Here is a 57,671-nt window from a genome sequence, read left to right as displayed (position 1 = left end):
AATGCTATGTGCAAGAACAGGTTCCGTTCTTCACGGACTATGCCCGCCGCTACACCGATCTGCCGTTCTTGATCAAGCTCGAAGAGCGCGGCGACATGCTGGTGCCCGGCAAGAACCTCACCGCGGCCGACCTCGGCGAGGCGGTCGAGAATGCGGCGCTCAAGCCCGCGCTGCTCGACGAGACCACCAATTCGGTTGCGGTGCCGCACGGTTCGCTGGGCTTCCGGTACGGCGAGTCGGGCGTGGGGAAGTGGAACCTGGACCTGGGCGACCTGGTGCCGGCGCTCAGTGTGCGGGCCGCCCCGACCGAGGACGGGGAGACGGCGCTGGTGCACCTGCCCAGCTTCGACACCGTCGACGGCGAGGGGAAGTCCGTGGCGCGCGGCGTCCCGGTGCGCCGCGTCGGTAAACACCTGGTGTGCACGGTCTTCGACCTGATGCTCGCCCAATACGGGGTGGAGCGGCCGGGGCTGCCCGGTCAATGGCCCACCGGCTATGACGACGCGACCCAGCAGAACACCCCGGCCTGGCAGGAGGCGATCACCGGCGTGTCGGCCGCCCAGGCCATCCGGGTGGCGCGGGAATTCGCGCGCAGCGCAGAGGAATCCGGCGGCCGCTCCATGATCATCATGGGCGGCGGCATCTGCCACTGGTTCCACAGCGATGCGATCTACCGCGCGGTGCTGGCGCTGCTGATGCTGACCGGGTCGATGGGCCGCAACGGCGGCGGCTGGGCGCACTACGTCGGCCAGGAAAAGGTGCGCCCGCTCACCGGATTTCAGACCATGGCGATGGCGACGGACTGGGTGCGCCCGCCGCGCCAGGTGCCCGGCGCCTCGTACTGGTACGCCCACACGGATCAATGGCGGTACGACGGCTGCGGGGCGGACAAGCTGGCCAGCCCGGTGGGCCGGGGCCGGTTCGCCGGCAGGCACACCATGGACCTGCTGGCCTCGGCGGTGGCGATGGGGTGGAGCCCGTACTACCCGCAGTTCGACCGGTCCAGCCTGGACGTCGCCGACGAGGCGCGCGCCGCCGGCCGCGATGTCGCCGAGTACGTCGCCGAGCAGCTCGGCCGCCGCAACCTCAAACTCGCGGTGACCGATCCGGACAACCCCGTCAACTGGCCGCGGGTGCTGACCGTGTGGCGCGCCAACCTGATCGGTTCGTCGGGCAAGGGGGGCGAATACTTCCTGCGGCATCTGCTGGGTACCGACTCCAACGCGTCGGCGGTGCCGCCCGAGGACGGGGTGCGGCCCGTCGACGTGACCTGCGAGGGAGACATCCCCGAGGGCAAGCTCGACCTGATGATGTCGATCGACTTCCGGATGACCTCGACGACGCTGGTGTCCGACGTGGTGCTGCCGGCGGCGACCTGGTACGAGAAGGCCGACATCTCCAGCACCGACATGCACCCGTATGTGCACGCGTTCAGCGCGGCGACCGACCCGCCCTGGGAAACCCGTTCGGACTTCGACGCTTTCGGCGCCATCGCCCGCGCGTTCAGCACCATGGCCAAGGAGCACCTGGGCACCCGCACCGACGTGGTGCTCACCGCGCTGCAACACGACACACCCGACGCGATGGCCTATCCCGATGGCGCCGAACACGATTGGCTGCGCAGCGGGGCGACGCCGGTGCCCGGACGCACCATGGGCAAGCTCACCGTGGTGGAGCGCGACTACGCCGCCGTCTACGACAAGTGGCGCACGCTCGGCCCGCTGGTCGACAAGTTCGGGTTGACCACCAAGGGCGTCACCGTGCATCCGTTCCGCGAGGTCGAGGAATTGGCCGCCCGGTTCGGGGTGCTGAAATCCGGTGTGGCGGCGGGCCGCCCGGCCATCACGACCGCCGCGCGGATGGCCGACGTGCTGCTGCTGCTGTCGGGCACCACCAATGGCCGGCTGGCGGTCGAGGGTTTCCACGAGCTCGAGAAACGCACCGGGCAGCGGCTGGTGCATCTGGCCGAGGGCAGCGAGGACAAGCGCATCAGCTACGCCGACACCCAGGCGCGGCCGGTTCCGGTGGTCACCAGCCCGGAATGGTCGGGCAGCGAGACGGGTGGCCGCCGGTATGCGCCGTTCACCATCAACATCGAGAACCTCAAGCCGTTCCACACGCTGACCGGACGGATGCACTTCTACCTGGCGCACGACTGGGTCGAGGAACTCGGCGAGCATCTGCCGGTGTTCCGACCGCCGCTGGACATGGCGCGGTTGTTCGGCCAGCCGCGGCTGGGCGCATGCGAGGACGGAATCGGGCTCACCGTGCGGTATCTGACCCCGCACTCGAAGTGGTCGTTCCACTCCACCTACCAGGACAACCTGTACATGCTGTCGCTGTCCCGCGGCGGCCCGACCATGTGGATGAGCCCGGGAGACGCGGCGAAAATCCAAGTGCGCGACAATGATTGGGTCGAGGCGGTCAACGCCAACGGCATCTACGTGTGCCGGGCCATCGTCAGCCACCGGATGCCCGACGGGGTGGTGTACGTCTATCACGTCCAGGAGCGCACCGTGGACACGCCGCGCACCGAAACCAACGACAAGCGCGGCGGCAACCACAACGCGCTGACCCGGGTGCGGATCAAGCCCAGCCACCTGGCGGGCGGGTACGCCCAGCACGCGTTCGCGTTCAACTACCTGGGGCCGACCGGCAACCAGCGCGACGAGGTGACGATCGTCCGTCGTCGCAGCCAAGAGGTGGTGTACTGACATGAAGGTCATGGCGCAGCTGGCGATGGTGATGAACCTCGACAAGTGCATCGGCTGCCACACCTGCTCGGTGACCTGCAAGCAGGCCTGGACCAACCGGTCGGGCACCGAATACGTGTGGTTCAACAACGTCGAAACCCGTCCGGGACAAGGCTATCCGCGCACCTATGAGGACCAGGAGCGGTGGCGTGGCGGCTGGATCCGCGACAAGCGAGGCCGGCTGCGATTGCGTGACGGCGGCCGTTTCCAAAAGCTGCTGCGCATCTTCGCCAATCCCAAGCTGCCGGTGATCGGCGACTACTACGAGCCGTGGACCTACGACTACGAGAACCTGACCACCGCACCCGCCGGTGACACCTTCCCGACGGCCGCGCCGAAAAGCCTGATCAGCGGCGAGCCGATGAAGGTGTCCTGGGGACCGAACTGGGACGACAACCTGGCCGGGTCGCCGGAGATCCTGGCCGAGGACCCGATCCTGAAGAAGGTCAGCGAAGAGGTGAAACTCTCGCTCGAGCAGACCTTCATGTTCTACCTGCCCCGGATCTGCGAGCACTGCCTCAACCCGTCCTGTGTGGCCTCGTGCCCGTCGGGCGCGATGTACAAGCGCAGCGAGGACGGCATCGTGCTGGTCGATCAGGACCGCTGCCGCGGCTGGCGGATGTGTGTGTCCGGATGTCCTTACAAGAAGGTGTATTTCAACCACAAGACGGGCAAGGCCGAGAAGTGCACGCTGTGCTATCCGCGGATGGAGGTGGGGCTGCCCACCATCTGCTCGGAGACGTGCGTGGGCCGGCTGCGCTATCTGGGTGTGGTGCTCTACGACATGGACCGGGTACTCGAGGCGGCGTCGGTGGAAAACGACACCGACCTCTACCGGGCGCAGTGCGATATCCTGTTGGACCCCAACGATACTGACGTCATCGCGGGCGCGCGGGCGCAGGGCATTCCCGACGAGTGGATCGAGGCCGCGCAGCGTTCCCCGGTGTACGCGCTGATCCACACCTATCGGGTGGCGCTGCCGCTGCACCCGGAATACCGGACCATGCCGATGGTGTGGTACATCCCGCCGCTGTCGCCGGTGGTCGACGCGGTCAGCCGCGACGGCCACGATGGCGAGGACCTGGGCAACCTGTTCGGCGCGCTGGACGCGCTGCGCATCCCGATGCAATACCTGGCCGAGCTGTTCACCGCCGGTGACACCGCGGTGGTCGAGGGCGTGTTGCGGCGGCTGGCGGCGATGCGCTCCTACATGCGCGACATCAACCTCGGCCGCGAAACCCAGCCGCACATCCCGCATTCGGTGGGCATGACCGAGGAACAGATCTACGAGATGTACCGGTTGCTGGCCATCGCGAAATACGAAGAGCGCTATGTCATCCCGACGGCCTTCGCGCCGCAGGCCCGCGACCTCGAGCAGATGGGCTGCTCGTTGACCGGCGACGGCGGGCCGGGCATGTACGAGTCGGAGCCGGTGGCCGTGGAGACCTTCCACGCCCTCAAGCAGCGCGGCGGCCCCACCGAGGCAGAGCCCGGCAGCACCCGGCCGCGGGTGAACCTGCTGAACTGGGACGGCGGCCAGGTGCCCGCCGGCATGTTCCCCGAGGCGCAGCGGCGATGAGGCTGCTGTCGGCGCTGCGGGAGCGCTCCAGCAGCCGGGTGATGCAGGATCGCCTGGTGTGGCAGGCGGCGTCCCTGCTGCTGGCCTACCCCGACGACGGGTTCGGCGGGAGGCTGGACACCGTGGAAGAGTTGCTCGGCCATGTCAGCGGCCCGGCCGGCACGCTGCTCGGGCAGACAGCCGCGGCACTGCGCGGCCGCGAACCGATGGCCGCGGCCATGGACTACGTCGCGACCTTCGACATGCGCCGGCGCGCCACCATGTACCTGACCTACTGGACCGCCGGGGACACCCGCAACCGCGGCCGCGAGATGCTGGCCTTCGCCACCGCCTACCGCGAGGCGGGCGTGCAGCCGCCCAGCAACGAGGCACCCGACCACCTGACCGTGGTGCTCGAATTCGCCGCCACCGTCGACCCCGACGCCGGGCGGCGGCTGTTGATCGCGCATCGGGTGCCGATCGACGTGCTGCGCTGCGCCCTGGCCGACGCCAAGTCGCCGTACGAGCCGGCCGTCGCGGCCGTCTGCCAGACCCTGCCCGCGGCAACCGATCAGGAGGCGCGCCGCGCCGAGCGGCTGGCCCGTCAACTGTTAGAGGCCGGCCCGCCCGCGGAAGCCGTTGGGCTGCAACCGTTTACCTTGACCGTGCCACCTCGAGCCGAAGGAACCCCCGGTGTTTAGCAACGTCCTGTTCTGGGACATCTCGCCCTACGTCACGCTGTCGGTGCTGATCGTGGGCACCTGGTGGCGCTACCGCTACGACAAGTTCGGCTGGACGTCGCGGTCGTCGCAAATCTACGAGTCGCGGCTGCTGAGCATCGCCAGCCCGATCTTCCACTTCGGCATCCTGGCCGTGTTCGCCGGACACGTGATGGGGTTGTTCATCCCGCCGCGGGTGACGCACATGCTGAAGATGAGCGACCACCTCTACCACATGCAGGCCGTCATCGCCGGGTCGGCCGCCGGCTTCGCCACCCTGGCCGGCGTCGGGCTGCTGATCTACCGCCGCTTCACCCGCCCGGCGGTGTCGGCGGCCACCACCCGCAGCGACAAGGTGATGTACGTGGTGCTGGTGCTGGCCATCGTGGTCGGCCTGTACTGCGACCTGATCGGCACCGGCCCGCACGGCGGGGAGTTCCACTACCGCTACACCGTGGGGTTGTGGTTCCGCCGCATCTGGATCCTGCAGCCGCACGGCGAGGTGATGGTCAACGCGCCGCTGGACTACCAGTTGCACGCCCTGATCGGCATGGTGCTGTTCACGCTGTGGCCGTTCACTCGGCTGGTGCACGTGTTCAGCGCCCCGGTCGTCTACCTGTTCCGGCCCTACATCGTCTACCGCAGCCGCGAGGTGGCGGCCAAGGACCAATTGGTGGGCACGGCGCCGCGCCGCCGCGGCTGGTAAGACGGCGCGCCCCGGCGTTCAGTGTGCAGCCAGGTAGGCGACACGCCGATGCGGCCCGCCCAGGATGCACACTGAAACGCCCAGGATTCACACTCGACGAGCGGACCCGAGCGGCCCGGGTTATCCAGCCGGTTCGCTATCGGCGGCCCCGCGCTGCCAGAATCTCCGACGTGCCATTTCGCAACGTCGCCATCGTCGCCCACGTCGACCACGGCAAGACCACCCTGGTGGACGCGATGCTGCGGCAGTCCGGGGCGCTGCACCACCGCGGCGACGACACCCAGGAGCGCATCCTGGACAGCGGTGACCTGGAGAAGGAAAAGGGCATCACCATCCTGGCCAAGAACACCGCCGTGCACCGCCACCACCCCGACGGCAGCGTCACGGTCATCAACGTCATCGACACCCCCGGGCACGCCGACTTCGGCGGCGAGGTGGAGCGCGGGCTGTCCATGGTGGACGGGGTGCTGCTGCTGGTCGACGCCTCGGAGGGGCCGCTGCCGCAGACCCGGTTCGTGCTGCGCAAGGCGCTGGCCGCGCACCTGCCGGTGATCCTGGTGGTCAACAAGACCGACCGGCCGGACGCCCGGATCGCCGAGGTGGTGGAGGCCAGCCACGACCTGCTGCTCGACGTCGCCTCCGACCTGGAGGACGAGGCCGCCAAGGCCGCCGAGCACGCGCTGGGCCTGCCGACGCTGTACGCCTCCGGCCGCGCCGGCGTTGCGAGCACCGAGCAACCGGCCGACGGCGAGGTGCCCGCCGGGGAGAACCTCGACCCGCTGTTCGACGTGCTGCTCGAGCACATCCCGGCGCCGTCGGGCGACCCGGAGGCGCCGCTGCAGGCGCTGGTGACCAACCTCGACGCGTCGACCTTCCTGGGCCGGCTCGCCCTGATCCGCATCTACAACGGCAAACTGCGCAAGGGCCAACAGGTGGCCTGGATGCGCGAGGTTGACGGGCTGCCGGTGATCACCAGCGCCAAGATCACCGAACTGCTGGCCACCGAGGGCGTCGAGCGCAGCCCCACCGACGAGGCGATCGCCGGCGACATCGTCGCGGTGGCCGGGCTGCCCGAGATCATGATCGGCGACACCCTGGCCGACCCCGACCACGCCCACGCGCTGCCCCGGATCACCGTCGACGAGCCGGCGATCTCGGTGACCATCGGCACCAACACCTCGCCGCTGGCCGGCAAGGTGCCCGGCCACAAGCTGACCGCCCGGCTGGTCCGCAACCGGCTGGACCAGGAGCTGGTCGGCAACGTGAGCATCCGGGTCGTCGACATCGGCCGGCCCGACGCCTGGGAGGTGCAGGGCCGCGGCGAGCTCGCCCTGGCCGTGCTGGTCGAACAGATGCGCCGGGAGGGCTTCGAGCTCACCGTCGGCAAGCCGCAGGTGGTGACCCGCACCATCGACGGCCAGCTGCACGAGCCGTTCGAGGCGATGACGATCGACTGCCCCGAGGAGTTCGTCGGCGCCATCACCCAGCTGATGGCCGCCCGCAAGGGCCGCATGGAGGAGATGACCAACCACGCGGCGGGCTGGGTCCGGATGGACTTCATCGTGCCCAGCCGCGGGCTGATCGGCTTCCGCACCGACTTCCTCACCATCACCCGCGGCACCGGCATCGCCAACGCCGTGTTCGACGGCTACCGGCCGTGGGCGGGGGAGATCCGGGCCCGCCACACCGGGTCGCTGGTCTCCGACCGCGCCGGCACCATCACGCCGTTCGCCATGATCCAGCTCGCGGACCGCGGCCAGTTCTTCGTCGAACCCGGTCAGGACACCTACGAGGGCATGGTCGTCGGAATCAACCCGCGCGCAGAGGATCTCGACATCAACGTCACCCGGGAGAAGAAGCTAACCAACATGCGGTCCTCGACCGCCGATGTCATCGAGACGCTGGCCAAGCCGCTCGAGCTGGACCTGGAGCAGGCGATGGAATTCTGCGCGGCCGACGAATGCGTCGAGGTGACTCCGGAGATCGTGCGGGTGCGCAAGGTCGAGCTGGACGCCACCTCGCGGGCGCGCAGCCGGGCCCGCGCCAAGGCCCGGGGCTGAACCACTGGTGGTCGGACGGGCTGCTGTGCGGCTGCTCGATACCCTGATCAGCGTGCCGAGACGAGTGCGCCGGGTGTTCATGGTGCTCGGCGGCCTGGTTTCGGTGGTCGGCCTGGTGCTTTCGGCGTGCACGGTCAACCCGCCGCCGGCCCCGCAGAGCACCGACACGCCGCACAATTCGGTGCCGCCGCCGCCCCGGGTCAGCCAGATCATCATGGGCATCGACTCGATCGGGGCGGGCTTCAATCCGCACCTGCTCTCCGATCTGTCCCCGGTCAACGCGGCGATCAGCGCGCTGGTGCTGCCCAGCGCGTTCCGGCCGGTGCCCGATCCCAACACGCCCACCGGCTCGCGCTGGGAGATGGACCCGACCCTGTTGGTGTCCGCGGAGGTGACGAGCCAGAACCCGTTCACGGTGACCTACAAGATCCGGCCCGAGGCGCAGTGGACCGACAACGCCCCGATCGCCGCCGACGACTTCTGGTACCTGTGGCACCAGATGGTCAGCCAGCCCGGGGTCGTCGACCCGGCCGGCTACGACCTGATCACCGGCGTGCAGTCGCTGGAAGGCGGCAAGCAGGCGGTGGTCACCTTCTCCGAGCCCTACCCGGCGTGGAAAGAGTTGTTCAACAACATCCTTCCGGCGCACATCGTCAAGGACGTGCCCGGCGGTTTCGCCGCCGGTCTGGCCCGGGCGCTTCCGGTCACCGGCGGGCAGTTCCGGGTGGAGAGCATCGACCCGCAGCGCGACGAGATCCTGATCGCCCGCAACGACCGCTATTGGGGCCCTCCGGCCAAGCCCGGCCTCATCCTGTTCCGGCGCGCGGGAGCGCCTGCGGCCCTTGCCGATTCGGTGCGCAACGGCGACACCCAGGTGGCGCAGGTGCACGGCGGCTCGGCGGCGTTCGCGCAGCTGTCCGCCATCCCCGACGTGCGGACCGCCCGGATCGTCACACCGCGGGTCATGCAGCTCACGCTGCGCGCCACCCAGCCCAAACTTGCCGACACGCAAGTGCGTAAGGCGATCCTGGGATTGCTCGACGTCGACCTGCTCGCGGCGGTGGGCGCGGGCAGCGACAACACGGTCACCCTGGACCAGGCCCAGATCCGGGCGCCCAGCGACCCCGGCTACGAGCCGACCGCCCCGCCGGCGATGACGACACCGGCGGCGCTGGCGTTGCTGGAAGGCGCCGGATACAAGGTGGAGCCCAACACCTCGGCCTCGCCGGCGACGCCCGCCCCGGGTCCGCCCAACACCGGGCCGCCCGAGGTCATCCGGGGCCGGATCAGCAAGGACGGCCAACAGCTCTCGCTGGCCATCGGGGTGGCAGCCAACGACCCGACCGCGGTGGCGGTGGCCAACACCGCCGCCGACCAGCTGCGCAACGTCGGCATCGCCGCCACCGTGCTGGCGCTGGACCCGGTCACCCTCTACCGCGACGCGCTGAACGACAACCGGGTGGACGCGATCGTCGGATGGCATCAGGCGGGCGGCAACCTGGCCACCCGGCTGGCCGCCCGCTACGGCTGTCCGGCGCTGCAGTCCACCCAGGTGCCGGCCTCCACCGAGCCGACGCCCACGTCGCCCGCCCCGGGCGGGCCCGCCCCGTCGACCGGACCGGCCACCAGGTCGGCAACCCCCACCTCGACACCACCGCCGAGCCGGCCCGCCGACCCCAATGCCCTGGTGCAGGCGCCGTCCAACCTCACCGGCATCTGCGATCGCAGCATCCAGTCCAACATCGACGCCGCCCTCAACGGCACCAAGAACATCAACGACGTGATCACCGCGGTCGAACCGCGCCTGTGGAACATGTCCACGGTGCTGCCGATCCTGCAGGACACCACCATCGTGGCGGCCGGCCCGAGCGTGCAGAACGTCAGCCTGTCCGGCGCGGTCCCGGTCGGCATCGTCGGTGACGCCGGCCAATGGACCAAGACCGGGCCGTAGCTAGTCGGCGGCGCGGTCCGAATCCCGCGGCGGGATCACGGTATCGACGATCAGGGCCAGCTCCCGCCGGTTCGGCGGCGACCCGTTCAGCAGGAAATGCTGGTTGATCAACGCCGACCCGATGCGAGCGGTGAGCGGGGTGATCGACTTCGGATCGAGGTCGCCGTCCTGCACGGCGGACTGCAGGATCGATTCCACGATCTTCAGCCGCGGCCGGACCACCGCGTCGGCGAAGATGGCCCGCATCTCGGGCTCGTGCAAGAGCTGCTGAATGACCTCGATGCCGGGAAACGCGGTCTTGCCGGCCAGCAGGTCGCGCTGCGCGGTGAACATCGCCAGCAGGTTCTCCCGGGCCGACCGGCCGGACCGCAGCTCGGGCACCGGCGGCAGCGCGAAAACCAAAGCGGCGTGCACCAGTTCGCACTTGGTGTCCCAGCGCCGGTAGAGCGCGGCCTTGCCGGTGTGGGCCCGCGCCGCGATGCCCTCCATGGTCAGGCCCCCGTAACCGACTTCCGTCAGCTCGGCCAGGGTGGCCTCGTAGAGGGCGCGTTCGAGGACCTCGCCGCGCCGACGGCTTCGGCTGCCGGTCCGGTCGGTCAGCTGGGGCATTTCTTGATAGTAGCCGTGCGCGTTCCTATCTGCTGCTTCCCGGCGCAGCAACCGCACCACGGCGGCCGGTAGGGTGCGCTGCATGGCTGAGACGCCGCGGCTGCTGTTCGTCCACGCGCATCCCGACGACGAGAGCCTGGGCACCGGCGCCACCATCGCGCACTACACCGCGGCCGGCGCGGACGTCCGGGTGGTGACCTGCACGCTGGGCGAAGAGGGCGAGGTGATCGGCGAGCGGTGGGCCGAACTCGCGGTCGATCGCGCCGACCAGCTCGGCGGCTACCGGATCGGCGAACTGACCGCCGCGCTGCGGGAGCTGGGCGTCGGCGAACCGTGCTATCTGGGCGGCGCGGGCCGCTGGCGCGATTCCGGCATGCCCGGCACCCCCAGGCGGCGCCGGCAGCGATTCATCGACGCCGACGAGCGCGAGGCCGTCGGCGCGCTGGTGGCCGTCATTCGCGAGCAGCGCCCGCACGTCGTCGTCGGCTACGACCCCGCCGGCGGGTACGGCCACCCCGACCACGTCCACGTGCACACCGTGACGACGGCCGCCGTGGCCGCGGCCGGCGCCGGCGACTTCCCGGGCGAGCCGTGGGCGGTACCCAAGTTCTACTGGTCGGTGTTCGCGACCCGGCCGTTCGAGGCGGCCGTGCAGGCGCTGACGCCCGAGGACCTGCGGCCGGGCTGGTCGATGCCCTCGGCGGAGCAGTTCACCTTCGGCTACGCCGACGACCACATCGACGCCGTCGTCGCGGCGGGCCCGCACGCCTGGGCGGCCAAGCGGGCGGCGCTGGCCGCGCACGCCACCCAGGTGGTCGTCGGGCCGACCGGCCGCGCCTGCGCGCTGTCCAACAACGTGGCCCTGCCCATCCTGGACGAGGAGCACTACGTCCTGGTCGCCGGCGCCGCCGGCGCGCGCGACGAGCGCGGCTGGGAGACGGATCTGCTCGCGGGCCTGGAATTCGGCGCCGCCCCCAGGCGGTAGGCTGCCAATCAGGCAGCCACGGAAGGAATTCGCATGGACCCCGACCTGGACCCTAATCAGCAGCACTGGCAGGACCGGCTCGACAGCCTGCAGTGGGTTATCGGCTCGATACTCTCCAACATCGACAGCGTTCCGACCTGACCGAAACCAAGCCGCGCGTCGCGTCCGGTGAAGACAGCGGCGCGACAGACCCCGCGATTCGTTTCGTTGTCCTGGCGCTGTTGGCGGTCGACGGGGTTCTCTCCGCACTGGCCGGGGCCCTGCTGCTGCCTTTGTATATCGGGACGGTTCCCTTTCCCATCAGCGGATTGATTTCCGGGCTGCTCAACGCGGCGCTGGTGTGGGCCGCCGGGCGCTGGACCCGATCACCGCGGCTGGTCGCGCTGCCGCTGTGGACCTGGCTGCTGACCGTCGCGGTGATCAGCATGGGCGGCCCGGCCGACGACGTCATCCTGGGCGGCCGCGGGGTGATGGCCTACGGGGCCCTGCTGCTGCTGGTGCTCGGGGTGGCGCCGCCGGTCTGGGTGCTGTGGCGGCGCGGCCGCGGCGGCTGAGCCGCCGTGTTCCGGGCCGGGATGTCGCCCGCTTGCCGGTGTGGGCGTGGCGCTACTGTTGACAGTTGCCCATCCGGGACCCGCCACGGGTGCCACGATTTCACATGTTGGGACGCGCGGATGAAATTCGATCGTGGGGAAGTTACACCAAGGTGCTGTTGACTCCGGGCGAGGAGCCTACCGCCCTACCTGATCCTGTGGTTCCGGCCAGGGCCTCATCGCGGGCCACGCCGAAGGCGACCGCCTCGGCGTTACGACGGGTGTTGCGGCGGGCTCGAGATGGCGTTGCGCTGAACATCGACGAGGCGGCGGTCGCGATGACCGCGCGCGGGGACGACCTGGCGGACCTGTGCGCCAGCGCGGCCCGGGTCCGCGACGCGGGCCTGGAGTCGGCCGGCCGGCGCGGCCCGGGCGGCGGGCTGCCGATCACCTACTCGCGCAAGGTTTTCATCCCGGTCACCCACCTGTGCCGGGACAACTGCCACTACTGCACCTTCGTCACCGTGCCGGGCAAACTGCGCGCCCGAGGCGCGGGCCTGTACCTCGAGCCGGACGAGATTCTCGACATCGCCCGCCGCGGCGGTGAACTCGGTTGCAAGGAAGCACTATTCACCCTCGGCGATCGCCCCGAGGATCGCTGGCCCGAGGCGCGGGAGTGGCTGGAGGCGCGCGGCTACGATTCGACGCTGTCCTACGTGCGGGCGATGGCGATCCGGGTGCTCGAGGAGACCGGGCTGTTGCCGCACCTGAACCCCGGCGTGATGAGCTGGTCGGAGATGGCGCGGCTCAAGCCGGTGGCGCCGTCCATGGGCATGATGCTCGAGACGACGTCGCGGCGGCTGTTCGAGACGAAAGGCCTTGCGCACTACGGCAGCCCGGACAAGGACCCGGCGGTGCGGCTGCGCGCGCTGACCGACGCGGGCCGGTTGTCGATTCCGTTCACCACGGGTCTGCTGGTCGGCATCGGCGAGACACTCGCCGAACGCGCCGACACCTTGCACGCGATTCGCAAGTCGCACAAGGAGTTCGGCCATGTGCAAGAAGTGATCGTGCAGAACTTCCGGGCCAAGGAACACACCGCCATGGCCGCGGTCCCCGACGCCGGCATCGAGGATTACCTGGCGACCGTGGCGGTGGCGCGGCTGGTGCTGGGCCCCGGGATGCGGATTCAGGCCCCGCCGAACCTGGTGTCCCGCGACGAATGCCGGGCGCTGATCGCCGCCGGGGTCGACGACTGGGGTGGTGTGTCACCGCTGACGCCCGACCATGTCAACCCCGAGCGGCCGTGGCCGGCGTTGGACGAATTGGCCGCCGTCACTGCCGAATCCGGCTACGAGCTGGTCCAGCGGCTGACCGCGCAGCCCAAATACGTGCAGGCGGGTGCGGCCTGGATCGACCCGCGGGTGTCCGGGCACGTCCGGGCGCTGGCCGATCCGGTGACCGGTCTGGCCCGCGACGTCAATCCGGTGGGGCTGCCGTGGCAGGAACCCGACGACGTCGGCTCCTCGGGCCGCGTCGACCTCAACGCGGCGATCGACACGCAGGGCCGCAACAGCGAGACCCGCAGCGACATCGACAGCGCCTTCGGCGACTGGGAGTCGATCCGCGCGCACGTGCACGAGCTGGCCGCGCAGGGCGCCAGAGCGCCGGAACGCCTGGACAGCGACGTGCTCGCCGCGCTGCGCTCCGCCGAACGCGACCCGGCCGGCTGCACCGACAGCGAATACCTGTCGCTGGCCACTGCCGACGGTCCGGCGCTGGAAGCCGTTGCCGCCCTTGCAGATTCGTTGCGCCGCGACACCGTCGGCGACGACGTGACGTTCGTGGTGAACCGCAACATCAACTTCACCAACATCTGCTACACCGGCTGCCGGTTCTGCGCCTTCGCGCAGCGCAAGGGCGACGCCGACGCGTACTCGCTGTCTACCGAGGAGGTCGCTGACCGCGCCTGGGAGGCGCACGTCGCCGGCGCCACCGAGGTGTGCATGCAGGGCGGCATCGACCCCGAACTGCCGGTCACCGGCTACGCCGATCTGGTCCGCGCGGTCAAGGCGCGGGTGCCGTCGATGCACGTGCACGCGTTCTCGCCGATGGAGATCGCCAACGGGGTGACCAAGAGCGGGCTGTCGATCAGGGAGTGGCTGATCAGCCTGCGTGAGGCCGGGCTGGACACCATCCCCGGGACCGCGGCCGAGATCCTCGACGACGAGGTGCGTTGGGTGCTGACCAAGGGCAAGCTGCCGACCTCGCTGTGGATCGAGATCGTCACCACCGCACACGAAGTGGGGCTGCGGTCGAGCTCGACCATGATGTACGGCCACGTCGACAACCCCCGGCACTGGGTGGGCCACCTCAACGTGCTGCGCGACATCCAGGACCGCACCGGCGGTTTCACCGAGTTCGTGCCGCTGCCCTTCGTGCATCAGAGCTCGCCGCTGTATCTGGCCGGCGCCGCCCGTCCCGGCCCCACCCATCGGGACAACCGGGCGGTGCATGCGCTGGCCCGAATCATGTTGCACGGCCGCATCTCCCAGATCCAGACCAGCTGGGTCAAGCTCGGTGTGCAGCGCACCCAGGTGATGCTCAACGGCGGCGCCAACGACCTGGGCGGCACGCTGATGGAGGAGACCATCTCCCGGATGGCCGGCTCCGAACACGGGTCGGCCAAGACCGTGGCCGAGCTGACCGCGATCGCCGAGGGCATCGGGCGCCCGGCGCGCCAGCGCACCACCGACTACACCCCGCTGGCCGCCTAGTTCGCTTTCCTGTCACAGCCGGCGGGTATACCCGAGACCGTGAAGCGACGAATTGACGACGATCGATTTCCGGAGTGGCGTCCGTTCTGCGACGCGGCGCAACGGCGCGGTCCCGACGCGGGCACCTGGTGTGAGGCCTGGACGGTGCGCGACGTCGTCGTCCACCAGGCCGGAAACGCCGAGGAGCTGGCCCGGGTGCTCGGCGCTCACCTGGCGGGCGAGCCGGTGGCCACCCGCGGTTTCGAGGAGCGGGAAGGCCCGCTGCGCGTCCTGAACGACGCCGACCTGTGGGGCGCGCTGGCCGACCGGATGGCCACCCTCAACGAGGTCGCGGAGGCCGCCGAAGCCATCCCCGCCGACACCGACGTGGCCTGGACCGGCCGCACCATGAAGGTGCCGTGGTTCGCCGAGCACATGCGCGAAGAACTCGTCCTGCACGGCTGGGACATCACCGGGGACTCCGACGGCGGCGGGGCCTTCCAGGCGGGGCTGGCCGAGCCGTGGATGACCACGCACAGCGTGCTCGCGGTCGGCCGGCCGCTGCTGGTGAAGGGGGCCAGGCAACTGCAACCCGGCGAGCGGGTCGAAGCCCGGCTGCGCGTCGACGGCACCGACGACGTGGTGCTGGACGCCGATCCGGAGCGGATCAGCATCGGGTTCGCCGAGCCGCAGGGCCCGGCCACCCTGGAAACCGACGCGGCCGCGCGGGTGCTGCTGCTGTGGGGGCGCAGGCCCGCCGACCCGTCACGCATCCGCAGCCGCGTCGGACCGCAGGTCCTGGGACGGGTGCGCTGCCTGCTCGGCGGCTACTGAACGGCTTCCGGCGACCCGGCGCGCTCAGAAGTTGTTACAGGTGACCGCGACCTGGTTGATGTCGTTGATGTACTGCTGCGCGGCCGGCATGCCCTGGATCTGCTGGGCCATCTGCTGACGCTTCGCCGGCGGGGAGGCCAGGAACCGCTGGATGTAGGACTGCGCCATCGGCGACGAGTTCAGCTGCTGGGCAGCCGCCGGGTCGGACGCGTTCAGCGCGGCGATCACCTGCCCGTAGTTGCAGGTGGTGTTGATGATCGCGTCCATGGGGTCGGCGGATGCGACACCGGCCGCGGCGGTCAATGCCACTGCCGCGCTGCCCACCGCAACGCCCAATTTGCTCAACGACAGCCTCATGTGTGGACACCTTCCCCAGTCAATGCACCGCTATTCCGGCGAGAACATCTGCCCAGCGGTTGCCGTCTTTCGGTTGAGATTACCAGGCCCCGCGAGCGTGCTTGTACCGCAACAGATATCGAAGACCGCCGGGTCGACGTAACTCCGCGCAGGTCAGCGGCGTGTCGACGGTGTTCGCGCTGGGCGAAACGGGGCCCGCGCGCGGGCTGCGAGACTGTCAGTCTTAAATCGGTAACCCGAGGGGCGCGCCAAATGGTTGACCTGTATCTGCAACGTCTAGTATCAGTAACCGAAAGCTCCGCCGGAAGCGGTCGCGACGCGCCGGTGAAAGCTTGAACAGCAGCCCACGCGTTGAGCCCTAGTGCACGGACTAGAACATGGAGGAGACGTCTGTGACGTACACGATCGCCGAACCCTGTGTCGACATCAAGGACAAGGCCTGTATCGAGGAGTGCCCGGTCGACTGCATCTACGAGGGCGCCCGGATGCTCTACATCCACCCCGACGAATGCGTCGACTGCGGGGCGTGCGAGCCCGTCTGCCCCGTCGAAGCGATCTATTACGAAGACGATGTGCCGGACCAGTGGAGCCAGTACACGCAGATCAACGCCGACTTCTTCGCCGAGCTGGGTTCGCCCGGCGGGGCGGCCAAGGTCGGGCTGACCGAGAACGACCCGCAGGTGGTCAAGGACCTGCCACCGCAAGGCGAAGGCGACTGAGCGGCCCGGTGCCACACCAGCTCAGGAAGCGTCGCCCGGCCGTCTCGGCGGCCCTGCCGGAGTTTCCCTGGGACACGCTGGCCGAGGCCAAGGCGCTGGCCGGTTCGCATCCCGACGGCATCGTCGACCTGTCCGTCGGCACCCCCGTCGACCCGGTGGCGTCCGTGATCCAGCAGGCGCTGGCCGCCGCCGGCTCGGCATCCGGATACCCCGCCACCGCGGGCACCGCCCGGTTGCGGGACTCGGCGGTGGCCGCCCTGGCCCGCCGGTTCGGGGTCGTCGGGCTGACCGAGGCCAGCGTGCTGCCGGTGATCGGCAGCAAGGAGCTCATCGCGTGGCTGCCCACCTTGCTGGGCCTGGGGCCGGCGGACCTGATCGTGGTGCCCGAGCTGGCGTATCCGACCTACGACGTCGGCGCCCGGCTGGCCGGGGCGCGGGTGCTGCGCGCGGACTCGCTGACCCAGGTGGGCCCGCAATCCCCGGCGCTGTACTACCTGAACTCCCCGAGCAACCCGACCGGGCGGGTGCTGGGCGTCGATCATCTGCGCAAGGTGGTGGCATGGGCCCGCGACCGGGGCTGCCTGGTGGCCTCCGACGAGTGCTATCTGGGATTGGGCTGGGACGCGCAGCCGCTGTCGATCCTGCATCCGCAGGTCTGCGACGGCGACCCCACCGGGCTGCTCGCGATCCACTCGCTGTCCAAGAGTTCGTCGCTGGCCGGCTACCGGGCCGGTTTCGTCGCCGGGGACGCCGAGCTGATCGCCGAGCTGCTGGCGGTGCGCAAGCACGCCGGGATGATGGTGCCGACGCCGGTGCAGGCGGCCATGGTGGCCGCCCTCGACGACGACGCGCACGAGCGGACGCAGCGGCAGCGCTATGAACGGCGCCGGGCCGCCCTGTTGCCCGCGCTGCGTTCGGCCGGCTTCGCCGTCGACCATTCCGAAGCCGGCCTGTATCTGTGGGTCACCCGCGGCGAGCCGTGCCGGGAGACGGTCACCTGGCTGGCGCGGCGCGGCATTCTGGCGGCGCCCGGCGAGTTCTACGGCCCGCGCGGCGCGCAGCACGTGCGGGTCGCGCTGACGGCCGACGACGAGCGCATCGCCGCCGCGGTGCGCCGGCTCGCCTGATCGCACCGGCTCGCCTGATCGCACCGGCGGCCGTGCGGGCGTGCACAATGCTCGGAGGCGTCTCACATAAGGACGGTGCTCGTGACCAGTTCGACCGGCAACCTGCGCATCCCGCTCTCGTTCGGGGATGTGGCCAAGCGCGTGTTTCTGGGCAAGCCGCTGATCACTGAGGACATCGCGTCCGAGAAGTTGTCCAATGGTGTTGCGCTGGGCGCACTTTCGCCGGACGCGGTGTCGTCCGTCGCCTACGGTCCCGAGCAGATCCTGATCGAGCTGTTGCCGCACGCGGGGCTGGCCGCGTTCCTGTTGCTGCTGCCCATCACCGGCGTCATCCTGCTCATCCTGGTGCTGGTGGCCGCCTCCTACCGGCAGGTCGTCATGGCCTACACCCGCGCGGGCGGCTCCTACATCGTCGCCCGGGACAATTTCGGCCCCCGGGTGGCGCAGATCGCCGCCGCCGCGCTGCTGATCGACTACGTGGTGACCGTGGCCGTGCAGTCGGCCGCCGGGACGGTCGCGGTGGTGTCGGCGATCCCCGTGCTGGGCCCCTACAGCCTGGCGATCACGGTCGGCGTGGTGCTCGTCATCTGCTACGCGAACCTGCGCGGATTGCGGGAAGCGGGAATGCCGTTCGCGGTGGCGACCTATTCCTTCATCGTCATGGTGGGACTGACCATCGTGATCGGCGTCGTGCGCGCGGTCATCGGCAACCTGCCGATCTACGATCCCGCACACCTGGCCGGGACCGTGCCGGTCCATCAGGGCAACGGGCTGGTGCTGGGCGCGACGATCCTGGTGTTGCTGCGGGCCTTCGCCAACGGCGGTTCGTCGCTGACCGGGGTCGAGGCGATCTCCAACACGGTGGACTACTTCCGAAAGCCGCAGGGCCGCAACGCCCGTCGGGTGCTCACCGCGATGGCCAGCATCCTGGGCTTCCTGCTGGCCGGGGTCGCCTATCTGGCCCACGTCACCCACGCCACCCCGTACCTGACCGAATACCCCTCGGTGCTGTCCCAGATCGGCCACGCCGTCTACGGCGGCGGCGTGGTGGGCGACATCTTCTTCGTCATGGTCCAGGCGTCGACGGCGGCCATCCTGTTCACCGGCGCCAACACCAGCTTCAACGGGTTCCCGGCGTTGGCCAGCTTCGTCGCCGAGGACCGCTTCCTGCCCAGGCAGTTGACGAAACGCGGTCACCGCCTGGTGTTTTCGAACGGCATCATCACCCTGACCGCGTTGTCGGTGGCGTTGCTGGTCGCGACCGGTGGCTCGGTCAACGCGCTGGTGCCCTTCTACGCGATCGGCGTGTTCACCGGGTTCGCGATGGCCGGTTACGGGATGACCAAGCACCACTTGACCCATCGGGAAGCGGGCTGGCGGCACCGGCTGACGATCAACCTGTCCGCGGCGGTCCTGTCGACGATCGTGGTGGGCATCTTCGCGGTGGCGAAGTTCACCGAGGGCGCCTGGCTGGTGGTCGTGGTGTTCCCGCTGCTGGTGTTCGTGCTGACCCGGCTCAACCGCGAATACCGGGCCGAGGCAGCCATTCTCGAGATGTTCCGCACCGACCGCCCGGAGCTGGTGAAGTACGCGCGGCACAAGGTGCTGGTGTTCGTCGACTCGGTCGACCTGGCGGTGATCGAGGCGCTGCGATACGGCCGGGGCCTGCGGGCCGACGAGCTGGTGGCGGTGCACTTCATGGTCGACCCGGCGCACGCCGCGCAACTGCGGAACCGCTGGGACCACTTCTCGCTCGACACACCGCTGCGGATCGTGGACTGCCCGGACCGGCGGATCAGCCGGTCCGCGCAGCTGATGGTCGCCAAGGTGCGCGACGAGCATCCCAATACCAACGTGACGGTGCTGCTGCCGCGACGGACCTTCGCGCGGCTGCTGGGCCGCCTGCTGCACGACCGGACGGCGGACAAGGTCGCCCGGGCCGTCAGCCAGATCCCCGACGCCGCGGCGACGATCGTGCCCTATGACGTGGAATCGCGGATCCGGGAGGCCTACCCGGACACGTTCGAGCAGCGCATCGCCAAGGAGCTCGACAAGATCCAGGCGTGGGTGTCCCAGGACGAGGACCAGAAGGTCGCGGCCTACGAGCATCCGGCGCGGTCGTCGGCGGTCATCATGGTGGCCGGCCTGATCTCCGGGCAGCGGGCCACCATCGAGGGGCGGGTCAGCGAGGTCGAGGACGTCGCCGAGCGCGGCGGCACCCGCCGGCGGATCGTGGTCGGCGACAGCAGCGGGGAGATCACGGTCATCTTCCATCACGGCCACGGCGGCGCCGACATCCAGCCCGGTCAGCTGTTGCGGATCAGCGGCAAGGCCCGCCAGGCCGGTCAGCGGGAATTGTCGATGGTCGATCCGGCGTATGAGGTGATCGAGGATCCGGCCCGCGAAGCCGAGGAGTCCGGGGACTCCGAGGAATCCGGCGACTCGCAGCGGGCCGACAAGAAGTAACACTCGGCGCTGCGGGCGCATGAAATGGGCTGAGTTCCAAGCGGTTTCGCTGCAGGCGTCGGCACGTGTTCCGGCCGACCGCTGGTGACGCGGATGCGTCGCGGGCGCGTTTCCGCTACCCCCGGGAGAAATTCCTCACTCCCGCCAAGCGGGCGTGGTTCCGCAGGTAAATTGACATCTGCACAATAACTGCTGTACGTACTTCCTCCGGCACGCGCGAAGAGACGGTGCGCGCCGGCCAGGGGAGTGGGCGAGAACAGGGGACTGCACATTGCGTGCCGCAACTGCCACACCCGTTGCCGTCATCGGAATGGCCTGCCGGCTTCCCGGCGGGATCGATTCCCCGCAACGCCTCTGGGAGGCATTGCTGCGCGGTGACGACCTGGTCGGCGAGATTCCGGCCGACCGGTGGGACGCGGACCTCTACTACGACCCCGAGCCCGGCGTGCCCGGCCGGTCGGTCACCCGGTGGGGGGCGTTCCTCGACGACGTGGGGGGCTTCGACTGCGACTTCTTCGGGATGACCGAGCGCGAGGCGACCGCGGTCGACCCGCAGCACCGGCTGCTGCTGGAAACGTCGTGGGACGCCATCGAACACGCGGGCCTGGACCCCGCGTCGCTGGCCGGATCGCAGACCGGCGTGTTCGTCGGGCTGACGCACGGCGACTACGAACTGCTGTCCGCCGACTGCGGCGCGGCCGAGGGCCCGTACGGATTCACCGGCACCTCCAACAGCTTCGCCTCCGGGCGGGTCGCCTACACGCTGGGCCTGCACGGGCCGGCGGTCACGGTGGACACGGCGTGCTCGTCCGGGTTGATGGCCGTGCACCAGGCCTGCGGCAGCCTGGGCGGCGGCGAAAGCGACCTCACCCTGGCCGGTGGGGTGGTGGTGACCCTGGAACCACGCAAGTCGGTGTCGGGTTCGCTGCAGGGCATGTTGTCCCCGACCGGCCGCTGCCACGCCTTCGACGTGAACGCCGACGGCTTCGTCTCCGGTGAGGGATGCGTGATGCTGTTGCTCAAGCGGCTCGACGACGCCCGGCGCGACGGCGACCGCATCCTGGCGGTGCTGCGGGGCACCGCCGCCAACCAGGACGGCCGCACCGTCAACATCGCCGCGCCCTCGGAAACGGCTCAGGTCGCCGTCTACCGGAAGGCGTTGCAGGCGGCGGACATCGACGCCACCACGGTCGGCCTCGTCGAGGCGCACGGCACCGGCACCCCGGTCGGCGATCCGATCGAATACTCCAGCCTGGCCGCGGTGTACGGAACCGACGGGCCGTGTGTGCTGGGGTCGGTCAAGACCAACTTCGGCCACTTGCAGTCGGCGTCCGGGCCGCTGGGGATGATGAAGGCGATTCTCGCGCTGCAGCACGGCGTGGTGCCACGGAATCTGCACTTCACCCGGTTGCCCGACGAGATGGCCCGGATCAACACGGAACTTTTTGTGCCGCAGGAGAATACGCCGTGGCCCAGCAACGGCCATCATCCGAGACGCGCCGCGGTGTCGTCGTACGGCATGTCCGGCACCAACGTGCACGCCATCCTGGAGGAGGCCCCTGCCCCGGAGGCGGCGAGTTCGGCGGCGCCCGAAGTCGTTGGGCCACTGCTGTTTCCGTTGTCGTCCACCTCCGCCGAGCAGCTGCGGGTCACCGCCGCCCGGCTCGCGGCGTGGCTCGACGAGCAGGGCGGCGACGCGCTTGCCGGCCCAAGAGGCTGCAGCCTAAGGGATCTGGGCTACACGCTGACGCGCCGCCGTGCGCACCGCCCGGTGCGCACGGTGGTGTCGGCCAGCGGTTTCGCCGAATTGCGCACCGAACTGCGCGCGGTCGCCGGCGGCGACATCCCGTATCAGCCCGCCGTGGGACAAGGCGACCGCGGGCCGGTCTGGGTGTTCTCCGGGCAGGGCTCGCAATGGTCGCAGATGGGCGCCGAACTGCTGGACAAGGAGCCGGTGTTCGCCGCGACGATCGCCGCCGTCGAGCCGTTGATCGCCGCCGAATCGGGGTTCTCGGTCACCCGGGCGCTGTCGGCCCCGCCGGCCGTGACCGGCATCGACAAAGTCCAGCCGACGATCTTCGCGATGCAGGTCGCCCTGGCCGAGACGATGAAGTCCTACGGGGTGCGTCCCGGCGCGGTGATCGGGCATTCGCTCGGCGAGTGCGCGGCCGCGGTGGTCGCCGGCGGGCTCTCGCTGGGCGACGGCGTGAAGGTCATCTGCCGCCGCTCCCGGCTGATGGCGCGGATCGCCGGCCGCGGCGCCATGGCATCGGTGGAACTGCCCGGCCAGCAAGTGCTTTCGGAACTGTCCATCCGCGGCATCTCCGACGTGGTCCTCTCGGTGGTCGCCTCACCCACCTCGACCGTCGTCGGCGGGGACGCCGAGGCGATCCGCGAGCTGGTCGCGGCCTGGCAGCAGCAGGACGTGATGGCGCGCGAGGTCGCGGTGGACGTCGCCTCGCACTCGCCGCAGGTGGAGTCCATCCTCGACGAGCTGGTAAAGGTGCTCGCCGAGCTGGAGCCGACGGCACCCGAGGTGCCGTACTACTCGGCGACCCTGTGGAATCCGCGCGAGCGGCCGTCGTTCGGCGGCGACTACTGGGCCGAAAACCTGCGCCACACCGTGCGATTCGCGGCGGCAGTGCAGGCCGCGCTCAAGGACGGATTCCGTGTGTTCGGTGAGCTGGCGCCGCATCCGTTGCTCACCCATGCCGTCGAGCAGAACGCCGCCAGCCTGGACGTGCCGATCGCCGCGCTGGCCGCGATGCGCCGCGAGCAGGAGCTGCCACTGGGGTTGCGCGGCTTCGTCGGCGACCTGCACAGTGCCGGCGCCCTGGTCGACTTCTCGGTGCAGTACCCCGCCGGGCGATTGGTGGATGCGCCGCTGCCCACCTGGTCGCACCGGCGGCTGATGCTTCGCCGCGAGTCGGTGCAGCGGGCGCACGGCTCGTCGGTCCAGGCGGTGCACCCGCTGCTCGGGGCGCACGTGCACCTGCGGGAGGAACCGGAACGGCACGTGTGGCAGGGCGAGGTCGGCACCGACGCCCATCCCTGGCTCGCCGATCACCAAATCCACGGTGTCGCAGCGTTTCCCGGCGCCGGCTACTGCGAGATGGCGCTGGCGGCCGCCGCCGCGACGCTCGGCGAGCGCGCCGAGGTGCGCGACGTCACGTTCGAGCAGACCCTACTGCTGGCCGGGCGGACGGAGGTCTCCTCGACGGCGACCGTGACCGGGCCCGGGCGGCTCGAGTTCACCGTGGACACCCACGAAGTCGGCGAGCGCATCCGGCGGGCCGGCGCGGTCCTGCACGCCTTGCCGCCAGAGCACGGCGGCGAGACCGGGCCGCCCGCGCACGACGTGGCAACGCTGATCGCCGACCACCCGTCCCGCATTGAGGGCGCCGAATTGCGAAAGGCGTTCGGCGCCATAGGTATTCAGTACGGCCCGGCCTTTTCGGGTCTGGCCGCGGTGCTGGTCGGCGACGGGGACGTCGGCACCGTGCTCGCCGAGGTGGCGCTGCCGGGCGCGATCCGCTCACAGCAGTCGGGTTATGGCGCGCACCCGGCCCTACTGGATGCGTGCTTGCAGTCCGTCATCGCCGCGCCCGAGGTGCAGCGGGCGGGGGCCGGCGGTCTGCTGCTGCCGGTGGGCGTGCGCCGGCTGCGCAACTATCACTCGACGCGCAACGCGCACTACTGCCTCACCCGGATCACGTTCTCGCGTCCCGGTGAGTGCGAGGCCGACGTCGACGTGCTGGACCAATCCGGGACGGTGCTGCTGACGGTCGAGGGGCTGCGGCTGGCCGGCGCGGCCTCCGAACACGAACACGCCCAACGGCTGCTCGACGAGCGGCTGTTGACCATCGAGTGGGAAGCCCGGGAACTGCCCGAGGCGCCGCAGGGCGAGCCGGGTTCCTGGTTGCTGCTCAGCGCGTGCGACGCGGCGTCCAACGGCGATGACGCGTTGACGACGCAACTCGCCGACGTCCTGAAAACCGATGGCGCGCAATGCCGTACCGTGTCCCTGCCGCCGGGGGCGGTGGATACCGAAGAGCTGTGTTCGCTGCTGTCCGGCGGCGAGCCGGGCGGCAACGGTCACCGGCCGCTGCAGCGGCTCACCGGTGTCGTGGTGGTGGCCGCCGCCTCCGAGGCCGACCACCCGGCCGCGCCGCGGCGAGGCCGGGACTACGTGTCGCACCTCGCGACCGTCGCCCGCGAGCTCTCGGAGCTACCCGGCGAATCGCCCCGGTTGTTCGTGCTGACCCGCAATGCCGCGGTAGTCGTCGCCGGCGATGCGCCCAATCTGACCCAGGCCGGGCTGCGCGGGATGATGCGGGTGATCGACGCCGAGCATCCGCACCTGAGCGCCACCCAGATCGACGTCGACGACGCCACCGACCCCGGACACGTTGCGCGGCAACTACAAAGCCGCTCCGGAGAAGACGAGACCGCCTGGCGCGACGGGCAGTGGTACACCGCGCGGCTGCGCCCCGGCCCGCTGCGGCCGGCCGACCGGCGAACCACCGTCGTCGATCACGGGCGCGACGGCATGCGGTTGCACATCCGCACGCCCGGCGACCTGGAATCGCTGGAACTCACCGCGTTCGACCGGGTGCCGCCCGGGCCGGGGGAGATCGAGGTGGCGGTCGCCTCGTCGACCATCAACTTCGCCGACGTCCTGGTGGCCTTCGGGCGCTACCCGACGTTCGAGGGCTACCAGCAGCAATTGGGCGGCGACTTCGCCGGGGTGGTGACCGCCGTCGGACCGGGCGTCACCGAGCACCGGGTCGGCGACCGCGTCGGCGGCCTGTCCGGGAACGGATGCTGGGGCAGCTTCGTGCTCGCCGATGCCCGGCACGCGGTCACCCTGCCGCCGGAGATTCCACTCCGGGAGGCCGCCGCGGTGCCGACCGCGTCGGCCACCGCCTGGTACGGCCTGCACGACCTGGCCCGCATCGCGCCGACCGACAAGGTGCTGATCCACTCCGGGACCGGCGGCGTCGGGCAGGCGGCCATCGCCATCGCCCGGGCGGCAGGTTGCGAGATCTTCGCCACCGCGGGCAGCCCGCAACGCCGGCAACTGTTGCGCGACATGGGAATTGAGCACGTGTACGACTCGCGCAGCCTCGAGTTCGCCGAGCAGATTCGCCGTGACACCGACGGGTACGGCGTCGACGTGGTGCTCAACTCGCTGCCCGGCGCGGCGCAGCGCGCCGGGATCGAACTGCTGGCCCTGGGCGGGCGCTTCATCGAGCTGGGCAAGCGCGACATCTACCGCGACAGCCGGCTGGGGCTGTTCCCGTTCCGCCGCAACCTCTCGCTGTTCGCCGTCGACCTGGCGCTGCTGACCCACAGCCACCCGCACACCGTCCGGCGGTTGCTGACCACCGTGTACCAGCGCACCGCGGCCGGCGAGCTGCCGATGCCGCGCACCACGCACTATCCGCTGCAGGACGCCGTCGCCGCGGTGCGCCTGGTCGCCGCGGCCGGGCACACCGGCAAGGTGGTGCTGCAGGTGCCGCGGACCGCCAGCAGCGTGGCCGCCCTGCCGCCGGAGAAGGTGCGGCCGTTCCGCGCGGACGGCGCCTACATCATCACCGGCGGCCTCGGCGGCCTGGGCCTGTTCCTGGCCGGCGAAATGGCTTCCCGCGACGGCGATGTGGGCGCCGGGCGGATCGTGCTCAACTCCCGCTCGCAACCCGGCGAACAGGCCCGCCGGGCCATCGAGCGGCTGCGCGCCGCCGGGGCCGACATCGCGGTCGAGTGCGGCGACATCGCCCAGCCGGACACGGCCGAACGTCTGGTGACATGCGCGACCGCCACCGGGCTGCCGGTTCGCGGGGTGCTGCACGCCGCGGCCGTCGTCGAGGACGCCACCCTGACCAACGTCACCGACGACCTCATCGACCGGTGCTGGGCGCCAAAGGTGTACGGCGCGTGGAACCTTCACCAGGCCACCGCGGGGCAGCCGCTGGAGTGGTTCTGCCTGTTCTCCTCGGCCGCCGCGCTGGTGGGGTCTCCCGGGCAGGGCGCCTACGCGGCGGCCAACAGCTGGCTGGACGCGTTCGCCCGCTGGCGGCACGCCCGCGGCGCACCGGCCACCGCGATCGCGTGGGGGGCGTGGTCGCAGGTGGGCCGCGCCACCGCCCTGGCCGAAGACGCCGGCGTCGCGATCACACCGACCGAGGGGTTCCGCGCCTTCGAAACGCTGCTGCGCCACGACCGCCCGTATGCGGGCTACGCGCCGATCATGGGCACGCCGTGGCTGACCTCCTTCGCGCAACGCAGCCCGTTCGCCGAGGCGTTCCGGTCGGCGGGGCAGGGCCGGCCGGACGCCGGCAAGTTCCTCGCCGAGCTGCGGGCGCTGCCGCGCGAAGAATGGCCGTCGGCCATCCGTCGGCTGGTCTCCGGGCAGCTCAGCCTCTTGCTGCGCCGCACAATCGATCCCGATCGGCCGCTGTCGGACTACGGCTTGGATTCGCTGGGCAACCTGGAGCTGCGCACCCGCATCGAAACCGAGACCGGGGTGCGCATCAGCCCCGCCACGATCACCACCGTGCGCGGTCTGGCGGAGCATTTGTGTGACGAGCTGGCCGATCTGCCAGCCGCGCCGCCGGCTGGTGCCCCGCGCTAGCCGGCCGCGCCGCGATCGCTGACGTCGTGATTGCCGGCCTGCCGGGCGCAGTGCGCGCAGCAGAACATCGCGCCGCCCGATTCGACCCCGTGACCCAGGATCCGGCACTCGCAGTGCTCGCAGGTCGGCGCCAGCTCGACCGCGGCGCATTCCACGCTGTCGAACGTGGCGCTCCTGCCGTCGGTCCAGGTCACCTTGAACGCCTTGTCGTAGTCGTTGCCACAGGTATCGCAGATCGCCATCGGCCGTGACCTCCTCGAAGCGGGCGAACAGGCTGTGGTGACGGGCTTCCCGGCGCGGGTCGCGGCAAACATCGAACACCGCGACACCGGGGCGCCGGGGGAATCGTCCGGGCGGTGATTTCGGCCACCGACGATTGGGCTTACGCCCAGGGGGTATTGCTGCCCCATGAAGAAGACGGTCGAAATCGAGGTTGACGTCAACATGATTGACGACGCCATACGCCGGTTCCATCTGGCCGACGCCCGGGAGGCCGTCAATCTCGCGCTGCGCACTCTCATCGACGACGCCGGCCCCGGCCACCACGACGGCGAATTCGGCGACCTCGGCCCCTGGCGTGGCCCCGGGGACATCGCCACCAACACCGGCTAACCGCCGTAGGCCGGCCGCGGCATCCGGAAAGCGCGACGCCCGTTGCGCAGCACCGGGACACCGGCCGAGCGATCGGCGGTGCGCAGCGCCGGCGGGATTCCGGGCCGGCGGGCGAATCCGGCGCGGACGCCGACACCAGCCGAACCATGCCGCCCGGCTGCCGGATCACCGTCTCGCCCAGGGGCGCAACGGGATTCGCCGCCGGCCACGCCGGCGGAACGGACAGCCTGCCCACCGTTGCCGCCCGCCCCAGCCCGCCCGACACCGACGGGCCGGCGACCGCGGCGGGCAGGCGGACCGCTCCCGCTGCGGCCTTGGCCGCCTGGATGTTGGCCAGGTTGAGCCCGGTGCCGAATTGTCCCCAGCCCAACAGGGTGCGGGCCGCGGCGAAGAACGACTGCCCCGGCGTGGTGACCACGGTGTTGAAGCCGCTGACCGAGTTGACCAACGACGACCAGCCCGGTGGTTGCGAATCGGCGGCGTGGCTCACCGCGGCCGCCTGGGCCGCCCGCCCGTGCGCGGTGGTGGTGCGGGGCGGGTGGGTGAACGGGGTGAGCGTGGTCGCGGCCGACGACGCCGCGGCATAGCCGTACATGGCGGTGGCGTCCTGGGACCACATCTCGGCGTAGCAGCTCTCGGTGGCCGCGATCGCCGGTGCGTTCTGCCCGAAGAAGTTGGTCGCGATCAGGGTGGCGAGCTGAATTCGGTTGGCGGCCACCACATGTGGTGGCACGGTGGCGGCGAACGCGGCCTCGTGGGCGGCCGCCGCGGCACGGGCCTGCGCGGCGGCCTGCCCGGCCCGCGCGGCCGTGCCGGTTGCCCACGCCACGTACGGTTCGACCGCGGCGGCCATCGCGGCGGCCGCGTCACCGGACCACGCGGGGCCGCGCAGTTCGGCCAGCGTGGCCGAGTAACCGGCGGCGTAGCTCTCCAGCTGGGCGGCCAGCTCCTCCCAGGCCGCCGCGGCGGCCGTCAAGGGACCCGACCCCGGGCCGGAATACATTCTGGCCGAGTTGATCTCGGGCGGCAGCGCCCCGAAATCAAGCATCGGCGATCCTTTCTCAGCCATCGGTGACACCACCCGCACTGTGGGGGTGAATTAACCAGCGGTTCGGCGACCGGCTACCCGCCGGCGGACGGCCGCGGCATCTTGAACTGGCGCGGCGCGACCCGCAGCACGTTGTTGACCGAGGGCCGCGACAACAGCGACGACGAAGCGCCCGCCGCCGGCGCCCCGTTCCACATGCCGGCCGCCGGGCCTTCGTGCCAGGACGGCCCGCCGTCGAGTTCGGCGTCCGACAGCCACAGCGGTTCGGCGGCGGTGCCGGCCGCCGGGTTGGTCGCCGCCCAAGTCTGCGGCACGGACAGTCGGCCGACCGTGGTGGCGGTGCCCGCGCCGGCCACGGCCGGGCCGGGGACGACCGCCGCCGTCGAAGTGCCGGCCGCCGCGGCGGCGCCGGGGACGGCTTTGAAGGCTTCGCCCGCCGACTGCAGGTTCGAGCGGAACAGCCCGGTGCCGAAGGTTCCGCCGGACGTGACGGTGCGGCTGATGCCGTCGCCGAGGTTCACCGGTGCGGTCAGGGTGTTGAAATTGTCGACCGCACTCAGCGCCGACGACCCCGACGACGACGAGGAGGAGCCGGAAGACCCTGCGCCGGAAAGGGTTTGCAGCTGATGCGGGACCGCGGACATGGCCCGGGACAGCGAGGCGTGCGACTGGTTGGCCGCCGAGCCGGTGGCGGACCGGGCCACCGCGGCGGCCTGGGCGCCGGGCCCGTCGGCGTTGGTGGTGCGCGGCGGCTCGTCGAACGGCCGCAACCTGGTCGCCCCCGACGAGGCGGCGGCGTAGCCGTACATGGCGGCGGCGTCTTGGGCCCACATTTCGGCGTAGGCGCCCTCGGCCTCACCGATGGCCGCGGTGTTCTGGCCCAGGATGTTGCTCGCGACCAGTTGCGCGAACAGGGCGCGGTTGGCGGTCACCACCGCCGGCGGCACCGTGGCGCCGAATGCCGCCTCGTAGGCGGCCGCCGCGGCGCGGGCCTGACCGGCCGCCTCCTCGGCTTGTGTCCCGGCCTCGGCCAGCCAGGCGAAATACGGGGCAGCGGCGCCGGCCATCGCGACCGAGGCACTGCCGGACCAACTTTCGCCGTGCAGGCGGGTGATCACCGCCGAGTAGCCGCGCGCCGCGGTCTCCAGCGCGTTGGCCAGGACGTCCCACGCCGCGGCCGCGGCGATCAGCGGTGCCGAGCCGGGCCCGGCATACATTCTGGTCGAATTGATCTCCGGCGGCAGGGCCCCGTAGTCCAGCATGCGTGTTCCCCTCTTGGTCGAGCGATTGCCGCACCCGCCGCGAGCGATTCACTGCGGCGTGTCCGGGCCGCGCCTGGCCGGCACCGGCAACCGAGTCAATGGCTTCGGTGGTTGATGTCCTCCCGCATCACATCGCCTGCCGCGCGTTTGCCGGGCGGCTGCCGACTCGCTTCACCCGAGAGCCGCCGATCGATCGCCGCGCGCAGCGACGACGAGTCCCACCCCTGCGCGCCGGGCCGTCAGCGCACCGCAGCGGACGCGACGGCACCGTTGCGCTCCGCCTGAGTCAAACCCACCGGCGCCCGCCCGACAACCCCTGAACCGCGGATGTACAGAAGATTAACAGCTAACGCCGCCGGCGATCCAAACACCCACGGCGCTGCCGAAGTGCCCGCACCCGGCCGTGATTGTGCTAAAGGCCCCGATCGGCGCCGGCCGATCGGCAAAGCCCCGGCCGGACGGCTGTGAACCGCAGCGAACAACGGGCGGCCGGTGTGGCCGGCGCCGTTCGCCACCACCGTCGGGAACGTGTTTGCTGGCGAGCCCGAGTTCGGGGCTGCCGGAACGCTGCCGGCCCGCGGAATAAAACACCCGTAAATCGGCCATCTTTACTTGTGGGCTGGTTCTTACCCGGTTTGATTGCTAGACAATATGGTGAAGCGTGTGACCGGTGCGGCGAGGTTGCCGCGCCGCGCCGCGCGCCGGTGCCGGCAGGCCAGGCTCCACCCGGAGCGGGCGCGGCATCCGGTGACGCACAGGTGGTAAGCGGCCGTTGGGGTTTCGCTGCCGTCTGGGAATACAGGAGTCGGAAATGTCGAACAACATCACCTGGCACGAACACAAGATCAGCCGCGGCGAACGCGAGCAACTCAACGGCCACAAGGGCTGCGTCATCTGGTTCACCGGGCTCAGCGGCAGCGGCAAGAGCACGGTCGCCAACGTGGTCGAGCAGAAGCTCTACGAGCGGGGCATCCGCAGCTACCTGCTGGACGGCGACAACGTCCGCTACGGGCTCAACGCCGGCCCGGATCTGCTCGAGGAGCGGCACGGACCCGAGTTCGCCCAGCGGTTCGGGCTGGGATTCTCCGCCCAGGACCGCGAGGAGAACATCCGCCGGATCGGCGCGGTGGCGAAGTTGTTCTGCGAGGCCGGCATCATCGCGCTGACGGCCTTCATCAGCCCCTACGTCCGCGACCGGGACGCGATTCGGGCCACCCTCGACGACGGCGATTTCCAGGAGATCTTCATCGACACCCCGATCGAGATCTGCGAAAAGCGGGATCCCAAAGGGCTTTACAAGAAGGCGCGGGCCGGTGAGATCAAGGGATTCACCGGGATCGACGACCCCTACGAGGCCCCGCCGCGGCCCGAATTGCGGCTCGACGGCGCCGCCAAAGACGCCGAGACGCTGGCCGAGGAGGTGATCGCCCACCTGGAGCGGGTCGGCGTGATCGCCACCGACGGTCTTGCGCACACCCGGGGACGCGACGAGGTGACCGCATGAACTACACCGGCCACAACGGCAAGCCGCTGGTGGAGCGGGTGTCCACCGAGAACGCGGCGGCCCGCATCGAGGGCCTGCCGCGGGTGCCGATCTCGAAAGCCACCGCGCACGAGGTCATCAGCCTGTCCTACGGCTTCTTCACCCCGCTGACCGGATTCATGGGCCGGCGCGAGGTCGACGCGACCCTGGACGAGTTCGCGCTGCCGGACTCGACGTTGTGGAGCATTCCGATCGTCTTCGACATGTCGGCCGACGACATCGCCGAGCGCGACGTCAAGGAGGGCGCCAGCGTCGTTCTCGACTATCTCGGGGTGCCCATGGCCATCCTGGACGTCACCGAAATCTACGACTACGACCTGGAGCGGATGGCCGAAAAGACCTACGGCACAACCGACCCCAGGCACCCGGGCGTCAAGAAAACGTTGGGCTACCACAATCGCTTCATCGGCGGCGACATCACCCTGATCAACGAACCGGTCTTCAACGAGCCGTTCAAGAGCTTCTGGCTCACCCCCAGGCAGCACCAGGACGCGTTGGCGGCCAAGCACTGGCACCGGGTCGTCGCCCATCAGACCCGCAACGTTCCGCACACCGGCCACGAGGCGTTGATGAAGCAGGCCTGGCTGGCCGCCAACGAGGACCAGCCCGTCGACAGCCTCAACACCGGCGTGCTGGTGAACGCGATCATCGGCCAAAAGCGCGTCGGCGATTACATCGACGAGGCAATCCTGTTGGCGCAGAACGCCTTGCGAACCAGCGGATACTTCCGCGAGAACGTCCACATGGTGTCGTTCACCCTCTGGGACATGCGGTATGCGGGGCCGCGCGAGGCGATCTTCCACGCCATCCTGCGCACGAACCTGGGCTGCACGCACCACATGTTCGGTCGCGACCACGCCGGCGTTGGCGACTTCTACCATCCGTACGACTCGCAGAACATCCTCAAGCAATACCGCAACCAGCTGGGCATCAAGCCGGTGTTCCTGCGGGAAAACTGGTACTGCCCGGTGTGTTTGGAGGTCACCAACTCGGCCCTGTGCGGCCACGAGGCGCAGGCGCAGAGCTTCAGCGGCAGCCTGATCCGCAGCATCCTGACCGACGAAGTCAAGCCGACGCAGAAGGTGATGCGCCACGAGGTGTTCGAGGTCGTGATGGAGTGCGCCGCCAAGCACGGTCAGGGTTCGCCGTTCGTCACCGAGGAGTATCTGGCCAACAGGCTTCCGGTCTTCACACTCAACCAGCTGGAGGGTTCATGAGCAGCGACCACGACAACAACGGCAAGGCGATCAAGATCAACGTCTGGATCAACGAGGAGCGGCTGGAGGCGCTGGCCAACGCGGGGATGGCCGAGCTGGCCAACGAGGCGTTCGCGGGCATGAAGCTGCTGGAGATCCACACCACCGAAGAGCAGAAAAACATTGTTCTGCAACGGTTTCCGGGGGCGAAGTACGACTCGTCCACCACCCGGTCCATCGAGCTGCTGCCCAAGCAGGCCAAGGACCGGCTGTTGGAGCTGTCGATCGCGATGCATTCCACCGGCCCCGACGTGATGGGCCGTTTCCTGGAGGAGACCGAGCCGGCGTAGCGCCGGACGCTCAGCCGTCCAACCGGATGAAGGCACCCCGGAGGTAGCGCTCGACGCAGGCCGCCCGCCGGATCTTGCCGCTGGTCGTGGTGGGAATCGATCCCGGGGCCACCGGCACCAGATCCGCGACGTTGAGCCCGTGCGAATTCGAGATCGCCGCGGTGACTTCGTTTTTGACCGCGTCGAGCTTGCGCCGCGCGTCCTCGTCGGAATCGCCGCGCCGCTTCAGCTCGATGATGGTGACCAATTTCTCGGTCTCGTCCGCCGGCACCGAGATGGCCGCGACCCGGCCGCCGGTGACGGCCTGCACCGTCGACTCAATGTCCTCGGGATAGTGGTTGCGGCCGTAGACGATCAGCAAATCTTTCATCCGGCCGCCGATGAACAACTCCCCGGCGGAGATGAAGCCGAGGTCGCCGGTGCGCAGCCACGGCTGCCGCGGGGTGCCCGGCGACGGGTTGACCAGCACGCCGCCGAAGGTGCGTCGGGTTTCCTCCGGTTTGCGCCAATACCCCTGCGCCACGTTCTCGCCGTTGACCCAGATTTCCCCGACCGTTCCGTCCGCGCGTTCGGTGTTGGTGTCCGGGTCGACGATCCGCACCGTCGGCGACGTCGGCGCGCCGTAGCTCAGCAGCGGCGACCCGGTCTGCGCCGGGCACCGCTGCGCGCTGCCGGCCGACAGCTTTTCCGGCTCGAAGTGAACGACCTCGGGTGCGCCGGCCTCGGCGCGGCTGGCGACGTAGACCGTCGCCTCGGCCAGGCCGTAGGAGGGCTGCATCATGTGCTCGCGAAAGTTGTACGGCGCGAAGCGTTTACAGAACCGACGCAGCGTTGCCGGGTGGATGCGCTCGGCGCCGCTGACGATGCTGATGATGTTGCCCAGGTCGACGCCGGCCAGGTCGGCGTCGGTCGTCTTGCGCACGGCCAGCTCGAAGGCGAAGTTGGGCGCCGCGGAGAAGACCGGATCCGCCCGCGACATCGCCTGGATCCAGCGCGCGGGGCGCTGCAGGAACGCGACCGGGCTGGTGAGGTCGGCAGCGTAGCCGCCCAGGATCGGCGCGATGACGCCCTGGACCAGCCCCATGTCGTGGTAGAACGGCAGCCACGACACGCAGACCGTATCGCGCGGGGCCACCCCGTCGAAGTCGGGGAAGAACGCGGCCATCAGCTGCTGGAAGTTCACCTGCAGGTTGCGGTGCGAGACCATGACGCCGGCCGGCAGGCGGGTGGAGCCCGAGGTGTACTGCAGGTAGGCGATGTCCGGGGCCCCGCTGATCCGGATGCTCGACGAATTCGGTTCATCCAGGTCCAGCGAGTCGATTTCGACGACGGCCGGGGCGGGTCCGGTGTCCGGCCGACGCAGGTATTCGGTGACGATCGCGGCGGCCGCGGCGGTGGTCAACACCACGGCGGGGCCGGTGTCGGCCAGTACGGCGCTGACCCGTTCGTCGTGCGAACCGGGCTGGGGCACCGACAGCGGAACCGCGATCAGCCCGGCCTGGATCGCGGCCAGGAACGCCACGATGTAGGACAGGCCCTGGGGCGCGAGAATGACCGCCCGGTCGCCGGTGTCGCCATGCCGGGCGACCTCGCGGGCAAGATTCAACGTCCGCTGATAGAGCTGGGCCCAGGTCAGCGTCTCGGCGACGCCCGCCCAGTCCTGCTCGTAATCGGTGTAGCGGAACGCCACATCGTCGGGTTGCAGGCCGGCACGTTCCCGCAACAGGGACACCACTGACGAACCGTGCATGCGGGCTAGGTTACCGCTCCGGGGTTTTCGCGCCGGCCCGCCGCCGTGCGGGGCGGGCGTGCGGACCGGGACACCTTAGCCTGGTGCACGCCAATAGCGTTGTGCACGTTACTGTTTCGATCCGTCCCAGGTGGCCGGCATCATCGGCGCGCGCGGGGCGTCGGCGAACTCGTCGAGCACCGGCGCGCTCAGTCCCGCCGGTGCGGCGGCCGCGCGTTTGGCCGCGGTTCCGGCGAACCCCAGCGTCGGCGCACCCAGCTGCGAGGCGGTCATCGACGGCTCGGGATCCAGATACTCGTAGCCGCGGCCGAGTTGTTTGGCCGCGGCCCGGTGACGGCGCCGCTGCGTCGACTCTTCCTCCGGCTGCGCCACCGCGGGGGCCTCGACGTTTTCGGGCGCGGCCGCCTCGCGTCTGCGGGCGCCGGCGCTCGCGGCCCGCCGCGCGTCCGCAGTCAGGCCGCCGACCAGGTAGGCGAGGCTGTGCAGGGTGGCCACCGGCGGCCCCGACGGGGTGGGCGGCGGCGCGCCGGGTGCGGCCGCGGCGGCGCCGCCGCGGACGTCGGGGCCGGCGCCGGCGCGGGGGACGGGGCCGGTGCCGGCGCGGGCGGCGGACTCGGTGCCAGCGCCACCGGGACGAGCGTCGGCGCCGGGACGAACGGGGGCACCGGAATGGCATGCAGCCCAGCCAAACCCGTCAAGCCCGCCAAACCACCGACCAGGGTGGGCACGACCAACGGGACCACCGAGACGGTCAGCAGCGGCAGAATCGCCGGGATCAGCACGATCATCTGCTCGAGCAACGTCTTGATCAACGCGATGGTGTCGGTGATGACGGTGCCGATCACCTCGATGGTGGTGAACAGCAGGGTCCACGCGATGGTCGCGGGATTGCCCGACGCGAACGCCGCGGCCAGATCCGCCGCGACGAAGCTGAACATCTGCGCCAAATAGCCGAAGTACGAACCGAAATCCATCGGGTAGCCGAGGGCGAACGCGATGTTGAACGGGTTGAGGAAGCTCAGCGGATTGCCCAGCGACGGCAGCCACGGGTCGAAGCCGGAGAACAGCGACCGGAAGAACGGGTTGTTCATCAACTGGTCGATCAGCGGCTGGATGTAGCGGTTGTAGAAGTCGACGAACCCGGTCTTCTCCAGCCAGTCCAGCCACTGGTCCTGCGTGTCGGGCGGATACGACGACGACTGCGCGGCCGTGGCCGCCGGCGCGGCGGCCGCCATCACCCGCGGCGCCGGTTCGGTGTGCGGCGTGGCCGCCAGCGCGGCGGCCGCCACGTCCTGGTAGGTGCCCATCACGGTGGCCGCCTGGACCCACATCCGGGCATAGTCGGCCTCGTTCACCGCGATAGGAATGGTGTTGATGCCAAAGAAATTCGTCGCGGTCAACACGGCGTGTGCGGCGTGGTTGGCGGCCAGCTCGGGCAGCGTCGGCATCGCCGCCAGCGCCGCGGTGTAGCCGGCGGCGACGACTTCCTGCTGGGCGGCCACGGCCGCGCTGTCGGTGCTCGCCCGCGCCAGCCAGGCCAGATAGGGGGCGTGCGCGGCCAGGTAGGCGCCGGCCGTCGGGCCGTCCCAGTCGCCGGCCCGCACGGCGCCCAGCAGCGTGACCAGCTCGTCGGCCGACTCGGCGTACTGCACGCTCAGCGAGCTCCACGCCGCCGCGGCGGCGAGCAACGGCCCGGGCCCCGGCCCCGCGCTCAGCAGCGACGAATGCACCTCCGGGGGTGAGGCCATCCAGATGGGGGCGGTCATCGACCGCACCCTCGCAAAACCCTTGCCGCAGCGGGGGTATGGACGAAACGGGCGCGCCGTTGGGGCGCCGAAACGGTGGCAGCGTCGACGACGGCCACCCATGCCGGACGGGACATGGCGGTGACAGCTCTCTCGGGGTACATCCGCCCCGGGTCGCAGGACGCGATGACGCGAGTGTCCTGGCTCTCGGATCGCCGCTCGCCTCGCCTTCCAGCTTGTCAGCCGTGGCCGTTGAGGGTCGCTCCCCGATGACAGTGGCGGGACCGCGCCGGATTCGCACCGGCTTCCTGCATCGTCATCACCTTACGGGTGACATTCTTGCATCCGCCCCGGCGGACCCGTCGGCGAATCGGGCGTATGCGTCAGCGTTCGGCAACCCGCAACGCCAGCGCGAACAGCAGCCGCACCTCGGGGTCCGCCAGCGACACCGACAGCAGCTTCTCGATCCGCCGCACCCGGTAGCGAACCGTATTGGGGTGCACGCGCAACGCGTGCGCGGCCGCGGCGATGTCGCCGAAGGCGTCCAGGTAGGTCCGCAGCGTCTGGGCCAGCACCGGTTCCCGGTCGTGCAGCGCCACGATCCGCGGATCGACCAACCGCTCGTCGCGGCCGACCAGGGTGACGATCTCGTCGAGCAGGACCGTGGTGCGCGCTTCGGCCAGCGACGTCACCTGCCCGAACGAAAGGGGATGGCGCTCAGCGCTGTCCAGCACGCGGTCCACCTCGGCGCGCGCCGCGGCGACCGCGGAAAGGCCCGGGACCGGCGCGGCGATGACCGCCCGCAGCTGCACCCCGAGCTCGGCGCGCAGCGCGGCGATGGTGCCGCGCACCCACGAGCTGACCGACCGGTTCGGCGGCTGGGGCAGCAGCACGTAGGTCCGCGAGCCGTGACCGGCGACGTGGGCGTCGTGCCGGAAAGCGCTGGCGCTCAGCGCGATCACATCGGTCAGGCGGGTGTGGCGGGACGCCCCCTCGGCCGCCGCCCAACCGACCAGGGCCGCGCAGCCGTCCGCGGCCAGACCGAGCTCGGCGGCGATCGCGGTGAGGTCCACGGGCGCAAGGGTTTCCGAGTCGGTCACACCGAGCAGCTGCTGAAGCCGCCGCGCCTGGGTGGACGGGCGGGCCGCCAGCCGCGCCATGATCCGGGCGGCCAGCACCGCGGCGCCGCGCAGTATCTGTTCGGCGTCGTCGGCCAGCGGCTGCGCGCCCTGCTGCACCCAGATGGTCCCGGCGAACACCGGCGGTCGCCGGGCATCCGGGTCGGGCTGATGGATGGCGACCGCCAGCCGGGGTCGCAGCCCCAGCTCCGGCCGCTCGGCGACGCGCACCACCTGGGTGCCCGACCGCAGCGCGTCGAAGATGCCCCACTGGCCGATCCACTCGAGATGCTCGGGCGGGCCGGCCCGGCCCAGGATGGACAGCCGGCGCAGCTCGTCGGCCTCGTCGTTGGAGGCCGAATAGGCCAGCACCTGGGATTGGGCGTTTTCGATGCTGACCATGCCGTGGATGCGCTCGGCCAGTGACTGCGCCAACCCGAACAGGTCGGTGCCCGAGTCGTCCGCCGCGTCGGCGCGGTCGCCGTGATGTTCCAGCACGTGATTGACCAACTGGTACAGCCGTTCCCAGCGGGCCCGCGGATCGACGGCCACCACCGCCGATCCCGCCGCGACGGCCGTGCCGACCAGGGCGTCGGACGGCTCCTTGACGAAGACGGCCACCGGTACCCGGTCGCGGGCCTGGGTGTCGATCCAGCGCAGCGCCTCGTCGTCGCCGACGCCCAGCAGGAAGAAGACGTCGGCGGAGCCCGCCGCCGCGGCCAGCCCGAGCCGCACATCGTCGGAGTCGATCAGCGCCGCCGAAGCGACCGGTTGGTCCAGCCCACGCGGGGCGTCGACCAGGCTGACCATGGTCGCGTCCAGCGCGAGCAGCAACTGACCCAGCCCGACACCGGCCATATTGTCCGATCTTACTACGATGACCGGCCCATCTTGTCGGATCGGCTAAATCGCGGCCGTGGCCGCGGCGAGGATCCTGGGCAGCATGGATGCGATCACTGGAATTTCCGAGGTGCCGGTGCCGGCCAACGAGCCGGTCCACGATTATGCGCCGCACTCCGCGGAGCGCGCCCGGTTACGCGCCGAGTTGGCCGCGCCGGCCGGCCACCCCATCGACCTGCCGCACGTCATCGGCGGCCGCCACCGGATGGGCGACGGTGAACGCATCGACGTCGTCCAGCCGCACCGGTACGCCGCCAAGCTGGGCACCCTGACCAACGCCGTGCACGCCGACGCGACCGCTGCCGTCGACGCCGCGATGACCGCCAAAAGCGATTGGGCGGCAATGCCTTTCGACGAGCGGGCGGCGGTGTTTTTGCGGGCCGCCGATCTGCTGGCCGGGCCGTGGCGGGAGAAGATCGCCGCCGCGACGATGCTGGGCCAATCCAAGTCTGCCTATCAGGCCGAGATCGACTCGCCCTGCGAGCAGATCGACTTCTGGCGGTTCAACGTGGCGTTTGCCCGGCAGATCCTGGCGCAGCAGCCGATCAGCGGGCCGGGGGAGTGGAATCGCAGCGACTACCGCCCGCTGGACGGCTTTGTCTACGCGATCACGCCGTTCAATTTCACCTCCATTGCCGGCAACCTGCCGACCGCGCCGGCGCTGATGGGAAACACCGTGGTGTGGAAGCCGTCGATCACCCAGACCCTGTCGGCGTATCTGACCATGCAGTTGCTCGAGGCGGCCGGCTTGCCGCCCGGGGTGATCAACCTGGTGACCGGCGACGGGTTCGCGGTTTCCGATGTGGCACTGGCGGATCGGCGGCTGGCGGGGATTCACTTCACCGGGTCGACGGCGACCTTCCAGCGGCTGTGGTACCAGGTGGGCACCAATATCGGTCACTACCACTGCTATCCGCGGCTGGTGGGCGAGACCGGCGGCAAGGACTTCATCGTCGCGCACGCCTCCGCGCGCCCGGATGTGTTGCGCACCGCGCTGATTCGCGGGGCCTTCGACTACCAGGGGCAGAAGTGCTCGGCGGCGTCGCGGGCGTTCATCGCGCAGTCGGTCTGGCGGCGGATGGGCGACGAGTTTCTGGCCGAGACCGCCGCATTGCGCTACGGCGACGTCACCGATCTGACCAACTTCGGCGGCGCGCTGATCGACCGGCGGGCCTTCGTCAAGAACGTCGACGCCATCGAACGCGCGAAGGGCGCGCCGCACGTCACCATCGCGGTGGGCGGCGAATACGACGACAGCGAAGGCTATTTCGTGCGGCCGACGGTGTTGCTGTCCGACGACCCGGCCGACGAGTCGTTCGCGACCGAATACTTCGGCCCGCTGCTGTCGGTGCACGTGTATCCCGACGACGACTACCAGCGAATCCTCGACGTGGTCGACACCGGATCGCGGTACGCGCTGACCGGTGCGGTCATCGCCGACGACCGGGCGGCGGTGCTGGCCGCGCAGGACCGGCTGCGCTTTGCCGCCGGGAACTTCTATGTCAACGACAAGCCGACCGGGGCGGTGGTGGGGCGCCAGCCGTTCGGTGGTTCGCGCGGCTCGGGCACCAACGACAAGGCCGGCTCTCCGTTGAACCTGCTGCGCTGGACGTCGGCCCGCACCATCAAGGAGACGTTCGTCCCGGCCACCGACCACACCTATCCGCACATGGAGGCCGACTGATGGCCGGGCTGTTCGCCCACACCCTGCGTCCGGCGATCCTGGCCGCGGGCCGGCGACCGGGGTTGCGCCGGGCCGCCGAAGCGCTGCCGGTGACCCGCCGGGTGGTGCACCGGTTCATCACCGGGGAGACGATCTATTCCGCGCTGGACAGCGTGACGGCCCTTCGTGATTCGGGACGCTGCGTCAGCGTCGACCATCTGGGCGAGGACGTGTCGGACGCCGACGACGCCGATGCGGCGGTGCGGGTGTATCTGGAGCTCGTCGACCGCCTGGGCTGCCTCGGCGATGGGGCGGCCGTCCGGCCGCTCGAGGTGTCGCTGAAACTGTCCGCGCTGGGCCAGTCGCTGGATCGCGACGGTGAGAAGATCGCCCGGGAGAACGCGTGGGCGATCTGCGCGGCCGCGCAGCGGGCCGGCGTGTGGGTGACGGTGGACGCCGAGGACCACACCACGACCGATTCGACCCTGCGCATCGTGCGCGACCTGCGGCGCGAATTCGATTGGCTGGGTGTGGCATTGCAGGCCTACCTGCGGCGCACGCTCGGCGACTGCGAGGAGTTCGCCGCCGCCGGCGCGCGGGTGCGGCTGTGCAAGGGCGCCTACGACGAGCCCGCCTCGCTGGCCTACCGCGATCCCGCCGCGGTCACCGATTCCTACCTGCGCTGCCTGCGGGTGTTGATGGCCGGTTCGGGCTATCCGATGGTGGCCTCCCACGATCCGGCGATCATCGAGGCGGCGCCGTCGCTGGCCCGCGAATCAGGGCGTGGCACCGGTGAATTCGAGTACCAGATGCTGTACGGCATCCGCGACGACGAGCAGCGGCGGCTGGCCGAGGCCGGCCACACCGTCCGGGTCTACGTGCCCTTCGGCACCCAGTGGTACGGCTACTTCATGCGCCGGCTCGCCGAACGCCCGGCCAATTTGACGTTCTTTCTGCGCGCGCTGGCCGCGCGTCGGCATTGAGTGTGCGTCCGGGGCTTGCGGAGTTGCATCAGGTCGACGACACGCCGACGACGCCCGCCGCCGCTACACACTCAACGCCGAGGATGCACACTCAACGTCGCCGCGGGCGCTCGCTGGCGAACCCGCGCACCACATGCGCGCGAACGAATTCCGCCGTCACGCCGGGATCGTCCAGGTTCAGCGTCGGCGACGGTGTGCTGAACAACGAGAACAGGATGCGCGCGAACCATTCACCGGCCGCCTCGACGTCGAGGTCCTTGCGCACCTCACCGGTGAGCCGGGCGGCGGCCAGATACGGGGCGAAGAACTCCACGCATTCGCGCAGCAGCACGGCGGCGTCCTTGGTCAGCAGCAGGCTGATCGCGTCCTCGTCAAAGTACTTCTCCGAAGCGATGACTCGGCGGGCCTGGGTGACGAACACCGCCGCCGCGCAGAGCCTCTCCTCGAGCGTGCCGCCGCGGTCCACGGCCTTGGCCATCTCGCGGTAGAAACGCTCGGAGGCGTGTTCGGCGCAGGCCTCGACGATGGCGGCCTTGTCGGAAAAGTATTCGTAGATCGTGCTTCTCGACACGCCGGCCTGCTTGGCGATGTCGACGATGGTGGCCTTCTGCAATCCTTGCGTGCCGAAACACGTGAACGCGGCCGCGACGATCAGCTCGCGGGTGTCGGTCGCCGGGGACACGTTCGTCGACATGGAATCAGCGCGCCTTTCCCTCAGCCGGCCGGCGCGAGGATCAGACCACTCGTGGGCACGCCGGTTCCCGAGGTGACCAGCACGTGCTCGACATCGGCGACCTGGTTGTGGGAGGTGCCGCGCACCTGCCGCACCGCCTCGGTGATGCCGTTCATGCCGTGGATGTAGGCCTCACCGAGCAGCCCGCCGTTGGTGTTGATCGGGAACTCGCCGCCCAGCGACAACCGCTCGACGGTGGCGAAATCCTTGGCCTCACCGCGGCCACAGAAGCCGAGTTCTTCGAGCTGGACGAACACGAACGGGGTGAAATGGTCGTAGATGAAGGCGGTTTGGATGTCCTGCGGCTTGCACCCCGAATCCCGCCACAACTGCCGCGCGACCACCCCCATCTCGGGAAGCCCGGTGATGTCGTCGCGGTAGTAGCTGGTCATCATCTCGCCGTCGGCCGCCGCGCCCTGGGCGGCCGCGGCGATGACGGCCGGCGGCCGGCGCAGGTCGCGGGCGCGTTCGACGCTGGTGACGACCAGCGCCACCCCGCCGTCGCTTTCCTGACAGCAATCCAGCAGGCGCAGCACCGGTTCGACGATCCAGCGCGAATTCTGGTGGTCTTCCAGGGTGATCGGTCGCTGGTAGAACCACGCGTCGGGATTGGTTGCCGCGTGCTTGCGGTCCACCACCGCGATCCGGCCGAAGTCCTCGTTGGTCACCCCATAGGTCGACATGTAGCGCTGGGCATGCAGCGCGACCCACGCCGCCGGGGTGAGCAGCCCGAACGGCGCGTAATGCGCCATGAACAATGGGGTTTCGGCCATGTTGCGGCCACTGCCGCCGAACCGGAAGCCGGAGCGTTCGTTGAAGGCGCGCCAGCACACCACCACGTCGGCGACCCCCGTCGCCACGGCCATCGCGGCGTGCACCACGGTGCCGGCCGCCGCGCCGCCGCCGTGGTGCACGCGGGAGAAGAAGCTCAGGTCGCCGATGCCCACGTTGCGCGCGATGTCGATCTCGTCGCTGGAATCCATGGTGAAGGTGACCATGCCGTCGACGTCGGCGGGCGTCAGACCGGCGTCGTCCAGCGCGGCGCTGACCGCCTCGCACGCCAATTGCAGTTCGCTGCGCCCGGATTCCTTGGAGAACTCCGTCTGGCCGATCCCGACGATGGCCGCGGCGCCGGGCAAGATGCTGCTCATGAGCCCGCACCGTCGAGCAGGCTGAGCACCGCGGTGCCGGAGACGTGATCGCCGAGGCTGTTGGACGCCTTGAAGGTCACCTCGACGAAGTTCTCAGCCGGCGGTGGCCCTGCCGGGCCACGAGTCTTGCCGGTGACGCTGCCGGTGAACCGCAGCGGGTCGTCCGGAAAGCACGGCACGCCAAGGCGAATCGACAGCTTCTTGACCATCGCCTCGGGCCCGGCCCAGTCGGTGAGGAACCGCACGCAGTAGCCGTTGGTGGTCAGGATGTTCATGAACAGGTTGGGCGAACCCTGCTTCTTGGCGTAGTCGCGGTCGTGGTGCACCGGCATGAAGTCGCGGGTGGCGATCGCGCCGGCGACGATCATCGTCGTGGTGATCGGGATTTCCAGCGGCGTGACCTCCTCGCCGACCGAAATGTCCTGCCATCGCAACGTGTGGTTGGCGGTCCTCGTCATGCGTGTCCTTCCGAATAGGTTGCGCCGAGGTGGGCCAGCTGCGCCGAAGCCGGACCGAGGGTGAGCTCGTTGTGCTTGGCCCACAGGAAATAGCGGTGCAGGGGATAGGTGACGTCGATGCCGATGCCGCCGTGGACGTGCTGGGCGGTGGCGGCCACCCGAGCGCCGGCCTCGGCGGCCCAGAACTTCGCGATGCGCGCCGCCCGGTCGGCGGGCCGACCGTGGGCGACCAGCCAGGCCGCCTGCCAGGTGGTCCACCGGATCGCCTCGACGTCGATGAAGGCGTCGGCCATCCGCTGCTGCACCGCCTGGAAGCTGCCGATCGGGCGGCCGAATTGCTCACGGCCCGCGGTGTATTCGGCCGCGATGCGCAGCGCCCGCTCGACGACGCCGAGCTGGATCGCGCACAGCGCCACCAGCGCCCGGGTGAGCAGTGACTCGACCAGTCCCATGCCGGCGATCCGGTCCGCCTCGGAAACACGTGCGCCGTCTAAGAATACGTCCGCGTGCGGTTCGCGATTCGTGGTGGGCACCGGGCGGATCTCGACGCCGGCGGCGTCGGCGGCCAGCAGGAACAGCCCCACGTCGCCGTCGTCGAGGACGGCGGGAATCAGCATCGTGTCGGCGAGTTGGGCGGCCGGCACCAGCTCCTTGGCGCCGTCGAGGCGCCAGTTCGGGCCGTCGCGACGCGCGGTGGTGGCCGGGCGGGCCGGATCCGAACGGCCGGGTTCGGCCAAACCCGCTGTCAGGATGCGCGATCCGGCGATCACGCCCGGCAAGACCCGCTGCTGCTGTTCTGAGCTGCCGTGCCGGGCGATCGAGTCGGCGCCCAACACCAGCGTGGCGTAAGCGGGCACCGGCGCGACGCCGTAGCCCACCTCCGCCAGCAGCACCCCGAGCTCCACGAAGCCGCCGCCTGAAGCACATGAGCCTCCGACCGCCTCCGGCAGCGCGGCACCGAGCAGGTCGGCGGCGGCCAGCTCTTCCCAGAGCGCGGCGTCGTGGCGGGTGTCGCCGGCCTCCAACTCGGTCAGCCGTTCCGGGGTGGCGCGGCGTTCGAACAGATGGCGGGCCAGCTTGCCGATCGTCTCCTGCTCTTCGGTGAACGAGAAGTCCATGACGGGCCTATGCGCTCGGCCGGAACTGGTGCAGCACCAGCTCTTGCGAGCCGTCGAAGGTTTGGTAGTAGACCTCGACCGGCAGTCCGGGCGTCACCTCGGCCGGGTCGATGCCGGTCAGGTTGGACACCAGCCGCACCCCCTCCTCGAGTTCCACCAGCACGACGATGTAGGGGTACTCGAAGAACGGAAACTTCGGCTCGTGCGGCATCACGTAGCTGTACACGGTGCCGCGGCCCGACGACTCGACGGCCTGCCAGTCCAGCGACCGGCAGTGCGGGCACATCGGCCGGGGTGGGTGACGCAGCTGACCGCAGCCGCTGCAGCGCTGGATCAGGAGTTTGTTCTCCCGCAACCCGTTCCAGAAGAATTCGGTGTCTGCGGTGATCGCCGGAGCCAGACGGGCCGCCATCAGCCGGCCGGCCTGAAGCGCAGCACCCGGAATCGCTGGCGCCCCAACACCTCGCCGTTCTGGTCGGTGTAGGTCGTCAGCCAGGTCAGGAAGAAGCCGGTGCCCAGGGCCGTCTTCTTCTCGTCGGAGACCGACTCGTAGACGGTCGTCGCGCTGATCACGTCGCCCAGCCTCGGGTATCGCTCGATCTCGAACTCCGAGTTCGTCGCCACCGTGCTGGTGTAGCCGGCCTCATCGAGGAAAGCCGTTGGATTGCCGTCGATTTCGACGGGCGCCCCACCGCGCTCGCCGATTCCCTCCAGCTTCGGCGACGGCATGGTCCAGGTCTGCAACATCACCGGCGGCGAGACGATGCCGCCGAACCGTGACGACGCGGCGAACTCCGGATCAAGGTAGACGGGGTTCATGTCGGCCATCGCGTACGCCCAGTGCCGGATCATCGGCTGGTTCACCGGGTCGGGTGCCAGCGAGGGTTTTCCGGTGCCGCCGGTCGGCCGGCCGACCAGGGCCCGCACCTTGGCGCTGACGGTTTCTGAGTCGGTCACTGCGGTCCTGTCCTCCTTGCTATTTCGCGGCCCGAAGGTCGCGGGGTGCGCGGGGCATGCCCAACGCGGTCATGGCGATGATGTCACGTTGAATCTCGTTGGCGCCGCCCCCGAAGGTGTTGATGACGGCCTGACGGTAGGCGGATTCCAGCGCGCCACGCAGCGGAGCCTCGGCGCCGCGCCGCACCCCGTTGTCGTCGAGCACCTCGAGCAGCTCCCGGGCGACCTGTTGCGTGAGCTCGGTGCCGAACACCTTCGCGGCCGAGGCTTCTCCCATGTTGAGCGCACCCTTCGTCATCGCCGCGTTCACCCGCAGGTTGACGAGCTTGTAGGCGGCCACCTGCGCTTCGACCCGGGCCAGCGCCGATCGCACCCAGGGCTGGTCGATGACCCGGCCGCCGTCGAGTTCGGTGGACAGCGCCCAGTCCAGCGTCTTGTCGAACAGCGGCTCGAGCGCGCCCAGGTTGCCCAGGGCGGCGCGCTCGAAGTTCAACTGCGTGGTGATCAGCTGCCAGCCCTGGTTCTCGGCCCCCACCAGCGCGCTGACCGGCACCCGCACGTCGTCGTAGAACGTGTAGAAGGTCGAGATGCCCGGCATGGTGTGCAGCGGTTGCCAGGAGAATCCGGGCGAGGAGGTCGGCACGATGAGGATGGAAATGCCGTTGTGCTTCTTGGCATCCGGATCGGTGCGCACGGCCAGCCAGATGTAGTCGGCGTAGGCGGCGCCGCTGGTGAACATCTTTTGACCGTTGATCACATACTCGTCACCGACGCGCACGGCCGTCGTGTGCACCGAAGCCAGGTCGCTGCCCGCCCCCGGCTCGGAGTAGCCGATGGCGAATTCCACGGTGCCGTCCAGGATCGCCGGCAGAAACCGTCGCTTCTGCTCGTCGGTGCCGTAGTGCATCAACGTCGGGCCGACGGTGTTGAGCGTCACCAGCGGGATGGGTGCGCTCACCCGGCGCGCCTCCTCGGCGAAGATGAACTGCTCGATGGCCGAAAACCCTCGTCCACCATACTCTTTGGGCCATCCGACACCCAGCAGGTTGGCCGCCGCCAGGGCGCGGACGCATTCGTGCACCGCGGGACCGCCGTCCATCTGCTCGCTGACCGCGGCGACGCGTTCGGGCGTCATCACGGTCTGAAGCGTCGCGCGGATCTCGGCGCGCAGCTGCTGTTGCTCCGGCGTGTATTCCAGATCCATCGGCTCAGGCCCCCATTCGCACCGGCATGCGTTTCACCCCGGGCACCATGGTGGCCCGCATCCGGTCCACCTCGCCCACCAGCTCGATGCGGGGATACCGGCGCAGCAGCTCCTCGAAGAACACCGTCGCCTCCAGTCGCGCCAATTGTGCGCCCACACAAGAATGTTCACCGCAGCCGAAGGCGATGTGCGGGTTCGGGTGGCGGGTCACATCGAATTCCTCGGAGTCCGGGCCGAATACGTCCTCGTCCCGGTTGGCCGACCCGTAGAGCATCACCACCACCTCGCCGGCGCGGACCCGCTGTCCGCGGATCTCGACGTCGGCCGTCGCGGTGCGGGCCATGTGTACCACGGGACTGTTCCACCGCAACATCTCCTCGACCGCAAGCGGGATGCGGGCGGGCTCCTCGACGAGCAGGCGGTATTGGTCGGGATGCGCGATCAGGGCCAGCGTCCCCAGCGCGATCAGGTTGCGGGTGGTTTCGTTGCCGGCCACCAGCAGCAGAAAGGCGAAATTGAGCAGGTCTTCGTCGGTCAACCGGTGCTCGTCGATCTCGGCCTCGGCCAGCACCGAGAGCAGGTCGGCGCGCGGTCGCGCGCGGCGTGCCGCGATCAGCCGCTGGAAGTACTCGTAGAGTTGCCCGGCCGCCACCGCCGGGTCCAGCTCGATCTCCGGGTCGGCCGTCCCGGTGGCCGCATCCGACCACGCCCGGAATTGCTCCCAGTCGTCGGGCGGGGCCCCGATCAATTCGGCGATCATCCGGGTGGGCAGCGGAGCGGCGATCTGTTCGGCGAACTCGTGCACGGCGCCGCGTTCGATGCCGTCGAGAATGCCGCGCACGATCTTGCGGATCTTCGGTTCCAGCACGGAAACACGCCGCCGGGTGAATCCGGAGTTGATCAGCTTGCGCAGCTGCCGGTGCCGCGGCGGATCGGTGAAGATCAGGCTGCCCTGCTGCACCGGGTTGGGCAGCTGCGGATCCGGGATCGTGATGCCCCGGGTCGAGGTGAACAGAGCCGGATTGCTCGACACGAACCGAATGTCCTCGTATTTCAACAGCGCCCAGAAGTTGGTGACGTCGTTCCAGCACACCGGCGCCGTCGCGCGCAGCTCCCGGTAGGCGGGATATGGGTTACCCGCGTAGAAGTCCGGGGAATGCAGCGGGAAGCTCGGCGAGCGCAGCGGCGGATGAGTCTGCACGGCAAGCCCCTCTCGCAGGACACCCGATCCGACAGATTGGTTCAATCTGTCTGCCGACTGTGTCTACTCTGCGCCGCCGCGTGCTGTCAACACGGTGCCAAAGTAATGAGATAACTCGATTTTCACGCGAAGGACGATTGACGGGCGACACGCGGGGGTGTACACCAAGTGATCAGATGACCGGAGGAAGCAACATGGCCGATCCGCCCGCTCTTGTCCAGACCTACCAGCTCTACATCGACGGCCAGTGGGTCGAGCCGCAGGACGGTCGCTACGACGACCTGTCCCCGTCCACCGAGGCCGTCATCGCCACCGCACCCGACGCGAGTGTGGCGCAGGTCGACGACGCGATCGCGGCCGCGCGCCGCGCCTTCGACAGCGGGCCGTGGGGCCGGATGTCCGCCGAGCAGCGCGCCCGGTGTCTGAACCAGCTGGGCGAGGCACTCACCAAGCACGCCGACGACTTCTTCGCGCTGTCCCAAACGGAGTGGGGCTGCATCGGCAACGAGCGCATCATGCAGATCGACGGCGCCGGGTTCATGTCCATGCACGCCGCCCAGCTCGCGACCCAGCTGGTCGACCAGGAGGTCGCCGGCATCAGCGCCGGCACCACGTTGTTGCGCCACGTGCCGCTGGGCGTGGTAGCGGTGCTCACGCCCTGGAACTTCCCGCACTGCCTCAACGTCATGAAGCTGAATCATGCGCTGGCCGCGGGCAATACGGTCGTGCTCAAGCCGTCTCCGCTGACACCGCTGGCCGGGCTGGCGCTGGCGCGCCTCATCGACGAGCACACCGACATCCCGCCGGGGGTGGTCAACGTCGTCACGCCCTCGGGGGTCGAGGCGGCCAAGCTGCTCACCACCGATCCGCGCATCGACATGGTGAGCTTCACCGGCAGCTCGGCCGTCGGCCGCCAGGTGATGTCGGCCGCCGGCGACACGATCAAGCGAATCCTGTTGGAGCTGGGCGGAAAGTCGGCCAGCATCGTCCTCGACGACGCGAACGTCACCGACGAAATGCTGGAACAGATGCTGTTCCAATCCTGTTCGCTGCATGCCGGACAGGCCTGCATCCTGCACAGCCGGCTGCTGTTGCCCGATTCGCTGCACGACGACGTCGTCGATCGGCTGGCCGCGTTGGCCCGCGACGTCAAGGTGGGCGACCCCACCGATCCCGACGTGCAGATGGGTCCGCTGATCAGCGCGGCGCAACGCGACCGGGTCGAGGCGCACATCGCGGGCGCACGCAGCGACGGGGCCACGCTGGTCACCGGCGGCGGGCGACCCGCCGGGCTGGACGTCGGCTACTACGTCGAACCGACGATCCTGTCCGGGGTGGAGCCCAATTCGACCGTCGCGCAAGAGGAAGTGTTCGGCCCGGTGTTGTCGGTACTGCGCTACCGCGACGACGACGACGCCGTCGCCATCGCGAACAACTCCCGATACGGGCTCTCCGGTGCGGTGTGGGGTGACGACGTGGATCGCGCCGTCGGCGTCGCGCGCCGCATTCGCACCGGGCAGATCGCGGTCAACGGCATCAGCCCCGCCGGCGCGCCGTTCGGCGGCTTCAGGCTCAGCGGGCTGGGCCGCGAGGGCGGCGGAATCGGCGGGCTGCACCAGTACATGGAGCCGATGGCCATCGGGGTTCCCGCGTGACGGCACCCCTTGCGGGGCTGCACGTCGTCGAAATCGCCAGCGAGATCTCGGGTCCCTACGCGGCCAAGCTCCTTGTCGATCTGGGCGCCGAGGTCATCAAGATCGAGCCGCCCGCCGGGGACCCGCTGCGGCGCTGGGGCCCGTTCGCCTCGGGCGTTGTCGACCCGGACCGGTCGGGCCTGTTCGAGTACATCAACGCCGGCAAACACGGTGCCACGCTTGACTTCTCGGAGACCGCCGACGTCGCGGCGGCGCGGGAACTCATCGCCCGGGCGCACCTGCTCATCGACGACTCCGGATCCGCAACGCTGCAGGGATACGGGCTCGGGCCCGACGACCTGCAGCGGATCAACCCAAACCTGGTGTTACTGCGCATCTCTGGGTTCGGCCAGACCGGACCGTTCCGCCGCCGCCCGGCGACACCGCTGACCCTGCAGGCGGCATCGGGCTGGATCAGCTCCCGCGATCCGCAGCGTCCACCGGTTCAGGTCGGCGCCCGGATCGCCGAGTACGTTGCCGGCGCCTACGGCGCGCTGGGCGCACTGACCGCCCTGCGTTCACACCCCGCCGGACAGGTCACCGAAGTCGATGTCTCCCAGCTGGAATCGTTGCTGTCCACGTTGCCGTATCCGATGTTGATGGCTCAGCGGATGCGCCGGCTCGGGCTGCCCGCCAACCTGCGGTCGGCGCCCATGCTGGGCGTGGTGCGGGCCGCCGACGGCTGGGTCGGCATCAACTGCCTGACGGGCCAGCACTGGCTCGACGTCTGCGCGATGCTCGGCCTGCCCGAGTTCGGCGAGCACCAGCTCGCGATCATGCTGGGCGGCCCGGAGCGCGCCGACTTCTTCGCCAAAGCTGAGCCGGTGCTTGCCGGCCAGACCGTCGCCGAGATCGTGGAACTCGCTCAGGCGCTGCGGATTCCGGCCGCGCCCGTCAACGACGGCGCCACTGTGCTCGATTGCCCGCAATACGCCGAGCGGGGGTTCTTCGTCGACACCGGGTCGTTTCGGCGGCCCGGGCCGCCATTCCGGTTCTCGAAAACCCCTGTGCCGCAGCCACGTCCGGCGCCACTGTCTGGGGCGTCGCGAACGACGTGGACCGGTGACGGCCGAGCGCTGCACCGAGCGCCCGGGCCGCTGCCCTTCGCCGGGCTGCGGGTGCTCGACCTCACCACGTTCTGGGCCGGCGCCTACCTGACCTGCTACCTCGGGGCGTTCGGCGCCGACATCGTCAAGGTCGAGTCGATCCAGCGCCCCGACGGGCACCGCTATTCGGGGGCGTTCGCCTACGAGGGCGACGACTGGTACGAGCGCAGCCCCATCTGGCAGGGCACCAACCTCAACAAACGCGACCTCACGCTGGACCTGACGTCGCCGCGGGGCCTCGACCTGGCGCGGCGGCTGGCCGCCCGGGCCGACATCGTGGTGGAGAACTTTTCGCCGCGCGTCGTCGAAAATTTCGGGCTGGACTACGACTCGCTCACGGCGCTGAACCCCGACGTGATCGTGGTGCGGATGCCCGGCTACGGCCTGCACGGCCCGTGGCGCGACTACGTCGGCTGGGCGCTGAACTTCGAGCAGACCGCCGGAATGTCGGCCGTCACCGGCTTTCCCGACGGCCCGCCGTGCAACCCCCAGGGCCCGGCCGATCCGATCGTCGGCGTGCACGCCGGGGTCGCGCTGCTGGCCGCGCTCGAGCACCGCAACCGCACCGGCGCCGGCCAACTCGTCGAGGTGGCCCAGATCGAGGTCGCCGCCGCGGTCACCGCCGAACCGGTCATCGAGTACTCGATGACCGGTGTGGTGCGGCCGCGGGAGGGCAACCGCCGGCGCGGCTGGCTGCAGGGCGTCTACCCGACCAACGAGAAAGAAGTGTGGGTGGCGCTGTCGGTGCCCGGTCAGCCGATCGACCACGACGCCTTCGACGAGCTCGTCGCCGCCTGGACCCGCACCCAGACCGCCGCGGCGATCGTCGAAACCCTTCAGGCGCAAGGGATCGCGGCCGAGCGGGTGATCACCGGCGACCAGATGTACGATCCCGGGCTGATCGGGGCCCAGCTGGACGCGCGTGGCTACTACGAGGAGCTCGAGCACCGGATCACCGGGCCGCACCGCTACCCCGGGTGGCCCTTTCGCATCGCGCCCGGCCCGCGGCGGCACCACCGCACCGCCCCGCCGACGCTCGGCCAGCACAACGACGAGGTGCTGCGCGAGCTGGGCCTGTCCGAGGCGGAGATAGCGGACCTGCGTCAGCAGCGGGTCATCGGCGAGCGGGTGCTCAACGCATAGCCGCCGGCAACGCATGCCCGGCCCTTTGTAAACCGCGCGTGACATGCCAAGCTGCTCGACATGGCCATCGAGATCGCCCGCCCCAAACTCGAGGGAAACGTCGCCGTCGGTGAGGACCGCCAGATCGGGTTCGCCGAATTCGGCGACCCGCAGGGGCGCGCGATGTTCTGGTTGCACGGCACCCCCGGCGCCCGCCGGCAGATCCCGGTCGAGGCCCGCCTGTACGCCGAGAACCACAAGATCCGGCTGATCGGGCTGGACCGCCCGGGCATCGGGTCGTCGACGCCGCATCGCTACCAGAACATCCGGGCGTTCGGCGAGGACCTGCGGACCATCGCGGACACGCTGGGCATCGACAAGATGGCCGTCATCGGGCTGTCCGGCGGCGGCCCCTACGCGCTCGCGTCCGCCGCGGTGCTGCCCGACCGGGTCGTGGCGGCCGGCATCCTCGGCGGCGTCGCGCCCTTCCTCGGCGACGAGGGCATCACCAGCGGCCTGATGAACCTGGGCAAGCGGGTGGCTCCACTGCTGAAGCTGGGCGGCGACCCGCTGCGGATCGGCGCCAGCCTGGTCGTGCGGGCCATCCGCCCGGTCGCCAACCCCGCCCTGTACCTGTACGCGGCGATCTCGCCCGAGGGCGACCGGCGGCTGCTCACCCGGCCCGAGTTCGGGGCCATGTTCCTCGACGACCTGCTCAACGGCAGCCGCAAGCAACTGGCCGCCCCGTTCAACGACATCATCCTGTTCACCCAGGACTGGGGATTCCGGCTCGACCAGGTCAAGGTCCCGGTCCGGTGGTGGCACGGCGACAGCGACCACATCGTGCCGTTCGCGCACGGACAACACGTCGTGTCCTTGCTGCCCGACGCAGAGCTGTTCGTGCTGCCCGGCGAGAGCCACCTCGGCGGGCTGGGCCGCGGCGAGGAGATCCTGTCCACCCTGACCAAGATCTGGGACGAGCAGAACTGACCCGTGCCGGCGGCGGGTAGCCTGCTGGCGTGCTGCTGACGTCGCTGAATCCCTCGGCCGTTACCGCCACCGACATCCCCGACGCGGTACGCATCGACGGCACCGTGCTCAGCCGCGCCGACCTGCTCGGCGCCGCGACCTCGGTGGCCGAGCGGGTCGCCGGTGCGGGCCGGGTCGCCGTCCTCGCCACACCGACCGCCGCCACGGTGCTCGCGGTGACCGGGTGCCTGATCGCCGGGGTGCCGTTCGTCCCGGTGCCCGCCGACGTCGGGGCCGCCGAACGCCGGCACATGCTGGCCGACTCCGGGGTGCGGGCCTGGCTCGGCCCCCTGCCTGACGAGCCCGACGGCCTGCCGCACGTCCCGGTGCGGCTGCACGCCCGCTCCTGGCACCGCTACCCCGAGCCGTCACCGGACGCCACCGCGATGATCATCTACACCTCGGGCACCACCGGGCTGCCCAAGGGCGTGGTGCTGAGCCGGCGCGCGATCGCCGCCGACCTGGACGCCCTCGCGCAGGCCTGGCAGTGGACGGCCGACGACGTGCTGGTGCACGGGCTGCCGCTGTTTCACGTGCACGGTCTGGTGCTGGGCCTGCTGGGCTCGCTGCGGATCGGGAATCGGTTCATCCACACCGGAAAACCGACCCCGGCCGGCTACGCGCAGGCCCGCACCGACTTCGGCGGCACCCTGTTCTTCGGGGTGCCGACGGTGTGGTCGCGGGTGGTGGCCGACGAGGCGGCCGCCCGCGCGCTGCGCCCGGCGCGGCTGCTGGTCTCCGGCAGCGCGCCGCTGCCGGTCCCGGTGTTCGACCGGTTGGCCGGGCTCACCGGGCACCAGCCCGTCGAACGCTACGGCGCCTCGGAATCGCTGATCACCATCTCCACCCGGGCCGACGGCGAGCGGCGCCCCGGCTGGGTGGGCCTGCCGCTGACCGGCGTGCAGACCCGGGTGGTCGACGACGACGGCAACCCGGTGCCGCACGACGGGGAGACCGTCGGCAAGCTGCTGGTGCGCGGCCCGATGATGTTCGACGGCTACCTCAACCGGCCCGACGCCACCGCCGAGGCGTTCGACGCCGACGGCTGGTACCGCACCGGCGACGTCGCCGTCGTCGACGACGCCGGCATGCACCGCATCGTCGGGCGGGAGTCCGTCGATCTGATCAAGTCCGGCGGCTACCGCATCGGTGCCGGCGAAATCGAAACCGCGCTGCTCGGCCACCCCGGCGTCGCCGAGGCCGCCGTCGTCGGGATGCCCGACGAGGACCTGGGGCAGCGCATCGTCGCGTTCGTCGTCGCCGCCGGCCGGGTCAACCCCGACGACCTGATCGACCATGTCGCCCAACAACTTTCGATACACAAGCGGCCCCGCGAGGTGCGCGTGGTGGACGCGCTGCCGCGCAACGCCATGGGCAAGGTGCTCAAGAAGCAGCTGCTGTCCGACGGCTGAGCGGGCGTCGTGATGCACGACACGCAGCAACTTGCCAGCTTCGGGGCCGAGCGTGGCCGCCACGCTTCACCTACCGTCGTAACCGTGCATTCAGGCAACCGGAGCGCAGGCGGCCACCATGGGTGAGCCGTCCGTGCGCGCCACCACGCCCGGCACGCCCATGCGGCGGATAGCGGCCGCCTGCCTGGTGGGTTCGGCCATCGAGTTCTACGACTTCCTGATCTACGGGACCGCGGCGGCGCTGGTGTTTCCCGCGGTGTTCTTCCCGCGGCTCGGCCCGACCGTCGCCACCATCGCCTCGATGGCGACCTTCGCGACGGCCTTTTTGTCCCGTCCGCTGGGCGCCGCCGTCTTCGGCTACTTCGGGGACCGGCTGGGCCGCAAGAAGACCCTGGTCGCCACCCTGCTCATCATGGGCGCCTCGACCGTGAGCGTCGGCCTGGTGCCCAGCACCGCGTCGATCGGCATCGCCGCGCCCCTGCTCCTCACCGTGCTGCGGTTGCTGCAGGGGTTCGCGGTCGGCGGCGAATGGGCCGGCTCGGTGCTGCTGAGCGCCGAGTACGCCCCGACCGACCGGCGCGGCTGGTACGGCATGTTCACCCTGCTCGGCGGGGGCACCGCCGGGATCCTGGCCAGCCTGACCTTCCTCGCCGTCAACCTCACCATGGGGGAGCACAGCCCGGCGTTCATGCACTGGGGCTGGCGGGTGCCCTTCCTGATCAGCAGCGGGTTGATCGGCATCGCCCTGTACGTGCGGCTCAACATCGACGAGACGCCGATATTCGTCGAGGAGAAGGCCCGCCATCTGGTGCCCAAGGCGCCGCTGACCGAACTGCTGCGGTTGCAGCGACGCGAGATCATCCTGGTTGCGGGCAGCTTCGTGGGCGGCATGGGCTTCATCTACCTGGGCAACACGTTCCTGGTGATGTACGCCCACAACCATCTTGGGTACTCGCGCAGCTTCATCTGGGGCATCGGCGCGCTGGGCGGGCTCACCAGCATGGCGTGCGTGGCCTGCTCGGCGTGGATCTCCGACCGGGTCGGGCGCCGCCGGGTGATGCTGTGGGGCCTGGTCGCGTGCCTGCCGTGGGCGTTCGTGGTCATCCCGCTGATCGACACCGGCCGACCCGTCTGCTACGTCGTCGCCGTGCTGGGCATGTTCGGCACCGCGGCGGTGGCCAACGGCCCCACCGCCGCCTTCGTTCCCGAGCTGTTCGCCACCCGCTACCGCTACAGCGGCGCGGCGGTGGCGATGAACCTGGCCGGCATCGTCGGCGCCGCCGTGCCGCCGCTGCTGGCCGGCACGCTGCTGGCGACTTACGGCAGCTGGGCGATCGGGCTCATGATGGCCTCCCTGGTGCTGGCCAGTTTCGTGTCCGTGTATCTGCTGCCCGAAACCCGCGGGGCCGCGCTGGACGCCGCCGCGGCCGCCGAGAAGGTCGCCGCCCGCTAGTTCAGTTGGCGTGCAGGTCCTCGTTGAGGGTGATGCCGGTGCCGCCGCGGGCCACCACCTCCACCGCCCCGGTCAGCGAATTGCGCCGGAACAACAGGTTGTTGCCGCCGGACAGCTCGCGGGCCTTCAGCTGCTTGCCCTCGGGCGTGATGACCTTGGTGCCCGCGGTGACGTACAGGCCCGCTTCCACGACGCAGTCGTCACCGAGTGAAATGCCCAGGCCCGCATTGGCGCCCAGCAGGCACCGCTTGCCGATCGAGATGACCTCGGTGCCGCCGCCGGACAGCGTGCCCATGATCGAGGCCCCGCCGCCGATGTCGGAGCCGTCGCCCACCACGACGCCCGCCGAGATGCGGCCCTCCACCATGGAGGCGCCCAGCGTGCCGGCGTTGTAGTTGACGAAGCCCTCGTGCATCACCGTCGTCCCCGGCGCCAGGTGTGCGCCGAGCCGCACCCGGTCGGCGTCGGCGATGCGCACCCCGGTCGGCAGCACGTAGTCGACCATCCGCGGGAACTTGTCGACGCCGTAGACGGTCACCGGCCCGTGCCGGCGCAGCCGGGCCCGGACCGCCTCGAATCCCTCGATGGCGCACGGTCCGCGATTGGTCCACACCACATTGGTCAATACCCCGAACAAGCCGCCGGCGTTCAGCCCGTGCGGCGCCACCAGCCGGTGCGACAGTAGATGCAACCGCAGGTAGGCGTCGTAGGCGTCGGCGGCCACGTCGTCCAGCGAGCCGATCACCGTGCGCACCGCGACGGTCTCGGTGCCGCGGTCGTCGTCGCGGCCGATCAGCGCGGTCAGCTCGGGCGGGACGTCGGACAGCGCGAGCCGCGACGTGCCGCTGGTGCCCGGCCCGGTCAGTTCCGGTGCGGGAAACCATGTGTCGAGGATCGATCCGTCGGCGGCCAGCGTTGCCAGGCCTACTCCTGCGGCACCTGCTGCTGTTGTCACGGCGGTCAGGTTACTTCCTGGGCCGCACCCGAATCCGCCCGCCCCGGCGGCGGTCGCGGCCGGCCGTGCGGTCGCGGTCCGGCCCGGCGCGCCTACACCGGCGTCAAAAGCTCACCGGTGCAAGGTAATTGAGCGACGTCGCGGCACCGGCACCGCACGGTGTGCGTCCGGTCCGTCGTCGTGCCAGGTCAACCGCGTGAACTCGGCCGTTTCGGGGTACCTCGGTCCCGTGGATCGGCCGGTCATGTCCTGGGCCTGGCGGGGGAGTCACGGTCGCGGGCCCGCAACGGGGCCGGCTCGTCGAGAGAAGGAGAACATCATGTCCTTTGTCACCACCCGGCCCGAGGCGCTGCTGGCCGTGGCCAGCATGCTCGAAGGCCTCGGCTCGTCGATGGATGCCCAGAACGCGGCGGCCGCCGCGCCCACCACCAGCATCGCGCCGGCAGCCGCCGACGAGGTGTCCGCACTGCAGGCCGCCCAGTTCTCCGCCTACGGCACCTGGTACCAGCAGGTCAGCGCCCAAGCCAAGGCGATTCACCAGACGCTGGTGCAAAACCTGGACACCAACGCCGATTCGTACGGCGCGACCGAGGCCGCCAACCGGGTGAACACCAGCGCCGCGGCGCTGCAGGGGTTGGCGCCCAACGTGATCCCCAACGCCGCACCGGCGGCCGACCCGCCGCCCGCGGGGACCACCAGCCTGGGCACCTCCATCGGCTGGGCGCAGAACGTGGGCGCGGCCGCGTCGGACTTCATCACCCTGGGCGAGGGGCAATTCGCCCCGGTGCCCGGTGCCGCGGGGATCCCGAATTTCAACCCCGGGCTCACCGCGGCGACGACGGCCGGCCCGCCCGCGCCGGCGGCGCCCGCCGCCGCGGCCGGCGCCCCGGTGCTGGCCAGCATGGGCCGCGGGCCCTCGATCGGCGGCCTGTCGGTGCCGCCGAGCTGGGCGCCGGGCGGCGTCGCCCCGGCGGCCAACGCCACCCCGGCGCAGCTGGTCGGCGCCGGCTTCACCAGCGCCGCGCCCGACACCGCCCCGGTGACCGCGGTGCCGGGCGGAGTGCCCTCGATGGCCACCGCCGGCCGCGGCGGTTACGGCCTGGGCGCCCCGCGCTACGGCGTCAAGCCCACCGTCATGCCC

44 protein-coding genes and 1 riboswitch (2 of these 45 cut by a window edge) are annotated in these 57,671 nt (G+C 70.2%); of the genes, 26 read left to right on the top strand and 18 right to left on the bottom strand.

Features of this window, described 5'->3' with window-relative positions:
• The 6 genes from NF20_RS13405 to NF20_RS13380 all read left to right on the top strand — a co-directional run.
• On the top strand, window positions 1-2,714 hold the 3' portion of the coding sequence (locus NF20_RS13405) for a nitrate reductase subunit alpha (RefSeq protein ID WP_033711794.1). Its footprint begins 979 nt before the window's first position; only the last 2,714 of its 3,693 coding nucleotides appear in the window; its start codon lies off the left edge, out of view; it ends in the stop codon at window positions 2,712-2,714.
• Between the two features lies 1 nt (window position 2,715).
• Window positions 2,716-4,332: a nitrate reductase subunit beta gene (narH, locus tag NF20_RS13400; protein ID WP_003875456.1), complete on the top strand. Its 1,617-nt coding sequence runs from the start codon at window positions 2,716-2,718 to the stop codon at window positions 4,330-4,332.
• On the top strand, window positions 4,329-5,012 hold the full coding sequence (narJ, locus tag NF20_RS13395; RefSeq protein WP_003875457.1) for a nitrate reductase molybdenum cofactor assembly chaperone: 684 nt from the start codon (window positions 4,329-4,331) through the stop codon (window positions 5,010-5,012). The genes narH and narJ overlap by 4 nt, the downstream gene beginning before the upstream one ends.
• Window positions 5,005-5,736, top strand: coding sequence for a respiratory nitrate reductase subunit gamma (gene narI / locus NF20_RS13390; protein ID WP_003875458.1), 732 nt, complete (start codon window positions 5,005-5,007; stop codon window positions 5,734-5,736). The genes narJ and narI overlap by 8 nt, the downstream gene beginning before the upstream one ends.
• Before the next feature lie 170 nt (window positions 5,737-5,906).
• A complete protein-coding gene (gene typA / locus NF20_RS13385; protein WP_033711795.1) occupies window positions 5,907-7,796 on the top strand; it encodes a translational GTPase TypA in 1,890 nt (629 codons plus the stop codon).
• Between the two features lie 46 nt (window positions 7,797-7,842).
• On the top strand, window positions 7,843-9,747 hold the full coding sequence (locus NF20_RS13380) for an ABC transporter family substrate-binding protein (RefSeq protein WP_162151413.1): 1,905 nt from the start codon (window positions 7,843-7,845) through the stop codon (window positions 9,745-9,747).
• Here NF20_RS13380 and NF20_RS13375 read toward each other — a convergent pair whose 3' ends face one another.
• Complete coding sequence (locus NF20_RS13375) at window positions 9,748-10,356, bottom strand: TetR/AcrR family transcriptional regulator (RefSeq protein ID WP_003875461.1); 609 nt, start codon at window positions 10,354-10,356, stop codon at window positions 9,748-9,750.
• A gap of 82 nt (window positions 10,357-10,438) precedes the next feature.
• Here NF20_RS13375 and mshB point away from each other — a divergent pair, with 82 nt between their 5' ends.
• The 4 genes from mshB to NF20_RS13355 all read left to right on the top strand — a co-directional run bounded on the left by mshB (window position 10,439) and on the right by NF20_RS13355 (window position 15,464).
• A complete protein-coding gene (gene mshB, locus NF20_RS13370) occupies window positions 10,439-11,341 on the top strand; it encodes an N-acetyl-1-D-myo-inositol-2-amino-2-deoxy-alpha-D-glucopyranoside deacetylase (protein ID WP_033711796.1) in 903 nt (300 codons plus the stop codon).
• 92 nt (window positions 11,342-11,433) lie between these two features.
• Window positions 11,434-11,895 carry a hypothetical protein gene (locus tag NF20_RS13365; RefSeq protein ID WP_003875463.1) on the top strand — a complete coding sequence of 154 codons (462 nt, stop codon included), beginning with the start codon at window positions 11,434-11,436 and terminating at the stop codon, window positions 11,893-11,895.
• Window positions 11,896-11,999: 104 nt separating this feature from the next.
• Window positions 12,000-14,651: a bifunctional FO biosynthesis protein CofGH gene (locus NF20_RS13360; RefSeq protein ID WP_050593705.1), complete on the top strand. Its 2,652-nt coding sequence runs from the start codon at window positions 12,000-12,002 to the stop codon at window positions 14,649-14,651.
• 39 nt (window positions 14,652-14,690) lie between these two features.
• Entirely contained in the window at window positions 14,691-15,464 is a 774-nt protein-coding gene (locus tag NF20_RS13355; RefSeq protein WP_011724067.1) for a maleylpyruvate isomerase N-terminal domain-containing protein, read from the top strand.
• A gap of 24 nt (window positions 15,465-15,488) precedes the next feature.
• Here the strand turns inward: NF20_RS13355 and NF20_RS13350 are convergent, their stop codons facing one another.
• Window positions 15,489-15,821, bottom strand: coding sequence for a hemophore-related protein (locus NF20_RS13350; RefSeq protein WP_003875466.1), 333 nt, complete (start codon window positions 15,819-15,821; stop codon window positions 15,489-15,491).
• Window positions 15,822-16,213: 392 nt separating this feature from the next.
• Here NF20_RS13350 and fdxA point away from each other — a divergent pair, with 392 nt between their 5' ends.
• From fdxA to pks2, 4 genes are all read left to right on the top strand, one after another.
• On the top strand, window positions 16,214-16,540 hold the full coding sequence (gene fdxA, locus NF20_RS13345; RefSeq protein ID WP_003875467.1) for a ferredoxin: 327 nt from the start codon (window positions 16,214-16,216) through the stop codon (window positions 16,538-16,540).
• Window positions 16,541-16,548: 8 nt separating this feature from the next.
• Window positions 16,549-17,667 (top strand): succinyldiaminopimelate transaminase, encoded by a 1,119-nt coding sequence (dapC, locus tag NF20_RS13340; protein WP_033711800.1) that lies wholly within the window; start codon window positions 16,549-16,551, stop codon window positions 17,665-17,667.
• A gap of 81 nt (window positions 17,668-17,748) precedes the next feature.
• Entirely contained in the window at window positions 17,749-20,133 is a 2,385-nt protein-coding gene (locus NF20_RS13335; protein WP_003875469.1) for an APC family permease, read from the top strand.
• 271 nt (window positions 20,134-20,404) lie between these two features.
• Window positions 20,405-26,767 carry a sulfolipid-1 biosynthesis phthioceranic/hydroxyphthioceranic acid synthase gene (gene pks2, locus NF20_RS13330; protein ID WP_033711801.1) on the top strand — a complete coding sequence of 2,121 codons (6,363 nt, stop codon included), beginning with the start codon at window positions 20,405-20,407 and terminating at the stop codon, window positions 26,765-26,767.
• On the opposite strand, the gene NF20_RS13325 is transcribed toward pks2, so the two are convergent.
• The gene (locus NF20_RS13325; RefSeq protein ID WP_033711803.1) at window positions 26,764-27,009 is read right to left on the bottom strand and encodes a hypothetical protein; all 246 of its coding nucleotides are present in this window, start codon (window positions 27,007-27,009) and stop codon (window positions 26,764-26,766) included. The two genes, pks2 and NF20_RS13325, sit on opposite strands and share 4 nt — an antisense overlap.
• 166 nt (window positions 27,010-27,175) lie before the next feature.
• On the opposite strand from NF20_RS13325, the gene NF20_RS13320 reads away from it, so the two are divergent.
• Complete coding sequence (locus tag NF20_RS13320; RefSeq protein WP_009975517.1) at window positions 27,176-27,379, top strand: type II toxin-antitoxin system VapB family antitoxin; 204 nt, start codon at window positions 27,176-27,178, stop codon at window positions 27,377-27,379.
• Here the strand turns inward: NF20_RS13320 and NF20_RS28720 are convergent.
• Complete coding sequence (locus tag NF20_RS28720; RefSeq protein WP_413540640.1) at window positions 27,285-28,427, bottom strand: PPE family protein; 1,143 nt, start codon at window positions 28,425-28,427, stop codon at window positions 27,285-27,287. The genes NF20_RS13320 and NF20_RS28720 overlap by 95 nt on opposite strands.
• Window positions 28,428-28,501: 74 nt before the next feature.
• The gene (locus NF20_RS13310) at window positions 28,502-29,689 is read right to left on the bottom strand and encodes a PPE family protein (protein WP_009975519.1); all 1,188 of its coding nucleotides are present in this window, start codon (window positions 29,687-29,689) and stop codon (window positions 28,502-28,504) included.
• A gap of 811 nt (window positions 29,690-30,500) precedes the next feature.
• Between NF20_RS13310 and cysC the strand changes: the two genes are divergently transcribed.
• The 3 genes from cysC to NF20_RS13295 are packed head-to-tail and all read left to right on the top strand — an operon-like array spanning window position 30,501 to window position 32,778.
• Window positions 30,501-31,193, top strand: coding sequence for an adenylyl-sulfate kinase (gene cysC / locus NF20_RS13305; protein WP_003875476.1), 693 nt, complete (start codon window positions 30,501-30,503; stop codon window positions 31,191-31,193).
• Entirely contained in the window at window positions 31,190-32,449 is a 1,260-nt protein-coding gene (gene sat, locus NF20_RS13300) for a sulfate adenylyltransferase (protein WP_033711806.1), read from the top strand. Before cysC ends, sat begins: the two co-directional genes overlap by 4 nt.
• A complete protein-coding gene (locus tag NF20_RS13295; RefSeq protein WP_003875478.1) occupies window positions 32,446-32,778 on the top strand; it encodes a DUF6955 family protein in 333 nt (110 codons plus the stop codon). The genes sat and NF20_RS13295 overlap by 4 nt, the downstream gene beginning before the upstream one ends.
• 10 nt (window positions 32,779-32,788) lie before the next feature.
• On the opposite strand, the gene fadD21 is transcribed toward NF20_RS13295, so the two are convergent.
• From fadD21 to NF20_RS13280, 4 genes are all read right to left on the bottom strand, one after another.
• Entirely contained in the window at window positions 32,789-34,528 is a 1,740-nt protein-coding gene (gene fadD21, locus NF20_RS13290; RefSeq protein ID WP_033717309.1) for a fatty-acid--AMP ligase FAAL21/FadD21, read from the bottom strand.
• Between the two features lie 108 nt (window positions 34,529-34,636).
• Window positions 34,637-35,023, bottom strand: a complete 387-nt coding sequence (locus NF20_RS28940; RefSeq protein ID WP_050483923.1) for a hypothetical protein — start codon at window positions 35,021-35,023, stop codon at window positions 34,637-34,639.
• Window positions 34,981-36,294 carry a PPE family protein gene (locus NF20_RS13285; protein ID WP_179944211.1) on the bottom strand — a complete coding sequence of 438 codons (1,314 nt, stop codon included), beginning with the start codon at window positions 36,292-36,294 and terminating at the stop codon, window positions 34,981-34,983. Before NF20_RS13285 ends, NF20_RS28940 begins: the two co-directional genes overlap by 43 nt.
• A 171-nt stretch (window positions 36,295-36,465) precedes the next feature.
• Window positions 36,466-36,609: riboswitch (cobalamin riboswitch) on the bottom strand.
• 47 nt (window positions 36,610-36,656) lie between these two features.
• Entirely contained in the window at window positions 36,657-38,249 is a 1,593-nt protein-coding gene (locus tag NF20_RS13280) for a PucR family transcriptional regulator (protein WP_033711596.1), read from the bottom strand.
• 85 nt (window positions 38,250-38,334) lie between these two features.
• Here NF20_RS13280 and pruA point away from each other — a divergent pair, with 85 nt between their 5' ends.
• Both pruA and NF20_RS13270 read left to right on the top strand, forming a co-directional pair.
• Window positions 38,335-39,975 (top strand): L-glutamate gamma-semialdehyde dehydrogenase, encoded by a 1,641-nt coding sequence (pruA, locus tag NF20_RS13275; protein WP_033711630.1) that lies wholly within the window; start codon window positions 38,335-38,337, stop codon window positions 39,973-39,975.
• A complete protein-coding gene (locus NF20_RS13270) occupies window positions 39,975-40,937 on the top strand; it encodes a proline dehydrogenase family protein (RefSeq protein ID WP_033711597.1) in 963 nt (320 codons plus the stop codon). The genes pruA and NF20_RS13270 overlap by 1 nt, the downstream gene beginning before the upstream one ends.
• Window positions 40,938-41,028: 91 nt before the next feature.
• Here NF20_RS13270 and NF20_RS13265 read toward each other — a convergent pair whose 3' ends face one another.
• Genes NF20_RS13265 through NF20_RS13230 form a run of 8 tightly spaced genes read right to left on the bottom strand, consistent with a single transcriptional unit; the run spans window position 41,029 to window position 47,759 of the window.
• A complete protein-coding gene (locus NF20_RS13265) occupies window positions 41,029-41,631 on the bottom strand; it encodes a TetR/AcrR family transcriptional regulator (protein WP_033711598.1) in 603 nt (200 codons plus the stop codon).
• 20 nt (window positions 41,632-41,651) lie between these two features.
• Entirely contained in the window at window positions 41,652-42,821 is a 1,170-nt protein-coding gene (locus NF20_RS13260) for a lipid-transfer protein (protein ID WP_011724076.1), read from the bottom strand.
• A complete protein-coding gene (locus NF20_RS13255; RefSeq protein ID WP_023868564.1) occupies window positions 42,818-43,279 on the bottom strand; it encodes a MaoC family dehydratase in 462 nt (153 codons plus the stop codon). Before NF20_RS13255 ends, NF20_RS13260 begins: the two co-directional genes overlap by 4 nt.
• Window positions 43,276-44,397: an acyl-CoA dehydrogenase family protein gene (locus NF20_RS13250; RefSeq protein WP_033711599.1), complete on the bottom strand. Its 1,122-nt coding sequence runs from the start codon at window positions 44,395-44,397 to the stop codon at window positions 43,276-43,278. The genes NF20_RS13255 and NF20_RS13250 overlap by 4 nt, the downstream gene beginning before the upstream one ends.
• Window positions 44,398-44,404: 7 nt before the next feature.
• Window positions 44,405-44,809, bottom strand: a complete 405-nt coding sequence (locus NF20_RS13245; protein ID WP_033711600.1) for a Zn-ribbon domain-containing OB-fold protein — start codon at window positions 44,807-44,809, stop codon at window positions 44,405-44,407.
• Window positions 44,809-45,354, bottom strand: a complete 546-nt coding sequence (locus tag NF20_RS13240) for an FAS1-like dehydratase domain-containing protein (RefSeq protein WP_033711603.1) — start codon at window positions 45,352-45,354, stop codon at window positions 44,809-44,811. Before NF20_RS13240 ends, NF20_RS13245 begins: the two co-directional genes overlap by 1 nt.
• A gap of 19 nt (window positions 45,355-45,373) precedes the next feature.
• The gene (locus NF20_RS13235) at window positions 45,374-46,558 is read right to left on the bottom strand and encodes an acyl-CoA dehydrogenase family protein (protein WP_033711604.1); all 1,185 of its coding nucleotides are present in this window, start codon (window positions 46,556-46,558) and stop codon (window positions 45,374-45,376) included.
• A 4-nt stretch (window positions 46,559-46,562) separates the two neighbouring features.
• Window positions 46,563-47,759, bottom strand: coding sequence for a cytochrome P450 (locus NF20_RS13230; RefSeq protein WP_023865404.1), 1,197 nt, complete (start codon window positions 47,757-47,759; stop codon window positions 46,563-46,565).
• Between the two features lie 194 nt (window positions 47,760-47,953).
• Here NF20_RS13230 and NF20_RS13225 point away from each other — a divergent pair, with 194 nt between their 5' ends.
• The 5 genes from NF20_RS13225 (at window position 47,954) to NF20_RS13205 (ending at window position 55,575) form a co-directional block, all read left to right on the top strand.
• Entirely contained in the window at window positions 47,954-49,414 is a 1,461-nt protein-coding gene (locus tag NF20_RS13225; protein WP_033711631.1) for an aldehyde dehydrogenase family protein, read from the top strand.
• On the top strand, window positions 49,411-51,702 hold the full coding sequence (locus NF20_RS13220) for a CaiB/BaiF CoA transferase family protein (protein ID WP_009975542.1): 2,292 nt from the start codon (window positions 49,411-49,413) through the stop codon (window positions 51,700-51,702). Before NF20_RS13225 ends, NF20_RS13220 begins: the two co-directional genes overlap by 4 nt.
• A 60-nt stretch (window positions 51,703-51,762) precedes the next feature.
• Window positions 51,763-52,671 carry an alpha/beta fold hydrolase gene (locus NF20_RS13215; protein WP_009975543.1) on the top strand — a complete coding sequence of 303 codons (909 nt, stop codon included), beginning with the start codon at window positions 51,763-51,765 and terminating at the stop codon, window positions 52,669-52,671.
• Between the two features lie 29 nt (window positions 52,672-52,700).
• Window positions 52,701-54,122, top strand: coding sequence for an acyl-CoA synthetase (locus NF20_RS13210; RefSeq protein WP_033711605.1), 1,422 nt, complete (start codon window positions 52,701-52,703; stop codon window positions 54,120-54,122).
• Window positions 54,123-54,240: 118 nt separating this feature from the next.
• Window positions 54,241-55,575 carry an MFS transporter gene (locus NF20_RS13205; protein ID WP_003875496.1) on the top strand — a complete coding sequence of 445 codons (1,335 nt, stop codon included), beginning with the start codon at window positions 54,241-54,243 and terminating at the stop codon, window positions 55,573-55,575.
• 1 nt (window position 55,576) lies between these two features.
• Here the strand turns inward: NF20_RS13205 and dapD are convergent, their stop codons facing one another.
• Window positions 55,577-56,530 (bottom strand): 2,3,4,5-tetrahydropyridine-2,6-dicarboxylate N-succinyltransferase, encoded by a 954-nt coding sequence (dapD, locus tag NF20_RS13200; RefSeq protein ID WP_003875497.1) that lies wholly within the window; start codon window positions 56,528-56,530, stop codon window positions 55,577-55,579.
• Window positions 56,531-56,849: 319 nt separating this feature from the next.
• Between dapD and NF20_RS13195 the strand changes: the two genes are divergently transcribed.
• On the top strand, window positions 56,850-57,671 hold the 5' portion of the coding sequence (locus NF20_RS13195) for a PPE family protein, SVP subgroup (RefSeq protein WP_010949655.1). Its footprint extends 15 nt past the window's final position; only the first 822 of its 837 coding nucleotides appear in the window; its start codon is at window positions 56,850-56,852; its stop codon lies off the right edge, out of view.

Source organism: Mycobacterium sp. MAC_080597_8934, assembly GCF_000523975.1.
In the GTDB taxonomy this organism is placed as follows: Bacteria; Actinomycetota; Actinomycetes; order Mycobacteriales; family Mycobacteriaceae; genus Mycobacterium; species Mycobacterium avium.
Note: the sequence above shows the minus strand (reverse complement) of the source record. Positions and strands in the feature narration are given on the sequence as shown.

What these genes read in the sequence shown, in the direction of transcription:
- narH (WP_003875456.1), top strand. Translation starts at nt 2,716, where the DNA reads ATGAAGGTCATGGCGCAGCTGGCGATGGTGATGAACCTCGACAAGTGC.
- narJ (WP_003875457.1), top strand. Translation starts at nt 4,329, where the DNA reads ATGAGGCTGCTGTCGGCGCTGCGGGAGCGCTCCAGCAGCCGGGTGATG.
- NF20_RS13375 (WP_003875461.1), bottom strand. Translation starts at nt 10,356, where the DNA reads ATGCCCCAGCTGACCGACCGGACCGGCAGCCGAAGCCGTCGGCGCGGC.
- mshB (WP_033711796.1), top strand. Translation starts at nt 10,439, where the DNA reads ATGGCTGAGACGCCGCGGCTGCTGTTCGTCCACGCGCATCCCGACGAC.
- NF20_RS13360 (WP_050593705.1), top strand. Translation starts at nt 12,000, where the DNA reads ATGTTGGGACGCGCGGATGAAATTCGATCGTGGGGAAGTTACACCAAG.
- NF20_RS13350 (WP_003875466.1), bottom strand. Translation starts at nt 15,821, where the DNA reads ATGAGGCTGTCGTTGAGCAAATTGGGCGTTGCGGTGGGCAGCGCGGCA.
- NF20_RS13325 (WP_033711803.1), bottom strand. Translation starts at nt 27,009, where the DNA reads ATGGCGATCTGCGATACCTGTGGCAACGACTACGACAAGGCGTTCAAG.
- NF20_RS13320 (WP_009975517.1), top strand. Translation starts at nt 27,176, where the DNA reads ATGAAGAAGACGGTCGAAATCGAGGTTGACGTCAACATGATTGACGAC.
- NF20_RS28720 (WP_413540640.1), bottom strand. Translation starts at nt 28,427, where the DNA reads ATGCTTGATTTCGGGGCGCTGCCGCCCGAGATCAACTCGGCCAGAATG.
- NF20_RS13310 (WP_009975519.1), bottom strand. Translation starts at nt 29,689, where the DNA reads ATGCTGGACTACGGGGCCCTGCCGCCGGAGATCAATTCGACCAGAATG.
- cysC (WP_003875476.1), top strand. Translation starts at nt 30,501, where the DNA reads ATGTCGAACAACATCACCTGGCACGAACACAAGATCAGCCGCGGCGAA.
- sat (WP_033711806.1), top strand. Translation starts at nt 31,190, where the DNA reads ATGAACTACACCGGCCACAACGGCAAGCCGCTGGTGGAGCGGGTGTCC.
- NF20_RS13295 (WP_003875478.1), top strand. Translation starts at nt 32,446, where the DNA reads ATGAGCAGCGACCACGACAACAACGGCAAGGCGATCAAGATCAACGTC.
- fadD21 (WP_033717309.1), bottom strand. Translation starts at nt 34,528, where the DNA reads ATGCACGGTTCGTCAGTGGTGTCCCTGTTGCGGGAACGTGCCGGCCTG.
- NF20_RS13285 (WP_179944211.1), bottom strand. Translation starts at nt 36,294, where the DNA reads ATGACCGCCCCCATCTGGATGGCCTCACCCCCGGAGGTGCATTCGTCG.
- NF20_RS13280 (WP_033711596.1), bottom strand. Translation starts at nt 38,249, where the DNA reads ATGGCCGGTGTCGGGCTGGGTCAGTTGCTGCTCGCGCTGGACGCGACC.
- pruA (WP_033711630.1), top strand. Translation starts at nt 38,335, where the DNA reads ATGGATGCGATCACTGGAATTTCCGAGGTGCCGGTGCCGGCCAACGAG.
- NF20_RS13270 (WP_033711597.1), top strand. Translation starts at nt 39,975, where the DNA reads ATGGCCGGGCTGTTCGCCCACACCCTGCGTCCGGCGATCCTGGCCGCG.
- NF20_RS13265 (WP_033711598.1), bottom strand. Translation starts at nt 41,631, where the DNA reads ATGTCGACGAACGTGTCCCCGGCGACCGACACCCGCGAGCTGATCGTC.
- NF20_RS13260 (WP_011724076.1), bottom strand. Translation starts at nt 42,821, where the DNA reads ATGAGCAGCATCTTGCCCGGCGCCGCGGCCATCGTCGGGATCGGCCAG.
- NF20_RS13255 (WP_023868564.1), bottom strand. Translation starts at nt 43,279, where the DNA reads ATGACGAGGACCGCCAACCACACGTTGCGATGGCAGGACATTTCGGTC.
- NF20_RS13250 (WP_033711599.1), bottom strand. Translation starts at nt 44,397, where the DNA reads ATGGACTTCTCGTTCACCGAAGAGCAGGAGACGATCGGCAAGCTGGCC.
- NF20_RS13245 (WP_033711600.1), bottom strand. Translation starts at nt 44,809, where the DNA reads ATGGCGGCCCGTCTGGCTCCGGCGATCACCGCAGACACCGAATTCTTC.
- NF20_RS13235 (WP_033711604.1), bottom strand. Translation starts at nt 46,558, where the DNA reads ATGGATCTGGAATACACGCCGGAGCAACAGCAGCTGCGCGCCGAGATC.
- NF20_RS13225 (WP_033711631.1), top strand. Translation starts at nt 47,954, where the DNA reads ATGGCCGATCCGCCCGCTCTTGTCCAGACCTACCAGCTCTACATCGAC.
- NF20_RS13215 (WP_009975543.1), top strand. Translation starts at nt 51,763, where the DNA reads ATGGCCATCGAGATCGCCCGCCCCAAACTCGAGGGAAACGTCGCCGTC.
- NF20_RS13205 (WP_003875496.1), top strand. Translation starts at nt 54,241, where the DNA reads ATGGGTGAGCCGTCCGTGCGCGCCACCACGCCCGGCACGCCCATGCGG.